Source organism: Vibrio sp. 397, assembly GCF_033339395.1.
Classification (GTDB): Bacteria; Pseudomonadota; Gammaproteobacteria; order Enterobacterales; family Vibrionaceae; genus Vibrio; species Vibrio alginolyticus.
In genome coordinates this window covers 23,791-81,461 of sequence record NZ_JAWOUN010000005.1, presented here as the reverse complement: position 1 = coordinate 81,461, position 57,671 = coordinate 23,791, and the positions used below count along the sequence as shown (strand labels likewise).

The following is a 57,671-nucleotide window of genomic DNA, read 5'->3' as shown; positions in this document are numbered from 1 at the left end:
TGACGGGCAGTTTTATCGAGTGGGCGGTCACTCTCCGATCAGTGTCGATGTACGAATTGTCGCGGCAACACACCAGAACTTAGAAAAGCTGGTGCACGAAGGTGACTTCCGTGAGGACCTATTTCATCGCTTAAACGTGATTCGCGTTCAGATCCCGGCACTGCGTGAGCGTAAGCAAGACATTGAAAAGCTTACACAGCATTTTCTTATCCGTGCGGCTGATGAGCTTGGTGTGGAAACAAAAACTCTCCACCCGTCGACCGTGGAGATTCTTAACCGCCTTGATTGGCCTGGCAACGTTCGTCAATTAGAGAATATTTGCCGTTGGTTAACCGTTATGGCCAGTGGTAGCGAAGTGTTACCAAATGACTTGCCAAGCGAACTACTCGAAGAGAAAAAATCCATTTCAGACTCTGCACATGGTAGTTGGCAAGAACAATTGGCGGATTGGGCACGGCATTCACTCGCAGCAGGAGATAAAGAACTACTTTCTTACGCTTTACCAGAATTTGAACGCATTTTATTAGAAGCAGCCTTAGAGCACACTAAAGGTCATAAGCAAGATGCCGCTAAAGTATTAGGCTGGGGGCGAAATACACTCACCAGAAAATTAAAAGAATTGTACTGACAATCACTTACGTGGTGCGTTAACAACGAGCGTCGTTTGTCACTCGATATTAATAAAAACATCAGTACAATTGTGGCGCACCACCATCTATGTGATTAGGCGATGTCTACTGCTACGACTCAAATTACACTGCGTACTGCTGTTCTGATTCCATTTGTCATGATCTTCTTACTGGCGATCGGTGTCATTGTCTACGTCCAAAAACAAAGTTACGAAGAAGTGGTCACGGATATCAGTGACAAGCAACTTTCCGCGTTAACCGAAAGTGTCCACGACCACCTCAATAGCTATCTACGTAAGCCTTTTACTGCGGTTATGGCTCTCGCGCACAACGTCAGCTATCACAACCTTTATCGCCCTCACGATACCTCAGACATTCAAAACTACCTGCTAAGTGCATTCAAAAATCTTTACCAATCGATACCGCAGTTGGATGTAATCGCATTTGGTTCAGAAAACGGCGACTTTGCAGGCTTTCGCCGCGAACTTTCCGACGATTACACCTTAATGGTGCAAGATCGCCACACCGATGGTGATCTGGTTATTTATGGAACCAACCATGTGAGTAACAACATTCGAACGGTTATCTCCCAATACGATCCTCGCACTCGCCCATGGTATAAGCCCGTTGCGGAGAGCCAAAACGCCACTTGGTCTGAAATTTATACCAACGCTGATGAACGCCAGGATATTACGCTATCAGCCATGACGCCGGTGTACAAACACGACCAATTTGCTGGTGTTTTGGTGACAGACATTCGTATCAATACATTCAACGAATTCCTGCGCGAGTTAAAATACAACACTAAAGCGTCGGTCTACATCATGGACCCAGATCATCGTTTAATCGCTCACTCAGGCCCGGGAAGCGTCATCTCATGGGGCACAAAATTTTCGGATAAAGGGCAGCGTTTGCTTGCCGCTGAAAACGCAGACCCGATCATCAAAATCAGTGCGAGCCGCGTCCGGTCTTTCGATCTCAACAACACCAAGCAACCTTATACTTTTTCATTTGAACATGATGGCCAACGTATTTTCAGTCGGCTAACCCCGTATCGAGACCAAGACGGCTTAACATGGTTTATTGGCACCTCCATTTCGGAGTCCGAGCTTCTCGGCCTGTTACCGAAAAGCCAGCAAGAGAGCTGGCTCGTTGGCATTATTGTAAGCCTATTTGGGATCGCCATCAGTTGGATCATTTTCAACCGAGTTACCAGACCAATTAACGCGACGGCCGCCGCCGCTCAGCACCTGGCAAATGGGGATTGGGATAGCGGCATGCCAAAGCCTGGTTATGTGTATGAGACAACCGTACTGGTCCATGCTTTTAATGAAATGGCGAACAATCTAAGAGCTTCATTCAAAGCATTGCGTGAACAGTTGGTTTATGACTCTCTGACACGCTTATATAGTCGTCAGGGTTTGGTCGAAATCTGTGAAAATCAGTCTCATCTTTGTCACGGCAGTTTATTTTTACTTGGCATCAACAAATTTAGAGATATCAACGACAGTGTGGGTCATCACAACGGCGACCAGTTGTTGGTCAGCATCGCTAAAAGGTTAAAACAGCAGTTTCGTGACAACGCATTATTGGCTCGGATTGGTGGTGACGAATTCGCGGTGTTTCTCTCAAATGTCGACACGGAAACCAAAATTAAACAAACCGAGCGTCGATTACAGCAACTCTTTTCCACCCCATTTATGGTGGAAGGCGAGAATGTAGTGATGAAGATTTCACTTGGTATTGTACAAACCCAGCCAAACGAAACCATGCCTTTATGGTTACGCAACGCCAGCATCGCATTAAGTTACGCCAAACAAGACTCACTGACTGGTGTTTGTCACTACAGCCCAGAACTAGCGAGCGCTTCAAAGTTTCGTACACAAATGCTGACCAAGATCCAAACTGGCATTGAAAACCGAGAGTTTATTCCTCATTACCAACCGATTGTGGATCTCGTCAGTGGCACAGTGTGTGGCGCCGAAGCACTTGCGCGTTGGCATAGCGACTCAGGTATGGTGTCACCATTAGATTTTATCCCAATCGCGGAAGAAAGCGGCATGATCAAAGCCATCGGCCAACAGATTCTGTTACAAGCTTGTCGCGACACTTACCAAGCGATCGAAAGCAAACAGTGGCCGTCGGACTTCCAACTGCATGTGAATATCTCCGTTAATCAACTATCTTGCCCAAGTTTTGTTGATACGGTGACAAGCGTATTGGATATCACGAAATTACCAGCAAGTAACCTCACACTAGAGATCACAGAATCACGTATCATTGATAGCGCACCGACCACACTAGAAAATATGACTAAACTGCGTGAAATGGGTATTGGTATCGCGATAGATGACTTTGGCACCGGCTACTCATCACTGGGTTACCTCCACTCTCTGCCGTTTACCTGCTTGAAGATTGATCGCACCTTCATCAATCAACTCACACAAGAAAACTTAAACAGTTCAGTCGTCGCTGCCGTCATCAATATCACAGCAGGTCTCAAAACTAATGTCGTCGCGGAAGGTGTCGAGGATAGCAATCAAGCACAATTACTGCGCTCTTTAGGCTGTAATCAGGTGCAAGGCTTCTACTACAGCCGCCCTATGCCACTAGAAGAATGGCCAACACATTTGGTGAACATGAAGTAGAAAAGAGCGAGAATCGTTGATTTCCTAGTCATCCTCTACTGACAATCTACCCAACTGTTATTTATACTTAACTGCAAATCTTACCCATGTATTGTCACAGATGATGTTTGGGCCCTGTTCCAGTTCATAACTATCCGGATCGACAAAATGATAACGAAGAACCTTCCTCTTACTGATTTGCACCGTCACCTCGACGGTAACATTCGTACTAAAACGATTCTTGAGCTAGGCCAAAAGTTTGGCATTGCCCTACCAGCGTACGATATTGAGTCTCTCACTCCTCACGTTCAAATTGTCGAAGCGGAACCCTCTCTTGTTGCTTTCCTTTCTAAGCTCGACTGGGGTGTTGCTGTACTGGGCGATCTAGATGCGTGTCGTCGTGTCGCGTACGAAAACGTAGAAGACGCGCTAAACGCACAAATCGATTACGCAGAGCTGCGTTTCTCTCCTTACTACATGGCGATGAAACACAAACTACCAGTAGCGGGGGTTGTTGAAGCCGTCGTGGACGGTGTGCAAGCGGGTATGCGCGATTTTGGCGTGAAAGCCAACCTGATCGGTATCATGAGTCGTACATTTGGTACTGACGCATGTCAACAAGAACTGGACGGCATTCTGAGCCAGAAAGATCACATCGTTGCCGTCGACCTTGCGGGTGACGAGCTAGGCCAACCGGGTGATCGCTTTGTGTCTCACTTCAAGCAAGTACGCGATGCTGGCCTTGGGGTAACGGTCCATGCTGGTGAAGCAGCAGGTGCAGAGAGCATGTGGCAAGCAATCAATGAGCTAGGCGCAACTCGTATCGGTCACGGCGTAAAAGCGATTCACGATCCAAAACTGATGGATTACCTAGCAGAAAACCGCATTGGTATTGAATCTTGCCTGACGTCAAACTACCAAACAAGTACGGTAGAAACGCTAGAAAACCACCCTCTCAAGCAGTTCCTAGAGCATGGCGTTCTTGCGTGTCTTAACACTGACGATCCAGCGGTTGAAGGTATCGAACTGCCATACGAATACGAAGTAGCGGCACCAGCCGCTGGTCTGAGCCAAGACCAGATTCGCCAAGCGCAAATCAATGGCCTTGAGATTGCGTTCCTTTCAGAAGCAGAAAAAGCGGAACTGAAAGAAAAAGTAAAAGATCGCGCTTAAATCCAGCGAAAACATAAAAAAATGCCAGCATCTGCTGGCATTTTTTATATCTTGAATCTGTATCTCGGATTAAATAACACGAGAGAATTGTTGCTGACGCGCCTTCGCTCGCAGGTACTTATCGAAGCTCATACAAATATTACGGATCAGCAAACGACCTCGCAGCGTCACACGAATTTCATTGTCATCCACTTCCACCAGCTCATCGTTGATGAAGGTCTGAAGTAGCTGTAAGTCTTCTTTAAAGTACTGATCAAACTTCACTTTAAACTCAGACTCAATGGCTTTCTTGTCTAACTTGAAGTTACAAATCAGCTGCTTAATCACTTCACGACGGAGCAAATCATCAGAGTCCAGCGAGACCCCTTTCCATAGAGCGTGACGAAGTTCGTTGACTTGAGCGTAGTATTTCTTCAGCTCTTTCTGGTTTTGCGCGTACGCATCGCCGATCATCGAGATTGCAGAAACACCAAAGCCAACCAAGTCACATTCACCTTGTGTGGTGTAGCCTTGGAAATTGCGATGCAAAATACCTTCGCGCTGGGCAACAGCAAGTTCATCGTCCGGCAAAGCAAAGTGGTCCATACCGATAAATTGGTAGCCAGCACCAGTCAGTGTCGCGATGGTGTCTTGCAGAATCGCCATCTTCTCCTCTGCTTTTGGCAGGTCTTCGTCTTTAATCTTACGCTGCGCTGCAAATAGCTGTGGCATGTGCGCGTAGTTAAACACGGATAGACGGCCCGGCTGCATCTCTAGCACTTGTTCTAGAGTCTTGGCAAAAGATTCTTTGGTCTGCTTCGGTAAACCGTAAATCAAATCTAGGTTCGTCGAACGAAAGCCTAACTCTTTTGCGCGCGCAACCATCGCAACGATGAACTCTTCATCTTGCTCACGATTCACCAGTTTTTGCACTTCTTTGTTGAAGTCCTGCACACCGATGCTCAAGCGATTGAAGCCTTCACTACGCAGATGATCCAGCATGGTCAGCTCGATTTCACGCGGGTCAACCTCGATACTGATTTCAGCATCGCTACTAAAAGTAAACTCTTGGCGTAGCAGGCTCATTACACGCGTGATTTGCTTTTCAGAGAGAAACGTCGGTGTACCACCACCAAAATGCAATTGCGTCACGGTGCGACCAACAAGTAATGCAGCACGTTGACGAATTTCGTGTTCAAGCACGTCGAGGTATTCATCCGCTTTGTGCGAGTGGCGCGTAATGACTTTATTACATCCACAGTAGTAACAAAGCTTGTGACAGAACGGAATGTGTACGTACAGCGATAATGGGCGTTCTGGGTATTGAGTGCATGCCATATCATAATCAGAAATGGTGAACGCTTCATGAAACTCCAGCGCCGTTGGGTACGACGTATAACGAGGCCCGGAATAGTTGTACTTATCCAATACCGCTTGATCCCAGACGATTTGCTGTTTCGATTCAGTGTGTTGATTCGACATGGTGGTACTTTCCGTTAAATGCTAGGGCAACGAAAGCCGTCACCCGATATTCAGAGCCGCTATTTTGCCATACGACGATGACAAGCGTGGCAACGCCGACTGGCTTTTTAAGTATAAAACTAAAGAAGTGCTAGCGTGATCACGATACCCCCATTAGTCATAAGGAGACTATTGGGGGTCGCGCTTAAATCATCTGAATATTGATTTGATTATTCAGTGGCTGGACGTTTTTCTGCAACACTTTGAGCTCCTCAATAATCGCATCAGTGAGGCGGCTTTCCGCTTTATGACGCGTCAAGTTCTGTTGCATACGCTCTTTCTTGGCAAGTTGTTGGCGTTCTTCGCCACGCGCCATATCTTTCACTATGTGGTAAAGCTCAGAAATCGCAGGGTACGTTTTATCGAAATCAACGCGGTCTTCACCTTGTACATAATCCATGATGTTATACACACGGATACTGATTTCAGATAAATCGCACTGCCCTTGAATGCCCGCCTGACACAAGGTATGCACATTCTCAAAAATGTTGGCGTTACGTTTGTCTATCGCCAATTTTTGATGCTTCAGCTGCAATTCCTTTTGCTTTTTCAATTGAAGCAGAAGGTAACCTGCATAAGAAGCGAGTGCGATGATAATCACAACACCAGCAATAGCTAATAAGGTTACATTCATAGCTTAATTATCCTTTATAGTCGTCGAAATTAATGTCGTCGAAATCTGCCAGCAAGTCATCATCGTTGCGCGTGCTTTTCTCAGCAGGTGCAGTGAAGTCTTCCTCTTCTTCAGGTTCCAACAAACCTAGTTGGTCCATTAGCTTCTCAATGCGATCGAGTTTCTCATCGACGAATTTCTGTAGACCTGTGCCCAGGTTTTCACCCGCTTCAATACGGTCTAGCAACACGTTCAATTGCGCGTCATTTTCTAGCATCTCTAGTTCTTGCTCTGCCGACAAACGACGCTCTTGCTTCGTCATTTTCTTCGCAGGTTCAACAATCAGAGGTATTTTCTTTTTGCTGCCTAAGCGCGGGTCGCGATTTTGTGCAGCAGCTTGCTTTTTCTGCTCGTTAACTTCTGAGTTACGGTTACCCGTTTTCAGACCTTTACGCTTTTTAGCACGCTTGCGTAAGCGGCCTTCCACATCAGATTCTGTACGGTTACGAGTTACAACAAACTCAGGTGCACCAGCGGCACCCGGTTTTCTAGATTTTTTACTACGGCTCATTACTGGGGTTTCCTCAGTAAAATTACATCATTACCAATAAATTCGAGTTCGAGCTTATCCCGCTCTGCTAGGAACTGGAACGTGTCACGACTAAAGAACACTACGTGAGTGAGATCGTTCTTATAATGCCATGATTTGAAAGCCTCCACGTCGATGACCATTTTCGTCATCAGGCCTATCCAGCCCCCTGGCTTAACTAAATTCAACCATTGCTTCCACACCAAATCTGGGTGGTAGAGGTGCTCTATCACCTCTGTTGCTGTCATGAAGTCGTACGTTTTTTCTAAAACCGACGTATCAGGGTGGTAGTAGAGATCGTACAACGCCATGTTGTGCCCCGCCTCTTCCAGCATCAAGGAGAGCGTTGGGCCAGGACCACAACCAAAGTCAATACCATTTGATTGTGGAGAAATTCGCTCTGTGATCGGGTCAGCAATACGCGACAAAAAGCGTCGGTAACCCAAATCATCGGGGTTGTTCTCATGCAAATCATAGTGAGCTTTTTCGCTTTCCGCATCCAAACGTTGGTCTGGATTTACGAATACCAAGCTGCACTGCTCACATTGAAGATATTCACGACGCTTATCTTCAAAATAATGGTGAGTGCGCTGATTTTGGCATAAAGGACAGGTATGCATGCTGACTTCCTCAAACAGGGATGCGAAACATACCAGAAAGTGAACTCGGATTGGAGTGTTGTTGAGTATTTTTTCAGCAATTTTTGTTAAAAAACTTTGTTTACAACCTATAAAGCTAAATAAGTGCAGTAATATCAATTCAAGTTACGACTGAGCAAGTCAACGGATATAAAAAAAGCGACAGTCAGACTGTCGCTTTCTAAGTGCCATCAATTGGCGAAACTGTGTTGCACACATTTGGTGCACCAATGATCCCTTTGTTTTTAGAGCTTTCCCTGCCAAAAAGAGTTGTTTTTCATCTTCCTGATGAGTTTTGGCTATCCGTTTACTTCCTGTCTACTGAGCAACTTCCTGTGCCTGATCCGTTTCACTGTCTTAACCGTCAGACGAGATGACCATCCTTATCTGATAGGCTCCCTACCTATCTAAATCCCTTTCTAAATCACCAAGCATCCGAGCTACATCCTTGGAGACCTAAACCGTGGTCTTAAATCCTTACATTCACTCCCTGTGAACGACTTCTACTTTACGCCATCCCGTTATGCTCACAAGTAATGGGTTGAAAAAATAATCCGCCTATTTTTCTAAAAAATCAAAATTATCATTTAATCAAAAACTTAAAAACACTAACAAGAAAAAGCCAACATCAAGTATGGCAAATGTCTCACAAACTGCCGAGCCAACTATCGCTTTCGTATCCAAACTCGACTGTGATATCTGTCACGAACAAAAATGCCCTAGTGGATTCACTAGGGCATTTTTGTACAAGTTGCTCGAACGATGTAGGGACATCTACCCAACCAGCTCAAGATGCAGGTTCTTGAGCGATTTAGGTATATTAGTGCAGACCGCCAACGTATTTAGACAGCACTTCGATATCTTCGTCTGTCATTTTCTTCGCGATGTCGCGCATCATGGCATTCATATCATTACCACGGTCGCCATCACGGAATTTTTCTAGCTGAGCTTTGATGTAGTCAGCATGCTGACCAGAAATTTTCGGGAAACCTGAAAGCTCAGTACCATTGCCACGAGGACCATGACATGCAATACATGCGGTTAGGCCACGCTCGGCATCACCAGCGGTATAAAGCGTTTTGCCTTTTGCTACTACATCTTCAGGTGTTGAGTTTTCTGAAACTGGTAGCGAAGCGTAGTAAGCAGATAGGTCTGCGATATCTTCATCGCTCAGTGGCATTGCCATACCACTCATTACAGGATCGTAACGACCTTGTTTACCACCACTTGTCATGCCTAGCTTAAGTTCTTTTAACTGCTTCTCAAGATACTTAGCGTGTTGGCCTGCGAGTTTCGGGTACGTTGTTATTGCACTGTTGCCATCTGCTCCGTGACAGGCGACACAGGTTTGTGATTTTGCTTTACCAGCCTCAATATTACCTTGGGCCCATACTGAGCAACTGGCTAAAAGACTCAAAATTAGCGCTAATTTCTTCATGACATTCCATTATAATTATCAAGCTTCCAGTACCACGGAATGTGAACATACCGCGTACACTCATGGTACAATAGGCGACCTTATGCCGAGCACGGTTATTTTACACATTTTCACAAAAAAGTAATCAATCGACTACACAAAGTCGAGATGGAGTTAACAGTGAGCGTAAAAATTCATTACCAAAATACGCATTTCATCACCAGCGCACCCGATATTCGTCACCTGCCGGAAGACGAAGGTGTCGAAATTGCGTTTGCAGGACGCTCAAACGCTGGTAAATCGAGTGCACTTAACCGTCTAACTAATCAAAAAAGCTTAGCCAAGACATCAAAGACACCTGGTCGTACGCAATTAATCAACCTTTTCAAAGTAGAAGAAGGTTGTCACATTGTCGATCTACCTGGATACGGTTTTGCTCAAGTACCGGTAGAAATGAAAAACAAATGGCAGAAATCTTTGGGTGAATACCTACAGAAACGCGAGTGCCTAAAAGGCTTAGTGGTTCTAATGGACATTCGTCATCCAATGAAAGATCTCGACCAACAAATGATTTTCTGGGCCATCGATAGCCACATTCCTGTGCAGGTTTTGCTAACCAAAGCAGATAAACTAAAAAGTGGTGCACGCAAACAAACTCTACTGAAAGTTCGTAAGCAAGTAGAAACTTTCGGTGGTGACGTTTCTGTTGATGTGTTCTCCTCACTTAAAGGATTAGGTGTCGATCAGCTACGTGCAAAACTGGATACCTGGTTTGCACCAGCACTAGCACACCTGATAGAAGAAGACGAACAAGAGATACCAGCGAGCGATGAAGAATAATTAACAATATTTGTTAAATTTCTTCGACACGGCCCTGCCATTTGGTGGGGCTTTTGTTTATCTGAACTAAATAACAGGCAATAAAAATCCCCGCCTTCCTGGCAGGGATAACGGGAGAGAAAAATTGGTAATTATTGTTATGTGACGAAGCATTGCTGAACTGAGATTCGATTTCAATAGGTTAAAAAGCGCTCTTGTTTCCTGTGTATCACCAAACATTCACTCCAAAAACACCCAATAGCGTTACAATTCAGACAGTTAAGCCAAGCAAATCTTCAAAAAGATGTAACTTAGTTTCTTTCAAGAAAAAATAATAGTGTGACTGGCGTAAATTTACAGGATGAATAACGCAATAAATTTGAAGGAAAAATCGAGATTTTGCAGTAACTTAGAAAGGTCAAAAAAGAAGGTTTTTGAAGGCTAACTTTAAGCTGCTGATCCAAAAGAATAATTTTCTTTCGCCCAATAAAAAACGCCCCAGTCAAAAACTGACTGGGGCGGCTGAATCAGCCTAATCCAATAACGTGAAACAAAAGGTCTGAAAGATAGAACATCTTACCTCTGTACCCTACGAGTATTAATGTACAACAATTGGTCAGAATTGCAAAGAATTTTTGTAGTTTTTTTTCATGAAATTTTTATTAAGCAACATCAAAGTTAACTTTGCGCTAGCTTTTTTAATCTCAAAAAAAAGCCAGCGTTTGTGCGCTGGCTCATAATTAATTGGTTATTTTGGTCTAAAAGTGACTAATGAGCTTGATCCCAGTTATCACCGTGACCTGCTTCTGCAACCAACGGTACTTTTAGCTCTGCTGCAGATTCCATCAATTTCTGTACTTTACTTTCAATTTCGGACAATGATGACTCTTCAACTTCAAAGACCAATTCATCGTGTACTTGCATTAATAACTTCACACGACCATTGCCTTCTTCCTGAATCCACTGATCAACCAACAGCATCGCTTTCTTAATGATGTCCGCTGCCGTACCTTGCATTGGTGCGTTGATTGCCGCACGTTCAGCAGCTTTACGACGCATCCCGTTGCGCGATTTGATTTCTGGCAAATGCAAACGTCGACCAAAAATCGTTTCAACATACCCTTTATCTGCTGCTGTGCTGCGTGTGTCTTCCATGTACTGCATCACGCCTGGGTAACGTTCAAAGTATGTATCCATGTACGCTTGAGCCTCACCACGAGGAATGCCTAATTGCTTCGCCAAACCAAACGCACTCATGCCGTAAATAAGACCGAAATTAACCGCTTTCGCACGACGACGTTGCTCACTTGAAACATCCTCAATAGAAACACCCATGATTTCTGCTGCGGTTGCCGCGTGGATATCTTTGCCATCACGGAATGCATTCAATAAAGCTTGGTCGCCAGAAAGGTGCGCCATGATGCGCAGTTCGATTTGCGAGTAGTCGACCGCTAAGATTTTATGCCCTGATGGCGCGACAAACGCTTGACGAATACGACGGCCAGCTTCGTTACGAATTGGAATGTTCTGTAAGTTCGGATCAGTAGAAGATAGACGACCCGTTGCAGTCACTGCTTGGTGGTAAGAAGTATGCACGCGTCCCGTTGATGGGTTGATCATCTTCGGCAGTTTGTCGGTGTAAGTTGATTTTAACTTCGCCAGACCACGGTATTCCAAAATCAGCTTTGGTAGTGGGTAGTCTAGCGCGAGTTCTTGCAGAACTTCTTCATTCGTCGATGGTGTGCCTGATGGCGTTTTCTTCACAACCGGTAAACCCATTTTTTCAAATAGGATGGCTTGTAATTGCTTTGGCGAGTTCATATTAAACTCTTGCTCAGCAATTTCGTACGCTTTCTTTTCAAGCTCATCAAGGCGAGCGGTAATCTCGACCGACTGCGCACTTAGCTTCATTTCATCAATAAAGACCCCAGTGCGTTCAATGTGTGAAAGAACTGGCACTAACGGCATTTCAATCTCTTCGTAAACTGTCTTCAGGCTTTCATCCTGCTCGATATTAGCAAACAAGCGATTGTGCAGACGAAGGGTCACATCCGCATCTTCTGCCGCGTATGGCGATGCTTGTTCCAGTTCGATTTGGTTAAACGTAAGCTGATTTTTGCCTTTACCTGCAATTTGCTCAAAAGAAATGCAGCTGTGCTGTAGGAAGCGAAGCGCCAAGCTGTCCATATCGTGTTTACCGCCGACACTGTTGTAGATATACGATTCCAACATCGTGTCGTGCTTAATACCTTTTAGCTCAATGTCGTAACGAGCGAGTACAGACGCATCATACTTTAAGTTTTGACCGACTTTTGCTTTCGCTGCATCTTCAAGAATTGGCTTCAGCTGTTCTAGTACCCAATCACGATCAAGCTGTTCAGGCGCATCTAAATAGTCATGTGCAACTGGCACATAAGCCGCAATACCTTCATCGACAGCGAATGACAAACCAACTAGATTCGCTAGCATGTAATCTAGGTTATCGGTCTCCGTATCAAATGCAAACAGCTCAGCCGTTTGAAGTTTATCTAGCCAAGCATTGAAGGTTTCTTTATCCAGAATTGTTTCATATTGGCTGCGATCGATTGTTACCGCAGAAGTTTCCATCTCGGCTTGAGAAGAAGAAGCTTGTGAAGATCCTGCAAGCTCTACGGCCTCCACAGATCCAGAACCGCCTTCAAGTAGTTCATTCAACCAAGATTTAAACGTCAGTTGGCCATATAGCTTCACTAATTCGTCTTTATTTGGTTCCGCTTTCAGCAATGATTCTGGCGTTTCCTCAAGCTCAACATCCAATTTTATGGTCGCTAGCTCATACGAAAGCATGGCATTTTCTTTGTTGTCGATGAGCTTTTTCGCCATGGTTTTAGAACCACGGAAACCAAGCCCTGCAATATCATCGAGGTTTTCATACAACTTCGTCAGACCACCAATACCTTGCAGTAGTGCGGTCGCTGTTTTATCACCGACACCCGGTACACCAGGAATGTTATCTACTTTATCGCCCATCAGTGCTAAGTAGTCGATGATCAACTCAGGTGGAATGCCAAACTTTTCAACCACACCTTCACGATCCATTACGACGTTCGTCATGGTGTTGATCAAGGTAATGTTATCATCCACTAGCTGCGCCATGTCTTTATCACCAGTACTGATCAATACAGGCATGCCCTTTTGTGATGCTTGGTATGCTAACGTACCGATGACGTCATCCGCCTCGACGCCAGGAACACAGATCAGCGGCAAACCCATTGCACGAATAACATTGTGTAATGGTTCAATTTGACAACGCAGGTCATCCGGCATTGGCGGACGATTCGCTTTGTATTCTGCATACATATCATCACGAAAGGTTTTTCCCTTTGCATCGAAAACCACCGCGATGCGCTCAGACGCAAACTGACGCATCATGCTGCGTAACATATTCACGACGCCGTAAACGGCATTAGTTGGAATTTCACCATTGCTCATGGTGCCCGGGTAGGCGTGAAAAGCGCGATATAGGTAAGAAGAGCCGTCGATAAGGATCAACGGATTTTCAGGAATACTTGCCATAATTGTCTGTATCCAATTCAGTACTTGAGAGATCTGCCTAGGATGCCATGACTGCTGATCTGAATCTATCTTGTTCGCTCGATCTAGGTCGCGTAAATTTTTCCGACTTTATTCACGAAAACACCACCTCCTGTGGATAACTCTGTTTATAGAAATTATCCACTGGTTATCCAATAACAAAAAACACAAGAAAACACCAACCCAAACCATTGATTAATAACAACAAATTCGCATAACGGCGAGAAGATCAACGATCCTAAAATGATCATCGCATGTGGAAAAGATATTAATAGTGACGTCAAATAGAAATCGTAGAAAAGAAAAAAGCGACCCGAATGGGGTCGCCTAGCAGAAGTGGTAAAGCAAATTCTGTAAATAGAGCAGCTTAACCAAGAAGCTATAAATTACACTGGAAGCAATGTGAGCAATGTCGTGTCAAAAAGAATTCGTGCAAGTTCTCGGAAAAATGTTTCATCACTTCTCAACTTTCAGTTAATTAACTTCTGTTAATAAGTCACTCAACGTCCTTGTGAACTTTCCTCATTCCCTAAGACAGGTTTAATAATAATGATTCTCATTTCGTAGTCAACAGTTAAATGAGAAAAAATCTCATTTATTTTCACATTGCTTTAATGAAATGCACTCGAGATTCTCGAAGATTTACTTTTTCTTCAAACTTTTCAATTATATAGCCATTTCTCAACAACAAGCGAAGCATAGCCGGAAACTGGTTTCGAGATTTCACTTTTAATGTGTTGTAGCCTTGTTCTGCCACCCAATCCTCTTGAGCTTCCAAAAGCAGTTGTGCCACGCCTTCATTTCGAGCTTCAGGGACAACACCACCTAACCAGCTATAGAAAACACCATCCTCTAATTCGTAACCTATTTTGAAGCCGACAATCGTGCCATTTTTTTCTGCAACGAGGATTAAACTGTTTTTCTCTTCTAAACGTTGAGTCATGGAGTCTACCGTTTCTCCTTTCGAAAACTCGGTAACACGCGCCACAACTTGAAGTGCTTCTTCCAATGTGCCTTCACGAATCAGCATTGTCATTATTCTCTTCTCCAAAATAAAAATACCCAAGCACCTTGGATTGTTACTGTTGTAATCCGCCTGAGGTTACTTGGGTATATACAGACGAACAACTCTTGTTGGTCTGGTATTTCTCACTGAGCGATAATTACTCTTCTGTCGCTTCCGGAGTACGATTTAGGTGTTGAGCAGTTTGTGCATTCTCTTCTGCCAACCACTCAGCAACGTCTTTCGCAAAGTACGTTAAGATGCCATCTGCACCTGCACGTTTGAAGCACAATAGTGATTCCATCACAATTTCACGCTCTTTGAGCCAGCCATTCATGATCGCCGCTTTATGCATCGCGTACTCGCCAGAGACTTGATAAGCAAATGTCGGTACTTGAAGTTCAGTTTTTACTCGGCGAACTACATCTAAGTATGGCATACCAGGTTTAACCATCACCATGTCCGCACCTTCATTGATGTCTAGCGCCACTTCGTGAATCGCTTCATCAATGTTTGCTGGGTCCATTTGGTAGTTTTTCTTGTTGCCGCCTTTTAGATTTGAAGAAGAGCCAACCGCATCACGGAATGGTCCGTAGTAGTTCGATGCGTACTTAGCCGAGTAAGCCATGATTTGAGTATGAATGTAGCCCGCGTTTTCTAATGCTTCGCGGATCTTACCAATTCGGCCATCCATCATGTCTGAAGGCGCGACTACGTCAGCACCCGCTTCTGCATGAGACAAAGCCTGCTTAACCAATACTTCTGTGGTTTCATCATTCATTACGTAGCCATCTTCATCGATGATGCCGTCTTGGCCATGTGTCGTGAATGGGTCGAGTGCCACGTCTGTGATTACACCAATTTGAGGAATGTGTTCTTTAAGTGCTCGTACTGCTCGCTGAACCAAACCTTCTGGGTTGTAGGCTTCAGTAGCACATAAGCTTTTAGCGTCTTGGTTTACGACAGGGAAAAGCGCGATTGCTGGAACGCCTAGATTTGCAAGGTATTGTGCTTCTTCTAGCATTAAATCAATCGACAAACGCTCTACACCCGGCATGGACTCCACGCTCTCACGACGATCTTTACCCATAAGAATGAACATTGGGTAAATCAGATCATTAACAGAAAGTTGGTTCTCAGCCATCAAACGACGACTAAAATCGTGCTTACGTAAACGACGCATACGGCGTGCAGGGAATGGACCTTGAATTGATACAGACACCATTTTCTCCTTGTCTGGACGGTTATGATGATCAAATCATCTGGTGAACAAAATCATATCACTCTTGATGCATGTTGCGAGTGACAATCTGGAAAAAGGTAATGAAAAAAACTGAAAATGACCCAGCACTCACACTCAAGTATACTTCGAATACGAAACCAACCATGAAGCACAGAGAGTAACGATGATCGATACCCACGCGCACATCTATGCTAGCGAATTTGATAACGACCGCGATGAAGTAGTACAACGCGCCTTAACGCAAGGCATTAATAAAATCCTGTTGCCAAACATCGATCTGGACTCAATTGAGCCCATGCTAAAAACCGAAGCGGCATATCCTGACGTATGCCACTCAATGATGGGGCTGCACCCTTGCTATGTGGATAACAACGTTGAGCAAACGTTGGAGATCATCCGCGGCTGGTTTGAGAAACACAAGTTTATTGCGGTGGGCGAAATCGGTATCGACCTGTATTGGGACAAAACCTATCGTGCTGAGCAAGAAATGGCGTTCGTAGCTCAACTTAACTGGGCAAAAGAGATGGATTTACCGGTCGTTATCCACACTCGTGATTCGATTGAAGAAACACTCACTTTGCTACGACAAGAGCAAGATGGTCGTCTGCGTGGTGTATTCCACTGTTTTGGAGGCAGCTTAGAAGAAGCACAAGCAATCAATGAGCTAGGCTTCCACTTAGGCTTGGGTGGCGTATCAACCTTTAAGAATGGCGGGATGGATAAAGTCATTCCACATTTGGATATGCAGTGGGTCATTTTAGAAACCGACTGTCCATATTTAGCGCCGGTGCCACACCGTGGTAAACGTAATGAACCAGCCTACACTTCTCTCGTTGCACAACGTGTTGCCGACTTGCGTGATGTCGACATCGCAACCATCGATGCCATAACGACTGAGAATGCCAAAAAGCTGTTTAATATTTAATTCACGAGAATTGAAAAAGCGACGAAATCAACGTCGCTTTTTTATCACCTAAACTATTGAATGAACGATTCAACCCGTTGAAATAGTAGAACAATCCATACAAAATTATTGATAAACATAATAATTAACTAGCAACTCTACTTACTTCTCATATCGTCACTTTACTTCGTCCGCTTTGCAAAACTGTCGACAACTCGACACATTATTTTTCTATACTGATTTACGCCCATTAATTAGCACAAATGTAAAATAGCATGAATATGGAAGTTGAAGTGTGTACACATGGTGCTTACTTACAACGCGTACCGCGCAGTTTTTTTCAAAAGCTGCTGGGCATCAAGGAAGTATACGTATGCACAAAATGTGGTTACGTCATGAAAGTTAAGTAATTAGCCCAAGAAAAAACCAACCGCAAAAAAAGCGGCTCAATTGAGCCGCTTTTCACATCTAGATTAGCCTTATTCTTCGGTTTCCGCTTCTACTTCTTCGCTTCGACGAGTATAAAAACGCGCGAAGAACAAACCGACTTCAAACAGTAAACACATCGGAATAGCGAGTAAGGTTTGCGAGATCATGTCTGGTGGCGTTAACACCATACCTACGACAAACGCAGCCACTATAATATAAGGACGTTTCTGTCTTAAATCTTCTGGTGTAGTGGCCCCAGTCCAACACAACAAAATAATCGCAACAGGCACCTCAAATGCGATACCAAACGCCATAAATAGCGCCAGCACAAAGTCGAGATAACTCGAGATATCAGTTGCAAACTCTACTCCACCAAGAGAGATGGCGGTAAAGAAGCCAAACACCAATGGAAATACCACGAAGTAGGCAAATGCCACTCCACAGTAGAACAATAGCGAACTAGAGAACAGCAGTGGCATGATCAATCGACGTTCATGCTTGTACAAACCTGGCGCTACAAAGGCCCAAACTTGATACAAAATAAACGGCACCGCAATAAATACCGAAGCAATTAACGTCAGCTTAAGTGGCGTAAAAAAAGGTGACGCTACATCCGTAGCAATCATGGTCGCGCCTTCAGGTAGACGTTCTACTAAAGGTGCGGAAACAAACTCGTAAATGTGGTTAGAGAAATAAATTAGTCCGACAAACACGACCAACACTGCGAGGATTGAGCGCAGTAGTCGGTTGCGAAGCTCCAACAAATGACTAATTAAAGGTTGTGTCTGCTCGACGGTAGACATGGCAAACCTCTTATTAAAAACCAGATCAAAAAGGAGCTACCAATCACTAGTAGCTCCTCCTAATGAGACTATTCGGCTTTCTTATCTGCCGCTGTAACCTTGCTCTCTTCCGCTTTCTCTACCTTTTCTGCTGCTGGCTCTGTTTTTACAGGCTCAGCCTCTGAATCGGTGTTCTTTGCGTAAGGACGATTTACAGATTGCGCTGCCTTCTTCAACTCTTCAACTGAAGATTTCAACTCAGGGGACAAATCATCCATCCCCATTTGTTCTGCTTTGCGCAAGTTTTCTTGCAGCTCTTGGACTTTCAGCTCGTGTGACAATTCGTCTTTGACGCTATTTGCCATACTCTTAGCGGCACCGATAAAGCTAGACACGCTGCGAATAGCATGAGGCAAACGCTCCGGCCCAAGAACGACCAGACCAACAACAGATATTAATACCAGTTCCCAAAAACCGATATCAAACACGTTTTACGCCTGCTCTTTGTCTTTTTTCGTTTCAGGAGCAGCTTCTTTTTTCTGCTGCTCTTCTAGACTTTTTGGTTCGAAGTCTGCGTCTTTGTCATTTTTCGCAGGTTCATCTTCGCTCATCGCTTTTTTGAAGCCCTTAACGGCACCACCCAGATCGCCACCGATACCACGTAGTTTCTTTGTTCCGAATAGCAATACAACAATTACAGCAATGATTAGAAGTTGCCAAACACTGATACCACCCATTCTCTTTACCTCGGGTCTTTAAACAAACAAAAATATTTCAAGAGTTTAACGTCTATTGACGATAAGCTCGCCAACTAAGCAGCCAAAATGTGACACCTGCGATACCGCAGGCCAACGAAAGCTGCTCAAAAGCATCGTTCACCAATATTGCCGAGCATACGACTAAAGTCGCGCCAACGCCAAACAAAAACTTTCCTGTCGCCTGCTGGCGCTTGCTCTGGCGATACCCTTGATAAAGCTGATCCATACGTTGATTCATCGCTTTACCTTGTTTCAGGCTATCGTAAAGTAGCTCTGGCAGTTCAGGTAATTTCTCTGCCCAAAATGGTGCGCGGTCTTTAATCGCATTCACTAGAGCTTGCGGCCCAACTTGATTCATCATCCATTCCTCCAGGAATGGTTTTGCGGTCTCCCACAAATCGAGTTGAGGATATAGCTGCCTACCAAGCCCCTCCACGTACAACAGCGTTTTTTGCAACAGTACAAGCTGTGGCTGAACCTCCATATTGAATCGACGTGCCGTGTTGAACAAATTCAACAACACATGACCAAAGGAGATTTCGCACAATGGCTTAGCAAAAATAGGCTCACACACAATGCGAATCGCGAACTCAAACTCATCGACATTGGTATCCGCAGGCACCCACCCTGAATCCACATGTAACTCCGCCACTCGGCGGTAGTCACGATTGAAAAACGCCAGGAAGTTTTCCGCCAGATAACGCTTGTCTTCGCTATTAAGTGTACCAACGATTCCGCAATCTAGCCCTATCCACATTGGGTTCTCTGGATGTTCGGGTTTGACGAACACATTACCCGGATGCATATCGGCATGGAAAAAGCTGTCTCGGAACACCTGAGTGAAGAACACACTCACACCGCGTTCCGCGAGCAATTTCATATTGGTGCCATTTGCTTTCAAGCCTTCAATATCAGAGACTTGAATGCCATATATTCGCTCAGAAACCATGACAGTTTCATTACTGAAGTCGGGAAAAACTTCAGGAACATACAATTCTTCGCTGCCCTCAAAGTTGCGGCGCAACTGAATGGCATTCGCCGCCTCACGTCGCAAGTCGAGTTCATCAAGCAGGGTTTTCTCGTACTCACGCACGACTTCAACTGGTTTTAAACGACGTGCTTCAGGCATCGCTCCGGCGACTATACGCGCCATTCGGTGCATCAGTTTTAGATCTGAATCAATGACTGGGCGAATATCTGGGCGGATAACCTTTAATACCACTTCTTGGTTAGTGTCTTTTATGCGCGCAGTATGTACCTGAGCAATCGACGCAGACGCCAGTGGTTTGATATCAAACTCGGTAAACCATTTTTCTAACGGACCACCTAATGCTTGCTCCATCTGCTTTTTTGCCAACTCGCCATCAAAAGGAGCGACTTGGTCTTGAAGTAAAGCTAGGGGATCAGCGATATGCGGAGGAAATAAGTCACGGCGCGTCGACATCATCTGACCGAACTTAATCCAAACCGGCCCCAGCTCTTGCAGTGCTAAACGCAGACGTTCACCGAGTGGTTTTTCTGGGTGCTTGTTCTTAATCCAAAACAAGCTTTTGCGCAGTAAAAGCGGAGCTTTGGTCAGTTGGTGATCGGGAAGCAGCTCATCTAAGCCGTATTCCAGTTGTACTTTGGCGATGTGGTATAAGCGCTTTAGTTCTGCTGGCGTCATGGTTTCTCCAATGCAGGCTTATCTGCATCCAGCTTATTCAGCAAAGCCGTTAAACGAGCTTCAATGCGAGAAGCCTGGCTGCGAACCTCATCAACTTGGTCGCAGAAATAGGCCACTTCTAACGGAGCGGGAGCCAGTTTCCATTCTTCAGTCACTACTTGCGCCAGATGACGCTGGTGTTTTTCTGCTTGAGACGCAAGAAAGTTGCCGATGTTTTTTGAACCTTGCACAAAGGTATGTGCGGCGACATCGCCAGTCACGCGAGACAACCACTCTTCAACATCTGGTTTGCAATCCACCATCAACTGAGAGAATTTCTGCGCCAATTGAATATCGCCTTCGAGTTCAAGTTTATCTTGTTTAATAAGACGAGTGATGTTGGCCTGATCGCGCAGCTCTGGTAACACACTCAAGTTGAGCGATAGATAGCAGTTAGGCTGCCCTTCGTAATGACCAAGCACATCAATTTGCTGACTAAAAACGAATGTCAGTGTTTTATTGATCTCTTTCAGGTGAACTTGAATAACTTGACCTTTTAGACGCGCTAAACGACGGCCCAATGCAGGGTCGTCTTTGATCAGTGTATTCAGTGACGTTTCAATCACAGCGGTGATAAGTGGTTCAAATGGCATGCCGTTAACCCTTAGAATTTATAACCGCGATGCAAAGCCACAATACCACCAGTTAAGTTGTAGTATTTGGTGTTTTCAAAACCTGCGTCTTGCATCATGCCTTCCAGCGTTTCTTGGTCTGGATGCATACGGATTGACTCCGCTAGGTAGCGGTAACTCTCTGAGTCATTCGCAACTAGCTCACCGATTCTCGGCAACAAGTGGAATGAATATGCGTCGTATACTTTCGATAACGGCTCTAGCACTGGTTTTGAAAATTCCAACACCAATAGACGGCCGCCTGGCTTCAGTACGCGGAACATTGAACGAAGCGCTTTGTCTTTGTCTGTCACATTACGCAAACAAAAACTGATGGTGATAACATCAAAATAATCATCAGGGAACGGCAGTTCTTCTGCGTTGGCTTGAACGTAATGCACGTTACCCACAATACCGTTGTCACGCAGTTTATCGCGACCAACGTTAAGCATTGAGTTATTGATATCGGCAAGGATGACATGGCCTTCATCGCCAACAATGCGCGAGAATTTCGCCGTCAAATCCCCCGTACCACCACCTAGGTCAAGAATACGCTGGCCAGGGCGAGCGCCACTACAATCGATAGTGAAGCGCTTCCAAAGGCGGTGAATACCACCTGACATCAGGTCATTCATGATGTCGTATTTTGTTGCCACGGAGTGGAATACTTCGGCAACCTTAGTCACTTTTTCGTCTTTTGCCACTGTAGAGAAACCAAAGTGAGTGGTTTCATTCTCTAACGCTGTATTGGATTGCAAACTTGTGTCCGTCATTCTAATTCCTCTTAGGCAGCGCTTTCCTCTACGGGGCGTTTGTTGACAAATAAAATCGCCCACTGCACTGCGGGCGATTAGTTTACTTTATCCTCAGCCGGATGTCTTTCTACTAACGGGTCATTTTCTGAAAATGCATCACTCTGCGCTAACTGCGCGAGGTCGGAAGAAATCGGTCGTTTAATTTCAACTCCCAAGTGTTTAAAGCTTTCGGCTTGGCGAATCACATTTCCGCGCCCTGTGGCAAGCTTGTTCATCGCACCTTGATAGCTTTGATTCGCCTTATCCAGCGCACCGCCGAGCCCCTCCATGTCGTCTACAAACAATCGTAATTTGTCGTAGAGTTTTGTCGCACGCTGCGCAATCATTTTGGCGTTTTCATTTTGGCGTTCATTGCGCCATAGATTATCAATGGTGCGCAATGCCACCAGCAACGTTGTTGGGCTCACCAAAATGATGTTTTGCTCCATCGCGTCTTTAATCAAGCTTGGATCGGCTTGAATCGCGACTTGGAACGCCGGCTCAACCGGGATAAACATCAGAACATAGTCCAAACTCTGAATACCTTTGAGTTTGTGGTAGTCCTTCATGCTTAACCCTTTGATATGTGCACGTAGAGCAGCTAAGTGCGCATTCAAAGCCTGATCGCGCTCAGCATCAGTTTCGGCGTTGAAGTAGCGCTCATAGGCAACCAACGCCATTTTGGAATCTACAACCACTTGTTTGTTTTGTGGGAGATGCACAATGACATCAGGTTGGTAACGCTTGCCTGCTTCATTTTGTAAGTTCACCTGAGTCTGATATTCGTGCCCTTCACGCAAGCCAGATTCGGCAAGTACCCTAGCGAGCACCACTTCGCCCCAGTTACCTTGCTGTTTGTTGTCCCCTTTCAACGCTTGGGTCAAATTAACCGCTTCGCGCGTCATTTGCTCGTTCAAACGTTGCAGGTTTTTCAGCTCATGCACTAAGGTATGGCGCTCTTTAGCTTCTTGACTAAAGCTGTCATTAACGTGCTTTTTGAACCCTTCTAACTGTTCTCTAAGCGGTGACAACAAGCCTTCTAAACTCTGACGGTTTTGCAAATCGACCTTCGCGGTTTTTTCTTCAAACAGTTGATTGGCCAAGTGCTCAAATTGTTGTTTCAAGCGTGCTTCCGCTTGTTCTAAAATTTGCAGTTTTTCGGCATTAGCTTGGTTAATTTGCTCATGGCGAGCTTGCTGTTCACGCAGCTGCGTTTCTAGACGTGATTTGTGTTCACGCATTTGACCAAGCTCATCAAAGTATTGCTGGCGCTCTTGCTTTACGGCCTCGAAGTAACGCAGTTTTTCCATTGCTGCCATCAGCTTTCCATGTGTTTGGCGTACTTCAAACGCGGCTTTATCGCGCTCATCATCTAATTCATCCAACTCTTGCTGGGCATCGGCAAGGCTTTGCTTGACCTGTTCAAGTTGCTGTTGATGAAGCTGTTTTTCTGAAACAAGTTGTTGCTCGAGAAGCTGAGTTTGGGTGATAAAACGCTGTTTCACCCACCAACCGGCAGCGACACCACTAAGCGTGGCAGCACAAAGAGAAGAGAGAATGAGAGATTGGTACTCAAGAATCCATTGCATAATAGCGAGTTAGCCTGTGTTTTGTATCTATAACAATGGTATTTAGACACTGGATAAATGTCCAGTTTGTTGGATGAAAAATCCTCGCATACACTAGGCCTTCCTATAATATTCTTTCTTCCGCTCAAATTATCCAAATCGAGCGGCACATCATCACGCAGAGGCATCATGAACGAGCGTCGCGCCCTAGGATTTGGGCTCTCAGCAGTATTACTTTGGTCTACCGTTGCAACCGCATTTAAACTCACGCTGGCAGAATTTACCCCGATTCAAATGCTATGCATTGCCAGTATCGTCTCTGCGATTGCGCTAACAGTAATCTGTGGTGTGCAAGGTAAATTGGGCCAGTTAAGCGCTACATTTTTCTCAAACCCTTGGTATTACCTACTGCTTGGGTTGATTAACCCTTTGGCGTATTACGTTATTCTGTTCAAAGCATATGACTTGCTGCCCGCATCTCAGGCTCAAGCGATCAACTACAGCTGGGCCATCACCTTAACGTTAATGGCCGCTGTTTTCTTAGGACAAAAGATCCGTGGTAAGGACTGGCTGGCTTGCGGTTTTAGTTATGTCGGTGTGATAGTGATTGCCACACAAGGCAATCTTTTAGGCATGGAATTTGAGAGCCCGTTGGGTGTTGGTCTTGCGCTGCTATCAACGCTGCTGTGGGCCGGTTACTGGATTTTAAATACCAAAAATAAGGCCGACCCTGTGGTTGGCGTTCTGCTCGGCTTTTTGGTCGCTATTCCATTCGCCATTGGTTTAAGTCTTTATGAAGGTGCTGACTGGCAGATGATCTCAGCTAAAGGCTGGGCAGCGGTGACGTATGTCGGACTGTTTGAAATGGGGATCACTTTCGTTTTGTGGCTGAGCGCACTCAAATCAACGCAAAACACCGCGCGTATCAGTAATCTGATCTTTGCTTCTCCATTTATCTCACTCATGTTGTTAGCTACCATCATCGGCGAAGAAATTCATCCTTCAACCTTGATTGGCCTGGTATTGATCATCAGTGGCTTAGTCATTCAGCAAGTCTCATGGGGCAAGAAAACCAAAGCGGTAAACGCTTCTTAATCACCTATCAAAAGCCCTAAAAAACGATGCAATAAGTTGGATAAAAAAGAGATATAGATAACATTTTAATGATAGAAAGCACTTTACGCTGCTAGGATTTAGCTACGCGTTGGATACGATACTCACAAAGCCCAATAGCTTACGCTAGATTCTAATATAATTACCTTTGGGCGATTTAGGACTCGTTATTAATTATGTTTCGCTTCGCTATTCCTTCGCCTTTGATGGCAGACTGGCAACACGTTCTGCGACAATGCTGTGATTTAACTCAAGCTCAGGGACAGCTTTATACTCTGAGCGATACTCAGCAGTGGCTATCGACTGAGGTGTCCACCTCAACCCAAAATCATCGTGCTATCGTCGATGTGATAACGCGAGTTGTCGATCACTTTACGCCGACAGATTTTACAGTTAGCCATACCCCTTTTGAAGAGCAAACCCTGAGCATAGGACCGATTTGGCTACCTAATGGCGAATTGCTTGCCGTACTGACATTGACTCACCCTAATGATCAATCAACGGTTGTTTCGGCATGGCTAAGCGCAATCGCGGGGCGGATCAGCTTTGATATCAACTTGCACTGTCAGCAAGAACAAACGCGACATCAAAGCGCGGAAATAAAGCCAACACCAACACTACAAGAGTTTATCGACTGCCTTGAAGACCACGTATGGATAAAAGGCATGGATGGTCTTTATTCGATGACCAACCGAAGCGTAGAAAATGCGTGGCAAAAAACCAACAGTGAAATCATTGGAAAAGACGATTTTGCTCTGTTTAGCCATGAACGTGCGGAAAAATTCATTGATGCCGATAAATTGGTGGTAGCCACGGGCACGCAAAATATTGTTGAAGAATGCCGTCAAATTGATGAAAACAATAACCCCACTTGGCTAGAAACCATTAAGTCTCCTGTCCGTGATCATGCGGGAAACTTAATCGGCATTCTGGGGATGACACGTAACATCACCCGCCGAAAAATGGTAGAAACGCAGCTCTCCTTAGCGTCCCAAATTTTCAACAATTCGCAAGAAGGCATGGTCATTACAGACCGCAATGCCAACATCATTGATGTAAACACGGCTTTTACCCAAATTACAGGCTACCGCTCTGAAGAGGTGATAGGAAAAAACCCACGAATTCTGCGCTCAGGCCATCATGATCAAGGTTTCTATCAACAGTTGTGGCATCAACTCGAAAACAAAGGCCAATGGAAAGGCGAATTCATCAACAGAAAGAAAGATGGCAGCATTTATCCGCAATTAGCGACCATTAGCGCCGTAATGGACGATAAAAACCACCTTATTAACTACATTTGTGTGTTTGAAGATATCTCTGTGCGTAAGGCACACGAAGAAAAGCTGCAGCGCATGGCTTTTTACGATCCATTAACCAATCTACCTAATCGCACCCATTTACTCAGCTTACTCGAACAACACATCGAAACCGGACACAAAAACCAGCAGACGTTTGCCACCCTATTCTTAGATATCGACCATTTCAAACACATCAACGATAGCATGGGCCACTTCTGTGGTGACCAATTGCTGTCTAAGTTAGCGATTCGTCTGCAAGATGTGCTTCACCTCAATGCGCATGTGGCTCGTATTGGCGGCGATGAATTTGTGATTATTTTGCCAGACATCCATAGTGATGTTGCCTTACTGGAAACCGTCGGCGATATTCTAAGCGTATTCCAGCAACCATTCGACTTGGCAAACCACGACTCACTTCGTGTCTCAACCAGTATTGGTATTGCCTTGTACCCAAGAGATGGTCAAGACAGTGAAACCTTACTGAAAAACGCAGACACCGCGATGTACTTAGCGAAGAAAAATGGACGCAACGGCTACGCGTTTTACTCACCGGATTTGACCGATAAATCCGTATCCCATGTACGCATTCAATCCGCTTTGCATCAAGCAATAGAAAAACAACAACTCCGGTTAGAATTCCAACCGCAATACAATTTGGAACAAAATACGATTGTCGGCGTGGAAGCTTTATTACGCTGGCAGCATCCAGAGTTTGGCCTTGTACCACCAGCAGACTTTATTCCAATTGCAGAAAAAACAGGGCTGATTCAAAGCATTGGTGAGTGGGTGTTACAACAAGCTTGTTTGCAAGGTAATGCTTGGCTGGACCAAGGCATCGAGTTTGGCAAAATCGCCGTCAATGTTTCTGCGTTGCAGCTTCAGCAGTCAAATTTCATTCAGCGATTAAGTACTATCCTCGATAACACCGGATACCCTGCCCAACGGTTAGATTTAGAGATCACAGAGAGCTTTTTACTGATCGACCCTCAACAAGCCATTTCATCGTTAAATCAATTACGAGAACTGGGTATTGAGATTTCTCTGGATGACTTTGGAACTGGCTATTCGTCTTTGTCTTACTTGAAAGGTTTGCCAATCAACAAACTGAAAATTGACCGCTCATTTGTCAGTGATGTCCCAAGTAATAGCGACAGCAACGCGATTGTGAATGCCATTATTGCCATGGGAAAAACGCTGTCGTTGAAAGTCGTCGCGGAAGGGATAGAAACTCGGGAACAAGCCGATTATTTATTCGAAAAAGGCTGTATTTATGGTCAGGGATATTTGTTTAGTCAGCCAGTGAGCGCTGAAAAACTGTTTCGTTGAACCAGCTTGATCCTCAAGTCACTCTCGCGGTGCCACGTCCGCGGAGGTGATTTGTTTTGCTTGATTTTGGGTTGATTGGCATAGCTCTAGACGATCAACCAAAATATTGATACAAACCAGCAACGGCACACCGATCAATAGTCCCATTCCGCCCCAAAGCCAGCCCCAAAAAACAAGCCAAACAAAAATCACTAACGGGTTTAAGTTAAACCTTTTCCCCAATAGTGTTGGTGTAACAAACTGACTTTCAATCAAATTGAGCAGTAAATAGATAGACACCACCGTCAGCATAAAACTGACCGACTCCAACTGAAGATAAGCAACAAAGCCAAAGCTCATCATGGATATGACAGGGCCGAGGTACGGCGCAAAATTCATCACGCCTGCAAATGCGCCCCATAGAAATGGATCTTCAAGGCCTAGAACAAAAAACACGGCCCCGACACTCAACCCCAGCCCAGCATTCACTAAAGTGATGGTGCCAATGTATCGAGATAGGTCTTTCTGTAGCGCTTTGACCAACTCAATCGCTTGGCGCTGTTTGGCGAACCCATGTAAGTAAGACACTGACTTTCGAAATAAGCTTCGTCCATGATTGAGCATAAAGTAAACCATAAACAGCACGATCATCGCTTGTGTCAAAATCGTCGGCGTAGTGGTCGCGAGCGTTTTTACCAAAGAAAATACGGTGTTGTTCCCGACCTCATCCATACTCATATCGTTGGCGATATTCAATGGAGTATTAAGGTGATCAGCCGAAGCTTTAGTAACTTCGCTTACTTCTTGCGACACATTTTTCACGATACTGGGCAGCTCAGACCACCATTGCTTGGCGGGCTCCGACATGGCGGCAAGACCAATAATTGAGGCGCCAACGAGGAATGACAGCGTCAACACGACGGTAATAGCACGTGGTAAGCCTTTGTCTTCAAGATAATTAATGAAAGGACTGCACAGCAGAGAAATAAAGGTGCTAAGCACAATAGGTAACAATATTGGCTTGGCAAAATACAGCCCTGGGACGAGTAACAGGACGAGAAGCGTTGTACCAATCGCAGTGTTGGCAGGAATGTTCAATTTCGCTGTCATAATAAGCTCAGAATCGGTAAGAAAATTTTGCGGTGAAATCCGCTATTAGAGTGGTTCGCCCTCTGTCGTCGCAGCGTTGCTTACTTGTGTTGCTGCATTTCCATTTTGCTCCGCATCTGACTCATCCAGAGAAGCTGCCGCGACCGGCTTTGTGAGCGAATCGGTAATATCAGACACGCTGCTAACCAATAGCCCCATTGACGAAATAGAAGAAGTCAGTCGAGACAATCGACCTGCTTTTGCAGCGGTAACGGCAACGACAGCACTAATGCCTAATGTCGTCCAAGGGTTTTCTCTCACAAACTTCTTGGTGGTAAACGTGAACATTTCCATCGACAAACAGCATTGCTCTAGAGACGCTTTACCTTCCATCCGCTTGATCCGCATGGCTCGATTGAGCTTTTGTAGCGAGCGCATCCCACCCCTCCTGTAATTGTTCTGTCGTATTTTTGAATCCAAGAAATCCAACTAAACGCTTCTGCCACCAGGCTAAAGCAAATAATGCCAAGCCTAATGATGTGATAAATACACCCACGGCAACATACACGTTGGCAGTTAACTGATAAGCCACCACCCCAGAGGCAAGGCACAAACTGAATACGAACAATACCGACAATAGAGTAAAAACAACGGTACACAGCAAAATCTGACGCACTGCGGACACGTTAACTTTCATCTCCAAGAGGAACAAATCCAACGTTGAACCTGACCATACTTTTAGCGATTTCGTCAGTTGGTCCAATTGCGCAAGAATGCTGCTCAAACCATTAATGGTTTGTTGGATATCCTGTTCTTCTGCCCCATCAGGGGCTCGGCCGCTGTCTGAAGCCGCCGAGCCTGATTGCTGATTGGTAACTTGCCCTGAGTTATTCATGTGAAGCCTCGCCTTTCTGTTGTGTGGCTTAATCCTTGGTGACCACTATTATTTGATCAGCTTCGAAACCGCCCAACCAGCAAGGAAGGCACAACCTATGCTCAGCAATGGGCGCTCCTTGATTACATTTTCTGCCGACTTAGTCGCCTGCTGAACTTGCTGCGCACCTACATCCAGCTTCTCTTTGGCTTGGTCTTTCATCGCGCCAACAGCTTCCGTCGTGGCTTGCTCCGCTAAGTGATATGCTTCTTCTAACTGCTCTTGAGGTTTTACTGTGCTTTCTTTTGTAGTAGCCATAACTAGCCTCCATTAATGAGTTGAGTAGTGAATCAAGTGAAACAATGTTTGACCTCACTTACTCCCTACAAAGCCATATCCATGCCAGAATTTTAAGTTATTGTTTTTTGTTGATTTTATTTTTATTTCGATAAAAAGCCGTATCTGTACGTGTAATTCTTTCCAGGCTTTCCACGCCATTCTTGTAATTTTTTCTTAGCGCCTTACCGACTGTTAGCAAGTTATTGCAAAACAAGATATTAAGTCACTGATTAATAAGACTTAAAATTCATTGGCATACAACCTGCAACTGAAGACGAAACATCGTGTTTGTATTCCATACGCTCAAACACCCCTATCACCAGTAAATAAGGAGTGGCATATGAAAAATGAAAACATCGCCTCAATCATTGAGCTTATCGAAAGCGGAAATGAAATTTACAACAAGGCCATCGAGAACATTGACAACACTTCTTTGAATAATGTGTTGGTAGAACTGCTCAGAGTACGTGAGCATGCAGTCATTGAGCTCACTCCCTACTCTCTAGGAAGTAACAATGAAGAATCTGCCGACGACACTCCGGTTTCCTACACCATCAAGGCGCGTGAGGTCTACAGCGACGTGATGAAGGAAGTGTCCTCTGACAAAGAGTCAATGTATTTAGAACAGCTTGAAGGTGTCGAAAGCAAGGTACTCAAAGAGATTGAGAATTTGATTACTTCCCACCCAGAGCAGGCGGATAACTCGGTTCTGCTGAAAGTTCGTAGCGATATAAAAAGTTGCAAAGAAAAACTCAGCAGCATCAGCCTTATTAGCTAAAACCTGGTGGTCGCCCTTGCAATAAAGCTCGGTATTGAGCAAAGAAATGGCCAACTTGCTTTGGCCATTTCTGACAAGCCCACAGGCGCATTAACATAACCGTCACGAGAAATGTCCCACGACAATAATCACAAATAAAGAGGTCACTATGACATTGGATAACAATCGAGTAAGGGAGCTACTCGTAAAAATGACACACCATCGCCAAACGTGTTTGCCTCTCGTTAACCCGCAATCACATATGACACTCGCAAGAGCGGCATATCGATTCGTGAAAATAGAAAAAGTGATGATCAAAAAGATGGCGAAGCTGTTTTTCGACCAAGATGGTGAACAATTCATTGCAGAAAATGCCACCGAATACGGCGTTGCCGAGCTAGGTAATTACAAAGAAATGCATTTTATGAATAAATTACTGTTAGATGATTTAAAAGCCCTGCTTAGAGCCATTGACGACACCAACTTAACCGCACTTGTTTCTTATTGGTTAGCTGCTTTACAAGTTGAAAACGATGAAATTGAAAAGCACTTACCTCAGGGTGAGTAATTATACTCGCCCTTCTTTCTTCACTTTGTTTAACCCTCATCCCCAATCAACCTAATAAAAAGGTGCAGATAGACAAAAGCCGCTGCATCTACGCAGCGACCTTGATAGCCTTTTTACGACGCACACCAAATCATCAAACAGCACAGAAAAAGCGCCATGTAGAATACGAAGCAAATGGCGCGTTATCCGCGGATTATCTGTGTTAAAGCGAAGCTGATTTACGTCTCTGGCTTGGAACAAATACGTTCAATGACTTTGGACGCAGCTTGATTGCCAGTTGCTCATCAGAATACAGTTCACCATCAATCACATACTCAATCGGTTTATTCGCAGAAATAGTGACGCTCTGAGCCGTCGCGTATTGAAAATGTGTCGATTCTTCCTGTGCGCCTACGCTCGTTAATGTCAGATCCGACAAGGCGATAAGACGTCCGCCTAAAGACTCGGTGTTATCTAAATATGTGATATGCAGCTTGCCATCATCAGGCTGCGGCGCATCACCACCTTGGGCAAGCAACGTACTAAATGGAGCGATATTCGCAACGACAAAACTATGGACTTCAAGCGTTTGTGTATTATTGTCGTGGTTTCCATCTCCAGTTGGAGCATCTAACGAAACGGTTAAAGCTTGCGTTTCTTCCGCCACTACAGCATTAAAAAAGCCGGTGAGGTAAGCGAGTTGTCCAAAAACATTTTTCTCTTCTCGCTGAGCGTGCTCGATCATTTTCTGTTCTAGCCCAATGCCTAAGACCAATAAAATAAGCCGCTGATTACATTCCGCAGTATCAATACGTTGGCAGTGTCCGCCAAGCAACGCTTCACACGCTTTTTCGACCGGTGAGAATTTTGCGCCAACGCCATAGAGCACATGACATAACGCATTGGCAGTTCCGAGCGGAACAATACCGAGTTTGAGGTCGGTATCCACCAATTGGCTCGCCACCTCTGTTACTGTGCCATCGCCACCAGCTACGATGATTTGCTTAGCTCCACTTTCTTTTGCCTGTTGTGTTAGCTGCTCGGCGCTGAGGTTTGTGGTGGTTTGATGAATACTCAAGCGATATTTTTTGGTTAGTTCACGAATCAAGTGCTGTTCGTTTTCCTCCCATTTGCCGCCACCTGCAACAGGGTTAACCACCATCCAAGTGGATTGATCCAGCCCCAGTACGCCTTTTTCACTGATCGCTCGTAACGTCCTAATCTGTAATTTATTCAATCTCGCGGTACTACGTACGTCATTGATTTTTTTCATCACGGATTCAATCGTCAGTGACGAGTCTTTGCTCAGTAAATACGCCGCCACAACAAACACTGAACGACCACGCCCTAAGGCACAATGCACAACCACGGCCCGCGAGCACGAGATTTGAGTATCAATCCAGTTAATCGCATGGCGAAGACGCTCTAGCGTTGGGGCTTTGTGGTCGAGTACCGGAATCGAAAGGTAATGAAACTGCTTGTCGGTCATCGCGCTTTCAAGGCCTGCAAATTCTGCGGTGACATCGACAATACAAGAGATTTCATTGGATTCGAGAAAATCTAAGTCACTCTGAAACAAACGGCGAGATAGGTATAAATTGTCGCTGACTTTTTGGATTGGAGGTACAGTATCACGCCGTCTTTCCCAGGCGTTATACGCTCTAGCCCCCAATAAAAATGGGATGAATGCCCAGCGAATCCATCTGACAATCTTGCCATCTTGGTTTTTTCTAAAAATAGAGGGAATGTCGAATACGTAGGCTACGCTGACCAACGCTAAAGAAAGAGATATCCACAAGAACAGCAGACTAACGATAATTTGAGGCGTATAGATAGCGGCCAATAAACTGATCAGAGTGCCAAGAATATAATATTTGATGATAAACATTCGCTCTCCTTGCCTTCAGCGAGTGTACTTTTTAGTGGAAGTTAGAATACGCGGGGGATTGAGATTGGATACATGAACTTGAGTAAACGCCTTGATTGAGTGCCTTCCCGTGCCGAAATGGCACGAAAAGGTCCAACACTCTACCTAGCTTGCCATCTCTTCAACATAACCATCCGCTAGTTTCATTTTCTGCTTATCGGTCATTACCTTACCGGCTAACTGGAAGAAACGCTGCTCTTCTTCCTCAAGATGGTGCAACACTTTGTGACGCAAGGCTTTCATTAGGTTGAGCCACGCTGGCGAGCTCATATCGGTTGCATCAAGCTGTGCAATCACTTTATCAATTTCATGATGCTCTGCGATGCCATGGCGAGTGAGATCAATGGTCTTATCGCTATCTATTAAAGGCGCGTAGAAAAATCGCTCTTCTGCCGCTGCGTGCTGTTCGAGTTCCTCTTTAAGGTTGTGGTAAAACTCTTCACGAGCGGGGGAATCTCCAGACGTTTCCATCAGAGCATCGAGTAAAAGGCGCTGCTTTTCATGACTCTCTTTCAGTACATCAAATATGTTTTTCATCTTTGACTCCTTATCTGATTGTAAACAATTGGGACAAAAGGAAGGGCGGTGATTGACCGCCCCTCTCTTACATAGCTATGCGTAAAAAACCTAACCTGATTCGGCTAACAGTCTTGGTCTTCAGCGTTTAGGTTTTCTTTAATGTTTTCACATTCATCTTCAATCGCATTTTGGGTTTCTTCGGCGGCTTCATCTATCTTTTTGCCGGCCTGTTCCATTGGCCCTTCTTCACTACAAGCTGCCAACGCAAACACCAAACCGAATACTGCGGCGATACGGTAAATAAATGACGTAAGTCGCATGGAATCTCCTATCTATTTACGTTTTTTCTTCCCAGCAGAACAATCACTATTGATACAATTAATGACAATAGGAATAGGTAAAATATCACTTGCGCGATAGAGGCAGCAGCTCCTGCAATACCGGTAAAGCCTAATAGTGCAGAAATTAGTGCCAGTGCCAGAAAAATAAACATCCAACGAACCATAGTGTTACCTCCTAATAAAAGTGGGTTAAATCACTCGGCTCGCTATTATTGAACCACTTCTAGCTTATCAATCACCTTATTTACGTCATTGGTGTTATTTGCAATTGAAATTGCAAGATCATGCTCCGCATCTGAATTAACTTTACCTGCCAACGTTACCGTTTTGCGTTCTGTCGTTACATCAATATCCGTACCACTCACATTGGTATCCATTAGTAGGCGCGTTTTAACTATAGTCGTGATTTTAGAATCGGTCAGTGTAGCTAAAGCTTCTGAATCAGTTTCTTTCTTGCCTTCATTCACTACTGACAATTCGTTGTTTACTTTTTTCACACCATCAAGACCAGTAACAAGCTCTTCGGCAAGTGATTTTTCAAGATCATTGTTTACCGAACCAGAAAGGGTAACGACCTGATTCTCAACATCGGTATTGATATCAAAAGAGTTGAGATTGCTGTTTAGCAGTAGTGTGGTTTCAGCTTTACCATCTAGCCAAGCGTCCATGGATTCTTTTTCCCATTTATCACTCGCTAAGACTGCTGTAGATGAAGTAGCAAGAACTGACGTAAGTACAATTTTAGCTGCGATGTTATTCATGGTAATTCTCCTTTATTGACGTTGCACTTCCCTAGGAGCAAACCATGTGCCAACTTTATAACTCATTGTTTTTAAGTGACTAATAAAGGAAAGAGGTAAAAATGAGATGAGCAATAAAGTATAAGCATGAATTATTTACACGTAAAAAATGTAATTTTTAATCGGTGATAAAGCCTCCGTCACTTGTGCCTAAATAACCTGATAAAACAGAAAGGCTATTTCTCCAGAATCAATTAATAGCAAAATTATTATTTTAAAAATAAAAATCTGAACAAAAGGAAATATCTACTGATGGCTCTCACCGATATATATCAAAAAGGGGCTAACAACATAAAAATACCGAACAAATCCTTAAATCTATGCTGACAATATTTTGTCTTGTGAAGTGAGAATAATCCACGTACATTGTTTCTGTCATAGTAAAGAGGACATTTCTATGTCGATGCCAAGCCTGTTTCTAAGAATACAAGATCCATCACTTAAAAATGCCATCGCTTCTTGCCAGGAACTGAACAAATTTCGTCTGCATGACATCGATGCCGCAGACCAATGGATTGAAGATTTCCTACAACTCAAACCGGAAGTTGCGATTGTTGAAGTCGCCCACTTTACTAGTGCAGATTATCAACGTCTTTCTAATATCGAAGACATCTACGATATGGACTTGATCATCATTAGCTCTGGCGCTCCAAACGAGAACTTGGATAAGCTGATGAACTTGGGTGCTATTTTTCACTACAGAAAGCCCGTTGATATTGCCATTCTGACGGACACCCTGAGCGAAGTCAGCCAGTACTATCAACACAAACAAGATCAAGGGCGTAAAGTGTCCACCAGCGATCTTGACCAATTTGGTCTTTTGGTCGGCTCTTCCTCTCCGATGCATCAGCTCTATCGTATGATCAGACGCGTTGCTAAAACAGAAGCCAACGTCCTTATTGTCGGTGAAAGCGGATCAGGCAAAGAATTGGTGGCGCAGACCATCCACTTAGCGAGTGAGCGTAAACAACAGCCCTTTATAGCGATTAACTGTGGTGCCATTAGCCCTGAATTGGTTGATAGTGAACTGTTTGGCCATGAGAAAGGCGCTTTTACCGGAGCAAATAAAACTCACCAAGGTGTATTTAAGCAGGCAGAGGGCGGCACCCTATTTTTAGATGAAATCACCGAGATGCCTATCGAGCATCAAGTGAAGCTATTGCGGGTGCTAGAAACCGGAGAGTATCGCCCAGTTGGCAGTAATACAGTTCATATCGCTAATACTCGCATCATTGCTGCTACAAACCGTGATCCTAAAATCGCCATTGAGGAGCAGTTCCTGCGTGAAGATCTGTTTTTCCGGTTATCGCATTTCCCATTAACGATACCGCCACTGCGAGAACGAGGCGGTGATATCGTCGGTCTGGCCAAGCACTTTATCGCGCACCGCAACGCCAATGAGGCAAAAACCAAAACGATTCTTGACTCTGCGATCCAAAAAATCGCTGCACACGACTGGCCAGGTAATGTCCGTGAGCTCAAACACACGATCGAGCGTGCATTCATTTTGGCCGATGACACCATCCGAGATGAACACCTTATCTTCGACACACCACCATTGGAAACAGGCACCAGCATCGAAGACCTTGTTCCGGCGGGCGTTTCGCTAGAAGAGCTAGAAAAAGCCGCCATTCTCAATACCCTTGAAGAGAATCAAGGCAATAAAACGGAATCAGCGCAGGAGTTAGGCATTAGCGTGAAAACGCTCTATAACAAACTCGAAAAGTATCAAGACGAGTAACTCGCTATGGGAATACAAAAAGAGCACTGACTTTTATTCAGTGCTCTTTTTGTATCTTATCTTTTATGCAGTTAGGCTGCGTTTGGTGTTTGATTAAACCCACTGCCCCGCAACAAAGCCGCTCGACCAGCACCACTGAAAATTGTAGCCCCCTAGCCAACCAGTCACATCCATCACTTCACCAATAAAATAAAGCCCTTTAATGTCTTTGCATTCCATGGTTTTCGAGGATAAGTGATCAGTATCGACACCACCGAGTGTCACTTCCGCAGTTCGGTAGCCTTCAGTGCCATTCGGAGCGATATCCCAATGCTCTAGACGCTCCACAATCGCCGCAAGCTCCTTTTGATTGAACTGTTTTAGCGGTTTATCGACTAGCTCTTTACGTTCAATTAAGACTTCAACCAGACGCTTAGGCAGCACTTTGGCAAGCGTATTCTTGAGTGACTGATTTGGATGCTTCTCACGACTGCGTTCTAATAACTCAGCAACATCATCGTTTGGCACAAGATTGATCAAAACCTTTTGTCCGGCCCGCCAGAATGAAGAAATCTGTAACACTGCTGGACCAGATAACCCACGATGTGTGAACAACAGGGCTTCTTTGAACATGGTGCCATCTTCAGCCGTAATTTCCGCAGGTACCGCGATACCAGATAACTCAGCAAAATCTTCTTTGTCTTCTTTATGCAGAGTAAATGGTACAAGACCTGCCGTGGTTGGGATAACTCGAAGACCAAATTGTTCCGCGACTTTATAACCAAATGGTGTCGCTCCCAGTTTTGGCATCGACAAGCCACCTGTTGCGATAACTAAAGACTCACATTCGACAATCTCAGTACCAGCATGCAAACGAAAGCCTTCATCAATTTTTTCAATCGAATGAACATCGCATTGGTAACGCTGCTCGATGTTCGGCATGTCACACTCAGCTAACAACATCTTCACGATATCTTTGGCCGTAAATGCATCGACACAAAACAACTGGCCGTGATCACGCTCTTCGAACTCAATGCCATGTTTACACACCATCGAGATGAAATCCCAGTTAGTGTATTGGGAGAGCGCCGACTTAACAAAGTGCGGGTTTTGACACAAATAGTGATTAGCTGAAACGTCGTAGTTAGTGAAGTTACAACGACCACCGCCCGAGATAAGGATTTTACGTCCTGGCTTTTTAGCATGATCGAGCACCAAAACACGGCGGCCTCGCTTGCCTGCTTCTGCAGCACACATTAAACCTGCTGCGCCTGCGCCAATTACAACAACATCAAATTTCTTACTCATCGGTAGCTCTTAGACTGATTGGTATCGAATCAAAATAAAAAAGGATGTGCACATTGCACATCCTTGCTTTCTAGGCGCGACATTCTACCGACAAATACCGAAAGGGAAAAGCGCTTAAACTCTAAGCGCTCTGTATGTCCGCAAAATCTCAGACAGAACAACTTCTGGATTATTGACTCTTAGAGAATGAAGGCCGCAAGTAGCGTCACGCCGAGCAACGCGGTCGATAGAACAAACAATTCACGCACTCTTTCACACTTACCAGTAAAAATTTCATCGTGGTGATGATGATATTCTTTACTTTTAATGTAGTGATACAACCTCACCTGCTTGGTGACATTTCCATGAGTAGTAAAAAAACCATTACCATCAACTTGCTGATATAACAGCGGATGCGCTTCACGCATGATATAAATTAGAGAACGAAGAGCGGTGAGATACCGGATCATATTAACTCCAGTTACCACCATTAGCGCAAATAAGATTGTGTCTCCACTGATCATCTTTTCCTCCCTACATCTTCAACAATGCTCAAGAGAAAAAGACGACCAACACTTCGTCTTTACCCGCTACTTACAACGTCCCAAAACGCGTTTACGCAGCTGGAGCATCCATGATTGAAGATGAACCTTCTTTCGCCATTTGTGCTAGATCTTTGTCAATGAAGAACAACGCTTTACCGTCTTCACCTACCAGTTCGATCTTATCTAAAATCCCTTTAAACAACTTCTCTTCTTCGTGCTGTTCTGACACGTACCACTGTAGGAAGTTAAACGTTGAGTAGTCTTGGCTAGTAAATGCAACGTGCGCCAGTTTGTTGATTTTTTCCGTGATCATTTGCTCGTGTTCAAATGTTTCGCGGAAAACGTCACCTAGGCTCGCAAAGTCATGCTTTGGCGCATCAATAGCGCCTAAGATTGGCATTGAGCCAGTTTCACTCACGTAAGTGAATAGGCGTTGCATGTGCTCCATTTCTTCTACGGCGTGAGCGCGTAAAAATTCAGCCGCACCTTCAAAACCTTTGTCTTCACACCAAGCACTCATTTGTAAGTATAGATTGGATGAGAAAAATTCTAGGTTAATTTGCTCATTCAATTGTTCGACCATAGTTTGAGACAGCATGTTAACTCCTATTATTGTGCATGCAATATACCCAAGTAACCTCGAAATAAATGACGCTGCGAGAATAGCTTGGTCTGGCAGACACGGCGAAGTTTCACTTCAACTCTAGTCAGTAACACTACGCTTATTTCAGCATATCAAAGTCACTTGGGTATAACGCCACTATAACATGATTACTGAGACAAGACTTTGTACCTACGGCACCGATATGAGATCACTTCAGCAAATTTTTTTTGGGGTTGGTGCTAATCTAAAACTATGACCTTACAAGGAGATAGCAATATGAGTTACAAACACATACTTGTGGCAGTCGACCTTTCAGACGACAGTAAAGTGTTGATTAAGAAAGCCGTATCACTGGCTAAACCTCTGGATGCGAAAGTCTCTTTTATTCACATCGACGTGAACTACGCAGAACTCTACACCGGGCTTATCGATATCAATATGGCAGAAGCGCAACATCAAGCAATGGAAGCATCGCACACACAATTGGCAAACTTCGCAGAATATGCGCAATACCCAATTGCCCATACTTTAGTCGGTAGTGGCGATTTGAGTAATGAGCTGTGCGATACCATTCAAGACTACAGTATCGATTTGGTGGTTTGTGGTCATCACCAAGATTTCTGGAGCAAGATTCTATCTTCGACTCGACAGCTTATTAACTGCTCACCAGTCGATATGCTGGTCGTACCGCTAAAAGACTGATTGGCGCAACGATAAAACTTGGTTAGACTGCGGGCACATTTGTTGTTGATAAAGATTCTCATCCATGGCTTATCTATCCGCAGTTACCCTACTTTGGGCATTCTCATTTAGCCTGATCGGCGTTTACCTCGCCGGTCAGGTTGATTCTTGGTTCTCGGTGTTCATGCGCGTGGCACTGGCGAGCCTGGTTTTCATTCCCTTTTTGAAATTCCGTGGCGTTAGCAAATCCCTGATCGCGAAACTGATGACCGTCGGTGGCTTCCAGCTCGGTTTGATGTATTGCTTCTACTACCAATCTTTTTTGCTCCTTTCCGTGCCAGAAGTATTGCTGTTCACCGTATTCACACCCATTTACGTCACGCTAATCTATGACTTCTTGAAAGGTCGCTTTTCACCTTGGTACTTAGTTACCGCAGCAATAGCCGTATTTGGTGCCGCCTGGATTAAATTTGCAGGCATTAATGAAGATTTCCTACTGGGCTTTTTGGTCGTACAAGGAGCAAACCTCTGCTTTGCCATCGGTCAGGTGGGCTACAAATATATCATGGAGAGTGAACCCGTCGATTTGCCACAACACACCGTGTTTGGCTACTTCTACTTAGGTGCACTTTGTGTAGCAACCGTGGCTTTCGCGCTCATGGGTAACCTCGAAAAACTACCAACCACTACAACGCAATGGGGCATTCTGACATACCTTGGGTTGATTGCTTCTGGTTTTGGTTACTTTGCTTGGAACAAAGGCGCGACTATGGTGAACGCAGGTGCACTGGCAGTAATGAACAATGCATTGGTTCCGGCGGGCTTGATTGTAAACATTGTGATTTGGAACCGCGATGTTGATGTCATGCGACTCGCCATTGGCGGTGCGATCATCATGCTATCCCTATGGATTAACGAAACCTGGGTGAAAAAGCGCGTAGAGATGAGCTACGCCAATAAGTAACGCAGCTAATCCTATAAACATTTCGACAATAAAAAACGCTCTCCGACTGGAGAGCGTTTTTTTATTTGATTAATGCACTTTGGCTTGTGAGATTGCGTTCATCAAAGCATTAGGTGGCGTTGGCAGCAACACTTCTAGTTTCGCATTACGCGCTTCCAGTTTACGCTGACGCTTAAGTAACTTTTGTTGTTTTTTCGCCACTTTTAGCAACTTCTTTTGCTGCTTATAGTGCTTTTTCAGTGCTTTTTTCGCTTTCTTGAGCGATTTTTTATCCGCTAAATCAAACCATACTGATGCGTCGGCTCTTACTGGCTCCGGAGATTTTTCGGCTTGTTTTTTCTCTTTCACGCGCTCAACAACACGCTTCACAATCGCGGCTTTTTCGTTGCTTTGTTTAGTGGTCACTGGAATCGCTTGTGATGGCAGAGCTTCAACCAATAAGCCACATGCTTGTTGCTCACTCAATGGCTTGTCTTGGCATTTTTGTGGAGGAATTGCGGCTGGCTTACAAAGGGTATCTTTGGCCGATGAAGATCGTGCGCAAGAACGACAAACGAATTTTGGTGCGACAACTAAACGATGGATATCACCCAGTTCTGCCGCGATCTGTTTGCGACTCATTTTACATAAACGTTTAGCCATTCTACTACTCCAGCTTCCCAGTTATCGACCGCATCACAACAAGTGAAATAATAATAATTCTTAGTTAGATATACAGTCAGGGAAGGGAATTAGCAAGAGAAAACTATCAATAGAGACGAGGAAAGAGAGGCTGAGTCACAGCACGACACACCGTACTATGACAAGAAAAGTTGAGCCGTCAGGAAGTTATGCCATCGATGCTTTAACGTAGACATCGAAGCGATTTTTTTTCGTTTCAATCGCCATGGTCGGTTTTTTCTCGTTCAGCCAGTTAGCATAGTCTGGGCGTTTAACTACTACACGCTTTGTGGCTAACGCCATGGCTGGTTCTAGCAGACCATCGGCGTCCAAATCGGCGCCAACCAACGATTGGAAAACGCGCATTTCTTTTTTCACGAGCGCCGACTTCTTTTTATTTTCTGGGTGCGGATACATCGGGTCAAGATACACCACATCTGGCTGGACAAAGTCTTTATCTTGCGCCAATTGTTCCAGCGCATCATGGCTAGAGGCATGGATTAGCGACATGCGCTCAGATACCCAGGTGCCGATTTCTGGGTCTTGTTTCGCTCGATCCAAGCCATCATCTAACAAAGCCGCTACGACTGGATGACGCTCGACCATCTGCACTTTACAACCTAGCGAGGCGAGCACAAACGCATCACGACCAAGGCCTGCCGTACCATCTAACACGGTTGACGTTGCCCCTTTGTTCAACCCCGCCGCTTTCGCAATTGCTTGGCCTTTACCACCACCGAACTTGCGACGATGACCGACCGCACCACCAATCAAATCCACAAAGATTGCACCCAGCTTTGGCTCATCCACTTTACGTAGCTCCAAACGCTCGGTGGTTAGCACCAAAGCAAAATCGCTATCGTCAGTGTGTGACAGCTGCCAACGCGCAGCGAGTTCATCAAGATGAGATTGTTGAGACGGGTTTTCACAGATCAATTGCAGTTGCAAAAGGAGGCTCCAATAAAAATCGAGGTAACTGGCGCTGAGTGTATACCTAAGTTACCTATTAATGCTAGGTTGAGCTTGCTACGCAGAGGTTATACAACCGTCAGTTGCTCCACTAGCTCAGAAAGCGGCTTAGGATGACCAATACCGTAGCCTTGACCGTAGTCCACACCGAGGTCTATCAAATGCTGCATGACCTGGTCATTTTCGACAAACTCCGCCACCGTCACTTTGCCTAGTTGCTTCGCCAAGTCATTGATTGAACGAACCATCACGCGGTCCATTTCATTTACGTTGATATCTTGCACGAAAAGACCATCAATTTTCACGATATCGACAGGAAGTTTCTTTAAGTAACCAAATGAAGACAATCCAGATCCGAAATCATCCAATGCAATTATGCAACCCAAAGCCTTTAGCTTGGTAAACAGCTCAATGGCTTGATCCAGATTGCTCATCGCCGCTGTCTCGGTGATTTCTAAGCAGATTTTTTCACACGGCAGAGTCGAACTTTCCAATCGCTCCAATAAGAAGTCAATAAACTCTTGATTCCCCATAGATTGACCTGAAAGGTTTATCGAACAGCGACCAAGCTGTTCAATCACCTCAGGACGCTGTTCAAACCACTCTAGCGTTTGAGTAATAACCTGCTTATCAATCCAATGGGCAATGTTGTAGCGCTCGGAAGCAGGAATAAACAGCGCAGGAGAAACATAATCACCGTACCCATTGCGAATACGCACCAAAATCTCAAAATACATTTGAGTCTCGTGCTTTTGTAAGCTTTTTATCGGTTGAGCAAACAGTTCTAAACGTTGATTCGACAATGCCTCATGCACCAAATTGACGCTCTGCATTTCCATCTGACGACGCTGCAACTCTTCGTTATCTAAGCTGAATAGATTATAGCGGTTACGGCCTTGCTCTTTAGCGGCGTGACAAGCAGAGTCTGCTTGAGCATGCACCATTTGTGGCGTATCAGCGGTATGATCGATGATACGGATACCAATTGAGCAACTGATGAACAGGCGCGTGTCTTCCCAAATAAAGAGGTGTTCGCTTAGTGTCGAGATGATCAGTTTGGCAATATTGATGGCGCCATATTCGTCACAGTCTTTGAGTAACACCGCAAACTCATCGCCTCCCATTCGAGCCAAGATGGAATTGTACGGCAGAACGCCTTCCAGCATACTGGCGCAGAATTGAATCGCCGCATCACCTGCATCATGCCCAACCGTATCATTGAGGACTTTTAGTTGATCTAAGTCGAGGTACAACATGGCGTGGACTCGACGATGGCTGTCCACTTCGCACAGTGCGGTCTTAAGCTCTAGTTCAAAATGGTTTCTGTTGTAAGTCCCCGTCAGTAAGTCATAGCGAGCTTGGTATTCCAATTTCTCGGAGAGCAGTTTGGTTTCGGTAATATCTTCGCCCACAATCAGCAGTTGCTCAGATTCACTCAGCGGACGAATATTCTCGCGCACCCAAACACGATGACCATTTGCATGACGATACTCGACTTCACGTCGCCAAACACCATGCACTTGCTGGTTGGGTTGCAATAACACTTGGCGAGGGAACAGCACTTTGTCATCAAAATAGAACTCCCTCAGGCGATGTCCGAGCATGTCCATCGGTTTGTAGCCAAGAAGTAGTTGAGCAAATCGATTCACTTCTTGAATTCGGTTATTACTATCAAGCGTCACCATCATCACGGGCTGCTGCTCATAATAGTTGCGTAGGGTTGACTCACGTTGGTAGAGCTTGTCCTCCATCAATTTACGACTGGTAATATCGCGCGCTTCAAACAAGTATTGCTTATGATTCCCTACTTGCTGAGAAAAAGGCTTGAGCGAAACTTCTAATACCAAGGCGCCGTGTTCTTTACTCCAAATTTCAGCTTCAAACGTCGACACTTGATGGTGAGGCGCATGGAAATACTCCTCTAGCAGCGCTTGGGCTTTCTCACTCCAGTTGGGATGAAACCAAAGTGGTCGGTCTAAACGCAGTCCTTGGTGATAAAGTAAGGATTGAAGGTGATCGTTGCCCGATTTAAGCACACCGTTGGCATCCAAAATGCCCATATACTGCATGCTCTGATCGAAAATCGATTCTAGAATAGCCTGGCTTTCTCGCACAGCGCTCTCACTTCGACGCATCCGCTGTAAATAATAACCCATCAGCAAAATGACCACCGACATCACCACCAACAGGCTACCAAACAGGCGAATTTCCTTGGCAAAACGTTCAGAAAGCTTCATTGGCTTATTAAAAAATACCGCAGAAACCTCTTGTTCAGCCCCCAATCCCCAACGCGCTACCGCTTGGTAATCGAGCTTTATTTCAGAATCACTTTTTTTCACGGCAGGCAGAGGCTGATCAGGGTTATCCAAAACGAATTCAAGCATCTCTGCACTCTCAATACCATGCCGATAACCACTTTGAATAACCCCTCCAACTGCGCCATGACCCAAACCAATGTCATGCACCATAAACAGCGGCGCGTTTGAGACTTTGTTGACACCAACCCAGTCACGCTCGCTGCCAACCATACCTTGTTTATCTCGGTAATAGGTCCAGAACAAGACGACTTTATCGGAACTCAGTTTTGCGACTTGTTGTTTTAGATCGATGATGCTGTCTGGGACAAGTTGTACGATTTTGTCTCGATATTGCGGGAACTTGAGGACAAAATTGTCGATTTGATAACGCAACACCTCACCGGTCACCGAGTGGTCACTGACGATGAGAACTTGTGTGTAGTTCGGATGTAAGCGCTCAATAAGAGCGAGATTCGCTTCCAAATCGACATCTTCCATGACTCCGGTTGCATTCAGAGAACGATGTAAAGAAGGATGGTAGTTATTAATGCCGTTAAATATAACTGGGGTGTCTTTGATGATTGGGGCTAAACGCTGCATGAGTTCAAGCGCATTGTTATCGCTCACTAAAATGGCATCGAATCGCTCTTTGCGTAATTTCGTAAGATACAAGGATTTTAGTTGTGCAAAAAACTGCTCACTCTGGTTACGTTTCGAGTCTAGATAGAGCACACGCATGTCCAGCGCTCGATCGCCCAGCTGTTGCTCGATGCCTCGCTGTATGGAGTCCGTCCAGAAAAAACCCTGATGATAGGAGTGCACGACCAACACCTTCGGATCTGAGGCCGTAGCAAACGCGCTCCAACATAGCGCGGCAATAACCAGAAAACGCTGCACATTATCTCCATAGCTCGGAGTTAACCCGCAGTTACTCCTGCCAAACCTTGTGAATCCTATCCGCTATGAGTATAAAAGGGAGGTAAAACTCTATCCCTAACGGAAATCATAGTATGAATGCGAGCCTGCCGAAACTCGACGACCTTGACCGCGCAATATTAAAAACACTGATGGCTGACGCCAGAACGCCCTACGCAGAAATGGCAAAGCAGTTCGATGTCAGCCCTGCCACTATCCATGTGCGTATCGAGAAGATGAAGTCGGCTGACATCATCGAAGGAACGGAGGTGATCATCAATACTAAAAAGCTTGGCTACGATGTGTGCTGCTTTATTGGTATTAACCTCAATGCAGCTCGTGATTACCACTCCGCGTTAGAAAAACTCAACGCGCTCGACGAAGTCGTTGAAGCTTACTACACCACGGGCGCGTATAACATATTCGTCAAATTGATGTGCAAATCGATTGAAGAGCTGCAATTTGTACTGATCGACAAGCTGCAAGCCATTGATGAGGTTCAGTCCACGGAGACATTGATATCGTTGCAGAACCCGATAAACCGCAACGTAAATCCGTAAAATTTTTTATAAAAAATGTACAAAAAAGACCAACCGTTCGGTTGGCCTTGATGTTTTTTGCTCAATTTACGCCGCAATACCCGAATGGCGCAACAGTGCATCGATTTGTGGCTCGCGGCCACGGAAGCGCTTAAACAGCTCCATTGGCTCTTCACTGCCCCCCATTTCTAGGATGTTGTTCAGGAAGCTTAGACCCGTCTCTTTGTTGAAGATGCCTTCTTCTTCAAAGCGAGAATACGCGTCTGACGACAGCACTTCAGCCCACAGGTAGCTGTAGTAACCCGCACTGTAGCCACCAGCAAAAATATGGCCGAAGCTGTGTGAGAAACGCGCCCACTCAACCGCAGGAACTACCGCGACTTTCTCTTTCACTTTCGCCAGAGTTTCCAGTACACGCGCACCCACTTCAGGGTCATATTCGGTGTGAAGCGTGAAGTCGAACAAGCCGAATTCTAGCTGACGCAAAATACCCATCGCAGATTGGAAGTTTTTCGCTGCGAGCATTTTGTCTAGCATCGCTTTAGGTAGCGGCTCACCTGTCTCATAGTGACCAGAAATGAACGCCAGCGCATCCTCTTCCCAACACCAGTTTTCTAGGAACTGACTTGGTAGCTCAACCGCATCCCAAGGCACGCCATTAATACCTGAAACAGCACCTGTATCAACTTGCGTCAACATGTGGTGGATTCCATGACCAAACTCATGGAATAGCGTCACGACTTCATCGTGCGTGAACAGTGCTGGTTTGTCGCCCACTGGACGGTTGAAGTTACACGTTAGATACGCAACCGGCGTTTGCAGCTCGCCAGATAGCGTAACGCGACGACCACGACAATCATCCATCCACGCGCCGCCACGTTTGTGTTCACGAGCGTAGAGATCTAGGTAGAAACTGCCACGGAGTGTGCCTTCAGCATCAAAGATATCGAAAAAGCGCACGGACTCATGCCAAGTGTCTACGCCTTCGCGCTCAGTAACGGTCATGCCAAACACGCGGTTTAGCACTTCAAACAGACCGCTCACGACTTTTGACTCTGGGAAGTATGGGCGCAGTTCTTCATCCGAAATTTGGAACAGGTGCTGCTTTTGTTTCTCGCTGTAGTAAGCGATATCCCAAACGTTCAGCTCTTCAACACCAAACTCACTTTTCGCAAACTGACGTAACTCTTCGACTTCACGTTCACCTTGCGGTTTCGCTCGTGTCGCTAGGTCATTCAGGAAGCCCAGCACTTGATCTGGCGTTTCAGCCATCTTTGTTGCTAACGACTTTTCACTGTAAGTATTGAAACCTAGCATACGTGAAATTTCATGGCGCAGTTTTAGCTGCTCAGTAATGATTTCTGAGTTATCCCATTTGCCTGCGTTTGGACCTCGATCAGAAGCGCGCGTCACGTACGCTTCGTACACTTCTTTACGCAACTCTTGGTTATCGCAGTACGTCATGACAGGTAGGTAAGATGGGATATCTAGCGTAATGAGGTAACCATCTAACTCTTTTGCTTCTGCGGCAGCTTTCGCTGCTGCCAGCGCCGATTCTGGCATACCTGCTAGGTCTTTCTCGTCTGTGATGTGCTTGGTCCAACCCATGGTGGCATCCAGCACATTGTTAGAGAATTTAGAGCTCAGCTCAGACATACGTTTGCTGATCTCGCCGTAACGGTGCTGCTCATCGGATGGCAAACCAATGCCTGATAACTCGAAATCACGCAGTGCATCAGTGATGGTTTTCTGCTGTGCACGAGTTAACGTTGCAAATTCTTCGCTCGCTTTGATGGTTTTGTACGCTTCGTACAACCCTTTATGCTGACCAACCCAAGTGCCGTACTCTGACAAAATTGGTAGGCAACTTTCGTAAGCTTCACGTAGCTCTTCGCTGTTCACTACCGAGTTCATGTGACCCACTGGCGACCAGATGCGGCTTAAGCGATCATCCGCTTCTTCAATTGGCGCAATCACACTGTCCCAAGTTGGATGAGCGTTGTCTTGTAGAACTTCATCGATTTTTGCTCGGCAGTCAGCAATCGCTTGCTCAACGGCAGGCTTGATGTGTTCTGGTTTAATTTGAGAAAACGGAGGTAGGTCCGTAAACGTCAGAAGAGGATTAGACATGAATAATTCCTTTTGTGTTTTGACTCTGTGATTGCCTGTCTATTTTGTGTAGATAGGCCAACTCAATGTACAGACGAGCCAGCAACATGGATTGGGGGAGCTCCGTTCCCTTTCTCTATGCCGCGATGACCATCATATAGTCAACCAGCGCTACTCTGTCCTTGAGTCTTGTTATACCTAAATGAAATTTCACACCCTTTTGAGTGCGAGAAACTCACCTAGTTCAATTCGATTACCAATAGTAAGTGTGGGTGACTTAAAGAAATTTCAATAGCGTCCCCTTATCAGAGGAACAGATTTGATTGGAAGTTCTACATCTTTAAGTTACTTGAGTATAATACCGCCATAGAGTGAAAATCACAGACCACACTCAACCAAAGAGTGTTTCGAGAGTTTAATTTGTTAAGTTACCGCCACAGCTTCCACGCTGGCAACCATGCCGACGTGGTCAAACACATCGTTCAAAGCCTCATTCTTGATGCGCTGAAACAAAAAGATAAGCCATTCGTTTATCACGATACCCACTCGGGTGTGGGCCGTTACGATCTGACTCACGAATGGTCTGAAAAAACGGGCGAATACAAACAAGGCATCGCACGTATTTGGGATAACCCAAGCATTCCCGAAGACATCAAAAGCTACATCGATGCCATTAAAGTGCTCAACAATGGCGAGAAGCTGCGTTACTACCCAGGCTCACCACGTGTGGCGCGCGCGCAAATCCGCCCACAAGATCGCATGGTGCTGACCGAGTTGCACCCGGCCGATCACCCATTGTTAGAGCAAGAATTCCATCGTGATCGCCAAGTGAGCATCTTCAAAGAAGACGGATTCCAACGCCTCAAAGCAAGCTTACCGCCACAAGAACGTCGTGGTTTGGTGCTGATTGACCCACCATACGAACTCGCGAAAGAGTACCGCGATGTGGTGCGAGCGATTCATCAGAGCCATAAACGTTGGGCAACCGGTATCTACGCGATTTGGTACCCAGTGGTAAACCGTCACGACATCGAAGATATGATCGAAGGCTTGGAAGCACTGGGCATTCGTAAAATTCTGCAAATCGAGTTAGGTGTTGCACCAGATACCAACGAGCGCGGCATGACGGCATCCGGCATGATTGTGATTAACCCGCCATGGAAACTGGAAAGCCAGATGAAAGAGATTCTGCCATTCCTGCAAGACGCGATCGCACCAGCAACTGGCCACTGGAAAGTGGACTGGATTGTGCCAGAGTAAGCACTTCAGTACTGATATCTTCAAGCGCAACGATATTCTCGTTGCGCTTTTTTATGCTCTCACCTTCTTCCTCCAATCGTGCTTATTCTTCTTTTTGTGCCTCTCATCGCTATTTGTCATAAGTATTGTCGCTTTTTCCCATTTAGGAATTAGTCGAATTCGATTTATGATAGTGGGATAACGGTGGCATTGAGTTCGGACAAGGTCATCCCAATCTATCTATGTACCAGATAAAATTTATAAGCTCTTGGAGAAAGTAATGGCGACTCATTTTGACTATATCTGTATCGGTGGCGGCAGTGGCGGCATCGCATCTGCAAACCGTGCGGCGATGTACGGCGCGAAAGTTGCGCTAATCGAAGCTCAAGACCTTGGCGGTACCTGTGTAAACGTAGGTTGTGTACCGAAAAAAGTGATGTGGCACGGCGCACAAATCGCAGAAGCAATGAACCTGTACGCAGAAGATTACGGTTTTGATGTCGACGTGAAAGGTTTCGACTGGAGCAAACTGGTTGAGAGCCGTCAAGCGTACATTGGTCGTATTCACCAATCTTACGATCGCGTTCTTGGCAACAACAAAGTAAACGTGATTAAAGGCTTTGCTAAGTTTGTTGACGAGAAAACCGTAGAAGTAAACGGTGAACATTATACTGCGGATCACATCCTGATCGCGGTTGGTGGTCGTCCTACTATTCCAAACATTCCAGGCGCTGAATACGGCATCGATTCAAACGGCTTCTTCGACCTAGCAGAGCAACCAAAACGCGTTGCGGTTGTTGGCGCAGGCTACATCGCAGTTGAAATTGCTGGCGTACTGCACGCGCTAGGTACAGAAACGCACCTGTTCGTACGTAAAGAGTCACCACTACGTAGCTTCGATCCAATGATCATCGATACGTTGGTTGAAGTGATGGACGCAGAAGGTCCAAAACTGCACACCCACTCTGTACCAAAAGAAGTGGTAAAAGAAGCCGATGGCAGCCTAACTCTGCACCTAGAAAACGGTGAAAGCCAAAACGTTGACCAACTGATTTGGGCAATCGGTCGTCACCCTGCGACAGACGCAATCAACCTAGCGTCAACCGGTGTGGCAACGAACGAAAAAGGCTACATCAAGGTAGACGAATACCAAGAAACCAACGTGAAAGGCATCTACTGTGTGGGTGACATCATGGAAGGCGGTATCGAGCTAACGCCAGTCGCAGTGAAAGCGGGTCGTCAACTTTCTGAGCGTTTGTTCAACAACAAACCAAACGCGAAGATGGACTACGATTTGGTACCAACTGTGGTATTTAGCCACCCACCAATCGGCACTATCGGTCTAACGACGCAAGAAGCGGAAGAGAAGTACGGCAAAGACAATATCAAAGTCTACACGTCTGGCTTTACGGCGATGTACACCGCCGTTACTAAGCACCGTCAACCATGTAAGATGAAGCTTGTATGTGCGGGCGAAGAAGAAACGGTTGTTGGTCTGCACGGCATCGGTTTCACGGTAGATGAAATGATCCAAGGCTTCGGCGTAGCAATGAAGATGGGCGCAACCAAAGCAGACTTCGACTCTGTTGTGGCTATCCACCCAACGGGCTCTGAAGAGTTCGTAACGATGCGTTAATTACGCGCTAATCGCATTGCTGATTTCAGCGAATCATTTGAAAAGGTCATCTTAGGATGACCTTTTTTTGTTATCCCATGCTTAACTCGCATTCTCTAATAATGTGCGAATAAACTCGGCTTTAATAGCACTCTCCTGCTTACCATCATGAATCAGACACAAGTCTGCACACAGTGACTCTTTCAGCTTGATAAAACGAATCCCATGCCAATGATGCTGAGAAAACGTCGACGGAACCAACGTCACGGTATTGCTGTTTGCTACATATGCCATCAAGGTGCTTGGCTCCACCACTTGTTTGCCAATATGGGGTGAAAAGCCTTCTTGCAGACAGGCATTGATGATGAAGTTTGCCGAGGCAGAATTCGCCAAACTCATAAACGCAAACTCACACGCCTTTAAATCTTGGAGCCGCAGCAAAGATTTGCTGGCTAACTCATGTTGCTCCGACACCGCCACCACAAACACATCTTTGCCCAAAGATACCGACTGATACGGATAAATGTTGAGTGCATCAGCAAAACGCACAATGCCCACATCGATTTTCTTCTCGCTCAGATGCTTCTTTTGCGTCTCTGGGTTAAGGTCAAAAATGTCGGCGTGATAAGTGTCATGCTCAGCATGGAAACGCTGTAACAGACGATCAAATCCACCCCAAAATGCGCTACTTACCACACCAACTCGCAGGATATTTCTCTGGTTCAACCCCACTTGCTGCACTTGATTGAGCGAGACATCCAAGGTCTGAAAAATCAGTTGGCATTTGGACTCCAACAATCGCCCGGCCTCCGTCAGCATGACGTTTCTTGAATCACGCTCAAACAGTTTGACGTTAAGCACCTCTTCCAACTCTTTGATGCGATTGCTCAACGGCGAATTGGTGATATTGAGATTCTCAGCCGCCTTAGTGAAATGCTTGGTTTGTGCGACCTCGTAAAAGTAACGCAGCATCTTCAGCGTCACGCGCTCAAATGGTTCTGACTTCATGCATTGAGTCCTAGCGAATTTCATCATCCTCTTTTTAAGGATGATAGTAGCGAATAAAGCAAAGATAACCAGCGCAGAAAGTCACACAATGGAATCAACACACAACCAGAAGGTGACTAACATGAATCACGATCCAGTAATCGGCGCGCTACAAACCATTCGCGAACGCAAACCAAACTTCCAACCTAAAGCGGCGTTTATTTTAGGCTCTGGCTTAGGCGTATTGGCAGACGAACTACAAGACAAAGTGGTCATTCCATACGAAGAGCTCGAAGGCTTTCCGGTTAGTACCGTGCAAGGCCACTCTGGTGAGTTGGTGCTTGGTACCATGGGCGGCGTAGACGTAGTGTGCATGAAAGGTCGCGGTCACTACTACGAACACGGCTCAATGAAGGTCATGACCACGCCCGTGCGCACCTTTAAAAAGCTGGGCTGTGAGTTTCTGCTCGTCACCAACGCGGCAGGCTCACTTCGCCCTGAACGCATCGACGTCGGTTCTCTGGTGGTATTTCATGACCACATCAATACCATGCCTGAATCGCCAATGATCGGTCCGAATGATGAAGAGTACGGCCCGAGGTTCTTCAGCCTCGCCAATGCGTACGACAAAGACCTGCGCGCAGAAGCGTTTGAAGTCGGCAAAGCCAATGGCATTCACCTGAATGAAGGTGTGTTTGTCTCTTACACAGGCCCCAACTTTGAGACCGCAGCCGAAATCCGCATGATGCAAATCATCGGTGGTGATGTAGTGGGCATGTCGGTCGTGCCAGAAGTGATTTCTGCGGCGCATTGCGGCTTACCCGTATTGGCAGTGTGTGCGATCACCAACATGGCAGAAGGTTTGGGTGATGTAGAACTGTCTCACGCCCAAACATTGAAGTGCGCGAAGCTAGCCGAAGCCGATTTCATTCGCTTTATTAAGCGCTTTATGAAGCATCACTTCTAAAGCTGTTTCATTCCCAAAAGCAAAAGGGTCATCAAGTAACTTGATGACCCTTTTTTGTGTCACGTTTTCTAACGTTCGGGGGTATTTCGGAGCCGTTTGTGCGTTTTACTTAACTGCACGAACCAATTCAGCAATGCCTTCCCAATCGCCGTTGTCCATCATTGCGGTTGGCACCATCCAAGTACCGCCACAAGCTACAACCGATTTCAGCGCTAGGTAATCTTCCACGTTGGATGGGCTTACGCCACCTGTTGGCATGAATTCCACTGGGTAAACCGCCGTCAGTGCTTTCAGCATGTTTACGCCGCCTGATGGCTCAGCAGGGAAGAACTTCAACGTACGCAAACCCATTTCCATCGCTTGCTCAACCAAGCTTGGGTTGTTTACACCCGGTACGATAGTCACGCCACGTTGCTGACAGTATTTCACTGTGGTTGGGTTGAAGCCTGGGCTAACGATAAAGTCCACGCCCGCTTCGATTGCGATATCCACTTGTTCTGTGGTCAGAACGGTGCCCGCGCCAATCAACAGTTCTGGGTACGCTTCACGCATGATGCGAATCGACTCCGCCGCCGCTTCGGTGCGGAATGTTACTTCCGCACATGGTAAACCGTTTTCTACCAACACTTTTGCCAGTGGCAGAGCGTGTGCTACGTCGTTGATTGCGATAACTGGGACGATTTTGATTTCTCTTAATCGTTGTTCAAGTGTTGTCATGGGGAACCTCTAAAGAATAAAGCTTAATGTTGCGACGATAATAAACGCGATACTGCCAAGTAACGTTTCCATTACCGTCCAAGTTTTTAATGTGGTTTTCTCATCCATCTCAAGCAGACGAGATACCAACCAGAAACCAGAGTCATTGAAGTGAGACAGTACCGTTGCACCACCCGCAATCGCGATTACGATAAAGCAAAGGTCGAGTTCACTCAAACCTGTTGATGCTGCCACAACTGGCGCGATAAGAGCCGCCGTAGTGGTTAGCGCTACGGTTGCCGAGCCTTGAGCAACACGCAGACAAGTTGAAATCACAAACGCCGCCACAATCACAGGCATACCTGTGTCTGTAAGAACGTCAGCCAGTGCATCACCAATACCGCTTGAGCGCAGTACGCCGCCAAACATGCCACCTGCACCCGTTACTAGGATAACACCACAGATAGGAGCCAATGACTCACCACATAATTTTTCTAGTTTTGCCATGCCGTAGTCTTTGGCAAACACAGCCAGACAGACAATCAAAGTGATCAGCAACGCAACTGGGGTTTTACCTAGCATGCGTAGGAACTCAACCAGTGCCGTTTTGCCATCAATCACACCCGCAACCGCCAGTGTGTTCAATACCGTATCCAAACAGATTAGCAGGACTGGCAGCACAAGGATGGTCATAACCGTGCCAAATTTTGGTGCGTTGCGCTCATCCACCATCGCTTCGCCATTAAAGAAGGCTTTAGATAGTGGGATATCGAATTTTTTGCCCGCGTACAAACCAAATAGGTAAGCGCCAAGGTACCAAGTTGGAATGGCAACCAAAATACCCACCACCAATAGCAGACCGATGTTTGCGCCAAGGAATTCTGCCGCTGCAACCGGACCTGGGTGTGGTGGAACAAACGCGTGCATAACCGCAAAAGCACCGGCAGCAGGCAACGCGTATTTAATTGGTGAGCCACCAAAACGAGCCGCCACACTTAGGATGATAGGCATCATCACTACAAGGCCAGCATCGAAGAAGATTGGGAAGCCAAACAGTAATGAAGCGACGCCCAAAGCAAATGGTGCGCGCTCTTTACCAAAGCGACCAATCAAAGTGTCTGCCAGCACTTTCGCACCGCCAGTCACTTCAAGAATTTTACCGATCATCGCACCAAGACCAACCAGCAATGCCACGGAAGCCAGTGTGCCGCCGAAGCCGCCCATCATGGTCGATACGACTTTCTCTGAAGGAACGCCAGTGGCGATTGCTGTGCCTAAACTCACCATAGTAAGGGAAGCAAAAGCATGGACTTTCAGTTTAATGATCAGAACGAGTAACGCTGCAATGGCAAGGCCTGCAATCGTCAGTAGGAACGTAGGATCTGGGGCTTGGGTTAATTGCTCCATAGGTTCACCTTTAAGAATTATTGTTTGTGTTATGGTTCACATTTATTTCAGTTACCGGTAACATGTTACCGATAACATGAATAAGATAAACCCATATTTTAAAGTGAATTCAAAAATTGAGATCACGCGCAAATTTGGTTATGAGGATAAGTTATGGCTGGTAGTAGTGTCATCGTTATGGGCGTTTGTGCTAGTGGTAAAAGCACAATTGGTGAGCATCTAGCGAAAAAGCTAGGGCGTAAATTCATTGATGGTGATGATCTTCATCCACGAGCGAACATTCAGAAAATGGCATCGGGCCAGCCTCTGAACGATGATGATCGCAAGCCATGGCTAGAACGCATTCGTGATGCGGCGTACAGCCTAGAAAGCAAAAACGAACACGGCATTATTGTCTGTTCAGCACTGAAAAAGATTTACCGCGATCAGATCCGCGAAGGCAACGACAACGTGACCTTCCTGTTCCTTGATGGCGACATGGAGTTGATCCTTAATCGCATGCGTATGCGCAAAGGCCACTTCATGAAAGAAAACATGGTGAAGAGCCAATTCGAGACACTAGAGCGCCCAGACAACGAGCCTCAAACTCTGATCGTCAGTATCGACGGAGACATCAGCGACGTGGTGGAACGCTCTGCCGCTGAGCTAATCAAAATGCAAGCGATCGAGGTGGCGTAATGACTCACTCTGTTGTTCTTGAGGTCACACAACGCTTGACCGAGCGCAGCCGTGAAGCGCGCGCTGCCTTTCTTACTCGCACCGAAGTCCAAGCCGAAGCAGGTAAAGGCCGCGTTGGTTTATCTTGTGGTAACTTAGCCCATGCAGTCGCCGCTTCTTGCTCTTCTGAAAAGAAAAATATTCTCGATTTTACTCATGCCAATGTCGCGCTGATAAGCGCCTACAACGACATGTTGAGCGCCCACCAGCCGTACCAAGACTACCCAGCACAAATCAAAAAAGTGCTGGCGGACTGCGGCCATACAGCGCAAGTCGCAGGTTGTGTGCCAGCGATGTGCGATGGGGTGACTCAAGGTCAAGCAGGCATGGATATGTCACTGTTTTCGCGTGACTTAATTGCGCAATCAACGGCGTTGTCTTTGAGTCACAATGTCTTTGATGCCACATTACTGCTTGGCATCTGTGACAAAATCGCACCGGGGCAACTGATGGGCGCGCTGTCTTACGCACACCTACCAACGGCGTTTGTGCCAGCGGGTCTGATGGCAACAGGCATCAGCAACGAAGAGAAAGTCGACGTGCGCCAAAAATACGCAGCGGGAGAAGTCGGCAAAGACGCTCTGCTGGATATGGAGTGTCGCGCTTACCACTCTGCGGGTACGTGTACATTTTACGGCACCGCCAATACCAACCAGTTGGTGTTCGAAGCCATGGGCTTGATGCTGCCAGGTTCAGCATTCATTCATCCCCATACCCAACTGCGTAAAGCGTTAACCAATCACTCGGCTCTGAAAATCGCCTCAATGACGGCGGGTTCTGCACACTTCCGTCCGCTGGCCGAGGTGGTCACAGAAAAGAGCTTGGTCAACGGCATCATCGCTCTACTTGCATCTGGCGGCAGCACCAATCACACCATTCATATGATCGCCGTGGCGCGTGCTGCTGGCATCTTGCTCACCTGGCAAGACATCAGCGATCTGTCGGATGTGGTTCCTTTATTAGCGCGCGTTTACCCGAACGGCCCAGCCGATATGAATGCGTTCCAAGACGCGGGGGGCGTGCCAGCGTTATTGCACCGCTTGAACCAATCCGAGCTTTTGCATCGCGATGTGAAACCCGTGTTTGGTGAATTTGAAGACCAAATGACGCTACCGAGCCTTGTCGATGGACAACTGACTTGGACACCGTGCCAAGGCAGCCAAGACGGTGACGTGATCGCCAAACCGGATGCCACTTTCCAAAATACTGGCGGCACTCGCGTATTGACTGGCAACTTGGGCAAAGCCGTGGTGAAAGTGTCTGCGGTAAAAGAAGAGCAACGCGTAATAGTGGCACCTGCGATCGTATTCCAATGCCAACACGAAGTGGAAGCCGCGTACAAACGTGGCGAGCTGGACAAAGATTGCATCGTTGTGGTCACACACAACGGCCCAGCGGCAAACGGCATGCCTGAACTGCACAAACTGATGCCAATTTTAGGTAACGTGCAAAAAGCGGGCTTTAAAGTGGCGCTGGTTACTGACGGTCGTTTATCTGGTGCATCCGGTAAAATTCCGTCTGCGATTCACGTTTCTCCAGAAGCCATTCGTGGTGGCGCGATTGGTTTGGTGCGCAACGGTGATTTGATTCGTCTGGATTGCCAAACGGGTGAACTGAACAACTTAAGCGACACCACTGGTCGCGAGTTGATTCATTTCGATACCGAATCGACCCAACAAACTTGGGGACGAGGTCTGTTTAGCGTGATCCGCCAAAACGTATCGAGTGCAGAAGAAGGCGCAAGCTTTATTGTTTAAGGCGAGAAGAAAGACCTCGTCGTTCCGACGAGCCCAAGCAAGATCAGGAATTTAATATCAACGTGCTGTGAAGCCAGAGAAAACTCCTCTGCCACAGCACTTTTTGTTGGTAGATTCTGAATCACGCTCGTCCCTCGCTGTTCAGAATGACGAGCGTTGGGATTGGCCTCGGTTCTTTTTAAAAATGAATGAGTCCGTCATTCCGACGAGCCTAAGCAAGATTAGGAATCTACTATCAACGTGCTGTGAAGCAAGAGAAAATCCCCCTCTGTTACAGCACTTTTTGTTGGTAGATTCTGAATCACGCTCGTCCCTCACTATTAAGAATGACGAGCTTTGAGATTGGCCACCGCTATTTCTAAAAACGAATGAATCCGTCATTCCGACGAGCCTAAGCGAGATCAGGAATCTAATAGCAAAATGCGTGAAGCCAGAGAAAACTCCTCTGCCACAGCACTTTTTGTTGGTAGATTCTGAATCACACTCGTCCCTCGCTGTTCAGAATGACGAGTTTTTGAGATTGGCCACCGCTCTTTCTAAAACGAATGAATCCGTCATTCCGACGAGCCTAGGCGAGATCAGGAATCTAATATCAACGTGCTGTGAAGCCAGAGAAAATCCCCTCTGCTACAGCACTTTTTGTTGGTAGATTCTGAATCACGCTCGTCCCTCGCTGTCCAGAATGACAAGCTTTAGGATTGGTCACTGCTCT

The 57,671-nt window shown here is 45.8% G+C and carries 52 protein-coding genes (1 of these 52 running past the window's edge); 18 read left to right on the top strand and 34 right to left on the bottom strand.

Going from position 1 to position 57,671, the window contains the following annotated elements; translation table 11 throughout:
• The 3 genes from glnG to add all read left to right on the top strand — a co-directional run.
• Positions 1–628 carry the 3' end of a nitrogen regulation protein NR(I) gene (gene glnG / locus R7P36_RS10010; RefSeq protein ID WP_005379267.1) on the top strand. 776 nt of this gene lie to the left of the window's left edge, so the window shows 628 of its 1,404 coding nt (coding positions 777–1,404); the start codon falls outside the window, past its left edge; its stop codon occupies positions 626–628.
• Between the two features lie 102 nt (positions 629–730).
• On the top strand, positions 731–3,277 hold the full coding sequence (locus tag R7P36_RS10005; protein ID WP_213899385.1) for an EAL domain-containing protein: 2,547 nt from the start codon (positions 731–733) through the stop codon (positions 3,275–3,277).
• Between the two features lie 147 nt (positions 3,278–3,424).
• Positions 3,425–4,429, top strand: a complete 1,005-nt coding sequence (gene add / locus R7P36_RS10000) for an adenosine deaminase (RefSeq protein ID WP_042522594.1) — start codon at positions 3,425–3,427, stop codon at positions 4,427–4,429.
• A 69-nt stretch (positions 4,430–4,498) separates the two neighbouring features.
• Here add and hemN read toward each other — a convergent pair whose 3' ends face one another.
• The 5 genes from hemN to R7P36_RS09975 all read right to left on the bottom strand — a co-directional run bounded on the left by hemN (position 4,499) and on the right by R7P36_RS09975 (position 9,207).
• Positions 4,499–5,890 (bottom strand): oxygen-independent coproporphyrinogen III oxidase, encoded by a 1,392-nt coding sequence (hemN, locus tag R7P36_RS09995; RefSeq protein WP_017635016.1) that lies wholly within the window; start codon positions 5,888–5,890, stop codon positions 4,499–4,501.
• Between the two features lie 184 nt (positions 5,891–6,074).
• The gene (locus R7P36_RS09990) at positions 6,075–6,563 is read right to left on the bottom strand and encodes a DUF2489 domain-containing protein (protein ID WP_005379254.1); all 489 of its coding nucleotides are present in this window, start codon (positions 6,561–6,563) and stop codon (positions 6,075–6,077) included.
• A gap of 7 nt (positions 6,564–6,570) precedes the next feature.
• Entirely contained in the window at positions 6,571–7,113 is a 543-nt protein-coding gene (gene yihI, locus R7P36_RS09985; RefSeq protein WP_005379252.1) for a Der GTPase-activating protein YihI, read from the bottom strand.
• Complete coding sequence (locus R7P36_RS09980) at positions 7,113–7,751, bottom strand: class I SAM-dependent methyltransferase (RefSeq protein ID WP_005379250.1); 639 nt, start codon at positions 7,749–7,751, stop codon at positions 7,113–7,115. The genes yihI and R7P36_RS09980 overlap by 1 nt, the downstream gene beginning before the upstream one ends.
• An 838-nt stretch (positions 7,752–8,589) precedes the next feature.
• A complete protein-coding gene (locus R7P36_RS09975; RefSeq protein WP_005379248.1) occupies positions 8,590–9,207 on the bottom strand; it encodes a c-type cytochrome in 618 nt (205 codons plus the stop codon).
• Between the two features lie 159 nt (positions 9,208–9,366).
• Here R7P36_RS09975 and yihA point away from each other — a divergent pair, with 159 nt between their 5' ends.
• Positions 9,367–10,026, top strand: a complete 660-nt coding sequence (gene yihA / locus R7P36_RS09970) for a ribosome biogenesis GTP-binding protein YihA/YsxC (protein WP_017635019.1) — start codon at positions 9,367–9,369, stop codon at positions 10,024–10,026.
• Positions 10,027–10,773: 747 nt separating this feature from the next.
• Here the strand turns inward: yihA and polA are convergent.
• The 3 genes from polA to hemB form a co-directional block, all read right to left on the bottom strand.
• Positions 10,774–13,560, bottom strand: a complete 2,787-nt coding sequence (gene polA / locus R7P36_RS09965; protein ID WP_213899384.1) for a DNA polymerase I — start codon at positions 13,558–13,560, stop codon at positions 10,774–10,776.
• Positions 13,561–14,179: 619 nt separating this feature from the next.
• Positions 14,180–14,614, bottom strand: a complete 435-nt coding sequence (locus R7P36_RS09960) for a GNAT family N-acetyltransferase (RefSeq protein WP_005379245.1) — start codon at positions 14,612–14,614, stop codon at positions 14,180–14,182.
• A gap of 127 nt (positions 14,615–14,741) precedes the next feature.
• The gene (gene hemB / locus R7P36_RS09955; RefSeq protein ID WP_031777176.1) at positions 14,742–15,803 is read right to left on the bottom strand and encodes a porphobilinogen synthase; all 1,062 of its coding nucleotides are present in this window, start codon (positions 15,801–15,803) and stop codon (positions 14,742–14,744) included.
• Positions 15,804–15,987: 184 nt separating this feature from the next.
• Here hemB and R7P36_RS09950 point away from each other — a divergent pair, with 184 nt between their 5' ends.
• Positions 15,988–16,749, top strand: a complete 762-nt coding sequence (locus R7P36_RS09950) for a TatD family hydrolase (protein WP_005379240.1) — start codon at positions 15,988–15,990, stop codon at positions 16,747–16,749.
• A 458-nt stretch (positions 16,750–17,207) separates the two neighbouring features.
• On the opposite strand, the gene tatC is transcribed toward R7P36_RS09950, so the two are convergent.
• The 7 genes from tatC to rmuC form a co-directional block, all read right to left on the bottom strand.
• Positions 17,208–17,960, bottom strand: coding sequence for a twin-arginine translocase subunit TatC (gene tatC / locus R7P36_RS09945; protein WP_005379234.1), 753 nt, complete (start codon positions 17,958–17,960; stop codon positions 17,208–17,210).
• A gap of 68 nt (positions 17,961–18,028) precedes the next feature.
• The gene (gene tatB / locus R7P36_RS09940; RefSeq protein ID WP_213899383.1) at positions 18,029–18,427 is read right to left on the bottom strand and encodes a Sec-independent protein translocase protein TatB; all 399 of its coding nucleotides are present in this window, start codon (positions 18,425–18,427) and stop codon (positions 18,029–18,031) included.
• Positions 18,428–18,430: 3 nt separating this feature from the next.
• Positions 18,431–18,676 carry a Sec-independent protein translocase subunit TatA gene (gene tatA, locus R7P36_RS09935; RefSeq protein ID WP_005382958.1) on the bottom strand — a complete coding sequence of 82 codons (246 nt, stop codon included), beginning with the start codon at positions 18,674–18,676 and terminating at the stop codon, positions 18,431–18,433.
• A 52-nt stretch (positions 18,677–18,728) separates the two neighbouring features.
• Entirely contained in the window at positions 18,729–20,363 is a 1,635-nt protein-coding gene (gene ubiB / locus R7P36_RS09930; RefSeq protein ID WP_005379226.1) for a ubiquinone biosynthesis regulatory protein kinase UbiB, read from the bottom strand.
• The gene (locus tag R7P36_RS09925) at positions 20,360–20,995 is read right to left on the bottom strand and encodes an SCP2 domain-containing protein (RefSeq protein WP_005379213.1); all 636 of its coding nucleotides are present in this window, start codon (positions 20,993–20,995) and stop codon (positions 20,360–20,362) included. Before R7P36_RS09925 ends, ubiB begins: the two co-directional genes overlap by 4 nt.
• An 11-nt stretch (positions 20,996–21,006) precedes the next feature.
• Positions 21,007–21,786, bottom strand: a complete 780-nt coding sequence (gene ubiE / locus R7P36_RS09920; RefSeq protein WP_005379210.1) for a bifunctional demethylmenaquinone methyltransferase/2-methoxy-6-polyprenyl-1,4-benzoquinol methylase UbiE — start codon at positions 21,784–21,786, stop codon at positions 21,007–21,009.
• A gap of 77 nt (positions 21,787–21,863) precedes the next feature.
• Positions 21,864–23,396 carry a DNA recombination protein RmuC gene (gene rmuC / locus R7P36_RS09915; RefSeq protein ID WP_005379209.1) on the bottom strand — a complete coding sequence of 511 codons (1,533 nt, stop codon included), beginning with the start codon at positions 23,394–23,396 and terminating at the stop codon, positions 21,864–21,866.
• A gap of 168 nt (positions 23,397–23,564) precedes the next feature.
• Here rmuC and R7P36_RS09910 point away from each other — a divergent pair, with 168 nt between their 5' ends.
• Together R7P36_RS09910 and R7P36_RS09905 are read left to right on the top strand one after the other, a co-directional pair.
• Entirely contained in the window at positions 23,565–24,470 is a 906-nt protein-coding gene (locus R7P36_RS09910; protein ID WP_005379208.1) for a DMT family transporter, read from the top strand.
• 194 nt (positions 24,471–24,664) lie between these two features.
• On the top strand, positions 24,665–27,112 hold the full coding sequence (locus R7P36_RS09905) for an EAL domain-containing protein (protein WP_213899382.1): 2,448 nt from the start codon (positions 24,665–24,667) through the stop codon (positions 27,110–27,112).
• Positions 27,113–27,130: 18 nt separating this feature from the next.
• Here R7P36_RS09905 and R7P36_RS09900 read toward each other — a convergent pair whose 3' ends face one another.
• Genes R7P36_RS09900 through R7P36_RS09885 form a run of 4 tightly spaced genes read right to left on the bottom strand, consistent with a single transcriptional unit; the run spans position 27,131 to position 29,372 of the window.
• Positions 27,131–28,201, bottom strand: a complete 1,071-nt coding sequence (locus tag R7P36_RS09900; RefSeq protein ID WP_065275000.1) for an AI-2E family transporter — start codon at positions 28,199–28,201, stop codon at positions 27,131–27,133.
• Between the two features lie 45 nt (positions 28,202–28,246).
• Entirely contained in the window at positions 28,247–28,573 is a 327-nt protein-coding gene (locus R7P36_RS09895) for a hypothetical protein (RefSeq protein ID WP_005379200.1), read from the bottom strand.
• A complete protein-coding gene (locus tag R7P36_RS09890; protein ID WP_033905884.1) occupies positions 28,563–29,075 on the bottom strand; it encodes a hypothetical protein in 513 nt (170 codons plus the stop codon). The genes R7P36_RS09895 and R7P36_RS09890 overlap by 11 nt, the downstream gene beginning before the upstream one ends.
• A 48-nt stretch (positions 29,076–29,123) precedes the next feature.
• Positions 29,124–29,372: a hypothetical protein gene (locus tag R7P36_RS09885; RefSeq protein ID WP_005379196.1), complete on the bottom strand. Its 249-nt coding sequence runs from the start codon at positions 29,370–29,372 to the stop codon at positions 29,124–29,126.
• Positions 29,373–29,733: 361 nt separating this feature from the next.
• Here R7P36_RS09885 and R7P36_RS09880 point away from each other — a divergent pair, with 361 nt between their 5' ends.
• Together R7P36_RS09880 and R7P36_RS09875 are read left to right on the top strand one after the other, a co-directional pair.
• Positions 29,734–30,171: a DUF2383 domain-containing protein gene (locus tag R7P36_RS09880; RefSeq protein ID WP_065274999.1), complete on the top strand. Its 438-nt coding sequence runs from the start codon at positions 29,734–29,736 to the stop codon at positions 30,169–30,171.
• A gap of 148 nt (positions 30,172–30,319) precedes the next feature.
• On the top strand, positions 30,320–30,718 hold the full coding sequence (locus R7P36_RS09875) for a hypothetical protein (RefSeq protein WP_005379193.1): 399 nt from the start codon (positions 30,320–30,322) through the stop codon (positions 30,716–30,718).
• Between the two features lie 202 nt (positions 30,719–30,920).
• Here R7P36_RS09875 and R7P36_RS09870 read toward each other — a convergent pair whose 3' ends face one another.
• The 5 genes from R7P36_RS09870 to R7P36_RS09850 form a co-directional block, all read right to left on the bottom strand.
• Positions 30,921–32,585: a diacylglycerol kinase family protein gene (locus R7P36_RS09870; RefSeq protein WP_213893892.1), complete on the bottom strand. Its 1,665-nt coding sequence runs from the start codon at positions 32,583–32,585 to the stop codon at positions 30,921–30,923.
• A gap of 144 nt (positions 32,586–32,729) precedes the next feature.
• Positions 32,730–33,161 carry a hemerythrin domain-containing protein gene (locus R7P36_RS09865; protein ID WP_213893891.1) on the bottom strand — a complete coding sequence of 144 codons (432 nt, stop codon included), beginning with the start codon at positions 33,159–33,161 and terminating at the stop codon, positions 32,730–32,732.
• Between the two features lie 104 nt (positions 33,162–33,265).
• Positions 33,266–33,463: a hypothetical protein gene (locus tag R7P36_RS09860; RefSeq protein WP_005379178.1), complete on the bottom strand. Its 198-nt coding sequence runs from the start codon at positions 33,461–33,463 to the stop codon at positions 33,266–33,268.
• 8 nt (positions 33,464–33,471) lie between these two features.
• The gene (locus R7P36_RS09855) at positions 33,472–33,648 is read right to left on the bottom strand and encodes a DUF1328 family protein (RefSeq protein WP_005379177.1); all 177 of its coding nucleotides are present in this window, start codon (positions 33,646–33,648) and stop codon (positions 33,472–33,474) included.
• A gap of 45 nt (positions 33,649–33,693) precedes the next feature.
• Positions 33,694–34,245, bottom strand: coding sequence for a BON domain-containing protein (locus tag R7P36_RS09850; protein WP_005379174.1), 552 nt, complete (start codon positions 34,243–34,245; stop codon positions 33,694–33,696).
• A 436-nt stretch (positions 34,246–34,681) separates the two neighbouring features.
• Between R7P36_RS09850 and R7P36_RS09845 the strand changes: the two genes are divergently transcribed.
• A complete protein-coding gene (locus R7P36_RS09845; RefSeq protein ID WP_005382945.1) occupies positions 34,682–36,025 on the top strand; it encodes a sigma-54 interaction domain-containing protein in 1,344 nt (447 codons plus the stop codon).
• Positions 36,026–36,118: 93 nt separating this feature from the next.
• Here R7P36_RS09845 and R7P36_RS09840 read toward each other — a convergent pair whose 3' ends face one another.
• The 3 genes from R7P36_RS09840 to ftnA all read right to left on the bottom strand — a co-directional run bounded on the left by R7P36_RS09840 (position 36,119) and on the right by ftnA (position 38,434).
• Positions 36,119–37,312, bottom strand: a complete 1,194-nt coding sequence (locus R7P36_RS09840; RefSeq protein ID WP_005382944.1) for an NAD(P)/FAD-dependent oxidoreductase — start codon at positions 37,310–37,312, stop codon at positions 36,119–36,121.
• A gap of 179 nt (positions 37,313–37,491) precedes the next feature.
• Positions 37,492–37,815 carry a universal stress protein UspB gene (uspB, locus tag R7P36_RS09835; RefSeq protein WP_005382937.1) on the bottom strand — a complete coding sequence of 108 codons (324 nt, stop codon included), beginning with the start codon at positions 37,813–37,815 and terminating at the stop codon, positions 37,492–37,494.
• A 91-nt stretch (positions 37,816–37,906) separates the two neighbouring features.
• Positions 37,907–38,434, bottom strand: coding sequence for a non-heme ferritin (gene ftnA, locus R7P36_RS09830; RefSeq protein WP_005379167.1), 528 nt, complete (start codon positions 38,432–38,434; stop codon positions 37,907–37,909).
• A gap of 282 nt (positions 38,435–38,716) precedes the next feature.
• Between ftnA and uspA the strand changes: the two genes are divergently transcribed.
• Positions 38,717–39,142 carry a universal stress protein UspA gene (gene uspA / locus R7P36_RS09825; protein ID WP_213899381.1) on the top strand — a complete coding sequence of 142 codons (426 nt, stop codon included), beginning with the start codon at positions 38,717–38,719 and terminating at the stop codon, positions 39,140–39,142.
• Positions 39,143–39,206: 64 nt separating this feature from the next.
• Complete coding sequence (locus R7P36_RS09820; protein ID WP_151514515.1) at positions 39,207–40,085, top strand: carboxylate/amino acid/amine transporter; 879 nt, start codon at positions 39,207–39,209, stop codon at positions 40,083–40,085.
• 69 nt (positions 40,086–40,154) lie between these two features.
• On the opposite strand, the gene R7P36_RS09815 is transcribed toward R7P36_RS09820, so the two are convergent.
• From R7P36_RS09815 to R7P36_RS09805, 3 genes are all read right to left on the bottom strand, one after another.
• Positions 40,155–40,727: a hypothetical protein gene (locus tag R7P36_RS09815; protein ID WP_017821113.1), complete on the bottom strand. Its 573-nt coding sequence runs from the start codon at positions 40,725–40,727 to the stop codon at positions 40,155–40,157.
• A gap of 186 nt (positions 40,728–40,913) precedes the next feature.
• Entirely contained in the window at positions 40,914–41,693 is a 780-nt protein-coding gene (locus R7P36_RS09810; RefSeq protein WP_318122109.1) for a class I SAM-dependent methyltransferase, read from the bottom strand.
• A gap of 89 nt (positions 41,694–41,782) precedes the next feature.
• Positions 41,783–44,908, bottom strand: coding sequence for an EAL domain-containing protein (locus R7P36_RS09805; protein WP_213899380.1), 3,126 nt, complete (start codon positions 44,906–44,908; stop codon positions 41,783–41,785).
• Between the two features lie 113 nt (positions 44,909–45,021).
• Between R7P36_RS09805 and asnC the strand changes: the two genes are divergently transcribed.
• Positions 45,022–45,486, top strand: coding sequence for a transcriptional regulator AsnC (gene asnC / locus R7P36_RS09800; RefSeq protein WP_005389595.1), 465 nt, complete (start codon positions 45,022–45,024; stop codon positions 45,484–45,486).
• 66 nt (positions 45,487–45,552) lie between these two features.
• Here the strand turns inward: asnC and prlC are convergent, their stop codons facing one another.
• Positions 45,553–47,595, bottom strand: coding sequence for an oligopeptidase A (gene prlC / locus R7P36_RS09795; protein WP_017635033.1), 2,043 nt, complete (start codon positions 47,593–47,595; stop codon positions 45,553–45,555).
• Positions 47,596–47,994: 399 nt separating this feature from the next.
• Here prlC and R7P36_RS09790 point away from each other — a divergent pair, with 399 nt between their 5' ends.
• Both R7P36_RS09790 and gorA read left to right on the top strand, forming a co-directional pair.
• Positions 47,995–48,834: a 23S rRNA (adenine(2030)-N(6))-methyltransferase RlmJ gene (locus tag R7P36_RS09790; RefSeq protein WP_005379158.1), complete on the top strand. Its 840-nt coding sequence runs from the start codon at positions 47,995–47,997 to the stop codon at positions 48,832–48,834.
• Positions 48,835–49,093: 259 nt separating this feature from the next.
• Positions 49,094–50,449: a glutathione-disulfide reductase gene (gene gorA / locus R7P36_RS09785; protein ID WP_005379157.1), complete on the top strand. Its 1,356-nt coding sequence runs from the start codon at positions 49,094–49,096 to the stop codon at positions 50,447–50,449.
• 81 nt (positions 50,450–50,530) lie between these two features.
• On the opposite strand, the gene R7P36_RS09780 is transcribed toward gorA, so the two are convergent.
• Positions 50,531–51,436, bottom strand: a complete 906-nt coding sequence (locus R7P36_RS09780; RefSeq protein ID WP_017635035.1) for a LysR family transcriptional regulator — start codon at positions 51,434–51,436, stop codon at positions 50,531–50,533.
• Positions 51,437–51,557: 121 nt separating this feature from the next.
• On the opposite strand from R7P36_RS09780, the gene xapA reads away from it, so the two are divergent.
• Positions 51,558–52,382, top strand: a complete 825-nt coding sequence (gene xapA / locus R7P36_RS09775) for a xanthosine phosphorylase (protein WP_005379149.1) — start codon at positions 51,558–51,560, stop codon at positions 52,380–52,382.
• 105 nt (positions 52,383–52,487) lie between these two features.
• Here the strand turns inward: xapA and R7P36_RS09770 are convergent, their stop codons facing one another.
• Together R7P36_RS09770 and R7P36_RS09765 are read right to left on the bottom strand one after the other, a co-directional pair.
• Positions 52,488–53,099 carry a bifunctional 4-hydroxy-2-oxoglutarate aldolase/2-dehydro-3-deoxy-phosphogluconate aldolase gene (locus R7P36_RS09770; RefSeq protein ID WP_005394384.1) on the bottom strand — a complete coding sequence of 204 codons (612 nt, stop codon included), beginning with the start codon at positions 53,097–53,099 and terminating at the stop codon, positions 52,488–52,490.
• Positions 53,100–53,108: 9 nt separating this feature from the next.
• Positions 53,109–54,485 carry a GntP family permease gene (locus tag R7P36_RS09765; protein WP_182016010.1) on the bottom strand — a complete coding sequence of 459 codons (1,377 nt, stop codon included), beginning with the start codon at positions 54,483–54,485 and terminating at the stop codon, positions 53,109–53,111.
• Between the two features lie 153 nt (positions 54,486–54,638).
• Between R7P36_RS09765 and R7P36_RS09760 the strand changes: the two genes are divergently transcribed.
• Positions 54,639–55,163 (top strand): gluconokinase, encoded by a 525-nt coding sequence (locus R7P36_RS09760; RefSeq protein ID WP_005467756.1) that lies wholly within the window; start codon positions 54,639–54,641, stop codon positions 55,161–55,163.
• A complete protein-coding gene (gene edd, locus R7P36_RS09755; RefSeq protein WP_213899378.1) occupies positions 55,163–56,959 on the top strand; it encodes a phosphogluconate dehydratase in 1,797 nt (598 codons plus the stop codon). The genes R7P36_RS09760 and edd overlap by 1 nt, the downstream gene beginning before the upstream one ends.
• Positions 56,960–57,671: the final 712 nt, after the last annotated feature.

Coding starts and splice junctions, on each gene's coding strand:
- R7P36_RS09975 (WP_005379248.1), bottom strand. CDS start 9,207: ATGAAGAAATTAGCGCTAATTTTGAGTCTTTTAGCCAGTTGCTCAGTA.
- polA (WP_213899384.1), bottom strand. CDS start 13,560: ATGGCAAGTATTCCTGAAAATCCGTTGATCCTTATCGACGGCTCTTCT.
- R7P36_RS09760 (WP_005467756.1), top strand. CDS start 54,639: ATGGCTGGTAGTAGTGTCATCGTTATGGGCGTTTGTGCTAGTGGTAAA.
- R7P36_RS09780 (WP_017635035.1), bottom strand. CDS start 51,436: ATGAAGTCAGAACCATTTGAGCGCGTGACGCTGAAGATGCTGCGTTAC.
- gorA (WP_005379157.1), top strand. CDS start 49,094: ATGGCGACTCATTTTGACTATATCTGTATCGGTGGCGGCAGTGGCGGC.
- ubiE (WP_005379210.1), bottom strand. CDS start 21,786: ATGACGGACACAAGTTTGCAATCCAATACAGCGTTAGAGAATGAAACC.
- R7P36_RS09820 (WP_151514515.1), top strand. CDS start 39,207: ATGGCTTATCTATCCGCAGTTACCCTACTTTGGGCATTCTCATTTAGC.
- R7P36_RS09960 (WP_005379245.1), bottom strand. CDS start 14,614: ATGACAATGCTGATTCGTGAAGGCACATTGGAAGAAGCACTTCAAGTT.
- R7P36_RS09855 (WP_005379177.1), bottom strand. CDS start 33,648: ATGGTTCGTTGGATGTTTATTTTTCTGGCACTGGCACTAATTTCTGCA.
- R7P36_RS09865 (WP_213893891.1), bottom strand. CDS start 33,161: ATGAAAAACATATTTGATGTACTGAAAGAGAGTCATGAAAAGCAGCGC.
- prlC (WP_017635033.1), bottom strand. CDS start 47,595: ATGTCTAATCCTCTTCTGACGTTTACGGACCTACCTCCGTTTTCTCAA.
- R7P36_RS10005 (WP_213899385.1), top strand. CDS start 731: ATGTCTACTGCTACGACTCAAATTACACTGCGTACTGCTGTTCTGATT.
- R7P36_RS09815 (WP_017821113.1), bottom strand. CDS start 40,727: ATGGCTAAACGTTTATGTAAAATGAGTCGCAAACAGATCGCGGCAGAA.
- yihI (WP_005379252.1), bottom strand. CDS start 7,113: ATGAGCCGTAGTAAAAAATCTAGAAAACCGGGTGCCGCTGGTGCACCT.
- tatA (WP_005382958.1), bottom strand. CDS start 18,676: ATGGGTGGTATCAGTGTTTGGCAACTTCTAATCATTGCTGTAATTGTT.
- tatC (WP_005379234.1), bottom strand. CDS start 17,960: ATGTCTACCGTCGAGCAGACACAACCTTTAATTAGTCATTTGTTGGAG.
- edd (WP_213899378.1), top strand. CDS start 55,163: ATGACTCACTCTGTTGTTCTTGAGGTCACACAACGCTTGACCGAGCGC.
- R7P36_RS09900 (WP_065275000.1), bottom strand. CDS start 28,201: ATGACAGCGAAATTGAACATTCCTGCCAACACTGCGATTGGTACAACG.
- R7P36_RS09950 (WP_005379240.1), top strand. CDS start 15,988: ATGATCGATACCCACGCGCACATCTATGCTAGCGAATTTGATAACGAC.
- asnC (WP_005389595.1), top strand. CDS start 45,022: ATGAATGCGAGCCTGCCGAAACTCGACGACCTTGACCGCGCAATATTA.
- R7P36_RS09905 (WP_213899382.1), top strand. CDS start 24,665: ATGTTTCGCTTCGCTATTCCTTCGCCTTTGATGGCAGACTGGCAACAC.
- R7P36_RS09850 (WP_005379174.1), bottom strand. CDS start 34,245: ATGAATAACATCGCAGCTAAAATTGTACTTACGTCAGTTCTTGCTACT.
- add (WP_042522594.1), top strand. CDS start 3,425: ATGATAACGAAGAACCTTCCTCTTACTGATTTGCACCGTCACCTCGAC.
- uspA (WP_213899381.1), top strand. CDS start 38,717: ATGAGTTACAAACACATACTTGTGGCAGTCGACCTTTCAGACGACAGT.
- xapA (WP_005379149.1), top strand. CDS start 51,558: ATGAATCACGATCCAGTAATCGGCGCGCTACAAACCATTCGCGAACGC.
- R7P36_RS09860 (WP_005379178.1), bottom strand. CDS start 33,463: ATGCGACTTACGTCATTTATTTACCGTATCGCCGCAGTATTCGGTTTG.
- R7P36_RS09875 (WP_005379193.1), top strand. CDS start 30,320: ATGACATTGGATAACAATCGAGTAAGGGAGCTACTCGTAAAAATGACA.
- rmuC (WP_005379209.1), bottom strand. CDS start 23,396: ATGCAATGGATTCTTGAGTACCAATCTCTCATTCTCTCTTCTCTTTGT.
- uspB (WP_005382937.1), bottom strand. CDS start 37,815: ATGATCAGTGGAGACACAATCTTATTTGCGCTAATGGTGGTAACTGGA.
- R7P36_RS09870 (WP_213893892.1), bottom strand. CDS start 32,585: ATGTTTATCATCAAATATTATATTCTTGGCACTCTGATCAGTTTATTG.
- R7P36_RS09910 (WP_005379208.1), top strand. CDS start 23,565: ATGAACGAGCGTCGCGCCCTAGGATTTGGGCTCTCAGCAGTATTACTT.
- ftnA (WP_005379167.1), bottom strand. CDS start 38,434: ATGCTGTCTCAAACTATGGTCGAACAATTGAATGAGCAAATTAACCTA.
- R7P36_RS09770 (WP_005394384.1), bottom strand. CDS start 53,099: ATGACAACACTTGAACAACGATTAAGAGAAATCAAAATCGTCCCAGTT.
- R7P36_RS09980 (WP_005379250.1), bottom strand. CDS start 7,751: ATGCATACCTGTCCTTTATGCCAAAATCAGCGCACTCACCATTATTTT.
- R7P36_RS09885 (WP_005379196.1), bottom strand. CDS start 29,372: ATGGCTACTACAAAAGAAAGCACAGTAAAACCTCAAGAGCAGTTAGAA.
- R7P36_RS09840 (WP_005382944.1), bottom strand. CDS start 37,312: ATGAGTAAGAAATTTGATGTTGTTGTAATTGGCGCAGGCGCAGCAGGT.
- R7P36_RS09765 (WP_182016010.1), bottom strand. CDS start 54,485: ATGGAGCAATTAACCCAAGCCCCAGATCCTACGTTCCTACTGACGATT.
- R7P36_RS09895 (WP_005379200.1), bottom strand. CDS start 28,573: ATGGAAGGTAAAGCGTCTCTAGAGCAATGCTGTTTGTCGATGGAAATG.
- hemN (WP_017635016.1), bottom strand. CDS start 5,890: ATGTCGAATCAACACACTGAATCGAAACAGCAAATCGTCTGGGATCAA.
- R7P36_RS09880 (WP_065274999.1), top strand. CDS start 29,734: ATGAAAAATGAAAACATCGCCTCAATCATTGAGCTTATCGAAAGCGGA.
- R7P36_RS09990 (WP_005379254.1), bottom strand. CDS start 6,563: ATGAATGTAACCTTATTAGCTATTGCTGGTGTTGTGATTATCATCGCA.
- ubiB (WP_005379226.1), bottom strand. CDS start 20,363: ATGACGCCAGCAGAACTAAAGCGCTTATACCACATCGCCAAAGTACAA.
- R7P36_RS09925 (WP_005379213.1), bottom strand. CDS start 20,995: ATGCCATTTGAACCACTTATCACCGCTGTGATTGAAACGTCACTGAAT.
- R7P36_RS09845 (WP_005382945.1), top strand. CDS start 34,682: ATGTCGATGCCAAGCCTGTTTCTAAGAATACAAGATCCATCACTTAAA.
- R7P36_RS09890 (WP_033905884.1), bottom strand. CDS start 29,075: ATGAATAACTCAGGGCAAGTTACCAATCAGCAATCAGGCTCGGCGGCT.